Here is a 57,671-nt window from a genome sequence, read left to right on the forward strand (position 1 = left end):
GTTAAATCGAATGAATCAAACAGAAGGTTGATTTCAAAAGAAGAAGCTCAATTGATTTCTGAAATTGAAGCAGATCTTTCAATGGATGATGACTTCAACGTAATGGAAGAAGTTTACATGGAAATGGAAGAAACAAATACTGAATTGGTTAAAGTATTTGATGCTGAAGGAAAGTTAATCGAAGAGGGCAATCCTGCTAAAAGTGAAGGATTAAGACAATTGGTTAATAAAGCCGATTTCTTAACAGAATCGCTCGGAAGCAAGTATTACAGAATTTCAGAATAAGGTAAAAGAAAAGCTTGGTCGGCTTTTCAGCTCAAAATACAGTTTATAGTTAGGGTTAATTTTTGGTGAGAGGTCGCCTGAAAGTTTAAAGGAATTTCGATTAAAGAATCCTTGAACAACTTTCGGGCGGCCTCTTCACATTATTTTCCTCCATTAGCTTTTAAATCGGCTTTGCACTGGGCATCTAAATCGGGGGGAGAACTTAAACCAACTAAATCATCTAAACCCGCGGAAGAATCAACAGCATAATACATTAAACAATCCGTAACATCGCAGTGGTGTCCATTGGGCTCATCTTGATGATCACTTTGAGGTTCAGTTCCTGTATTTACTAAGCCCAAAATATGGCCAAATTCATGAGCCAATACCGATGAAGTCAGTAACTCAGTCGATGCCTGTCCTAAACCTCCTGAAAGTTCTTCAATACGTTTTTGAAAAAGCACCATCGAAGTATTTCTATAGGCAATCCCCAATACATTCTCATTCTCGCTATAATTTCCATCAGCAAAATAGAAATATGCTTTTATGGTAGAACCTTCAGTATAAAATGTTCTGTTGGTGGCTTCCAGAGATTTAAGGTCAGAAATGCTATAAGCTTCTTTACCCTGAGCAGCCACTTCGCGAACACTTATGTTAATCCCTTGAGGTTTATTGAGCAGATTTGACAGGAAATTTTTGAGATAGTTGATACTTTGTGAAGGTGGTTCATAACCCGCTGCGTAAATAAATTCGATCTGAAGCTTGGTGTAAGTTTCGTCAGAAAGTAAATCATGAGCTGATTCACCTACAATCCCCAAATTCAAATTTGCTCCTGGTCCATCAATAGGGCTATCATCATCTCCACCGACATTACACGCTGAGATTGAGAGCGTAAAAGCCAGCAATAAGTACATCGAAGTTTTGTAGAATTTCATAATCACTAAACTTTGAAAATATTCTGTTTGTTGCGTAACATAACCATTGTCTCATTGAGATCTTCAATCCCAATTCTCAGATATACCTACGTTTTCGCAGAGAACTTAGACTGCCAAAGGAATCAAATATGAAGTGTTTTGCTATTTTTGAAGCCCTTTAAATATCGAGAAAGTGAAAATACTGATAGCAGATAGCGGTTTTACAAAAACAGATTGGCGGCTGATTGATGAAAATGGAGAAATTGAACAAGCCAGAACTTTAGGCATCAATCCATATTATCAAACTTCCGAAGAAATGCTCTTGGTGATACAAGACCTTCATGGGCAACTTCCTCAAGCCATAGATAAGATTTATTACTACGGAACTGGTTGTTCATCAGGAACCAACCGGGAGAAAATAGCTAAGCTTTTAAGTAAATATTACCCAACCGCTCAGGTTGATGTAAATCATGATTTATTAGCTGCTGCTCGTTCGCTGTGCGGAAAAGAAAAGGGAATTGCCTGCATTATTGGCACAGGAACAAACTCATGTTTTTACGATGGAGAGAAAATAACCGAAAATGTGCCTTCATTAGGCTGGGCCATTGCCGATGAGGGAGGAGGAACTTATCTGGGAAAAACTCTTGTGACGGATTATTACCGAAAGGATATGCCTGAACATTTAAGAAAAATCTTCAAAGAAAGATTTCAACTTACAAAAGATGGCTTTCTCACCAAGATTTATCAAGAGCCTATGCCTGGGCGTTTTTTGGCTACTTTTGCCAAATTTATAGGCGAACACATCAATGAGCCTTACCTCTACCAACTCGTTTACAATGCCTTTACCGTTTTTATTGAAAAGAACGTAGCCAAATACGAGGGTTATCAAAAAGTACCTGTCCATTTCACGGGCTCAGTGGCCTATTATTTCAGCAATGTATTGAGGAAAGTAGCTGTGGATAAAGGCATATATATCAAGCATATTACTGAGCATCCTATAGCTGGTCTTACACTATTTCATCAATAAAAAGCTGCTAAAGTTTTGAATTGAGAATGGCCAAAGCAGTTTTAATGCCATTCTTAAAATGGCCCAATCTTAGATTTTCATTAGGGCTGTGTTGGTTGTTGTCTGGATTTACCAAAGGCACCAGCACAGCTGGAATATCCAATTCCTGCACAAAAAATGCGATAGGCACGGAACCTCCTGCCAAACGAATTCGAGCAACTTTAGATTGGTGAGCTTCACTCAAAGTTTTATAGAGCCATAATCCCGTTTGAGAAATCAAAGGCGTATAAAATGCTTTCCACATTGATGACGGATCATGATCAAATCGGACGATTTTGCTGTATTTCATACGCTCTTCTTCCGTGGGTTCTCGCTCTTCAATAATATAGTAACCCTGCTCTTCGATATGATTTCTCACCAAAGAAACCAAGCGGGCACCATCAGTTTCTGGCACCAAACGAATGTCTAAGGTGGCCAAAGCCTTATCGGGCACGATGGTTCTGGCCTCATCCCCTACCCAACCCGAGCTCATACCCCGAATATTCAAAGAAGGGTACTGCATAGCCTCTTGATAATTAGTTCCTACTTTATCAGCTTCGGCAATACCAACCCTTTTCTTGATCTGATTTTCATCATCGGGAACTGCTCTTAAAATGGCTTTTACACCGTAACTCAATTCTATTCCATCGTAAAAACCAGCCACGGTAACCCGGCCACCATCATCTTTCATAGAACTCAAAAGTTGAGACAGGCGGAGTGCCGGATTTGGAGCGTAATTCCCAAAATGCCCGCTATGCTGTGGAGTTCGTGGGCCATAAACCGTAAGCTCTATTTCTGCAATTCCTCTACAGCCAAAAACCAAAGTTGGCAAATTAGAATCATGCATTGGGCCGTCAAAAATCACCATTCGGTCTGCCGCGAGTTCTTCTTTATATTTTTTGACCGCTCCTGGCAAACCAATAGAACCTTGTTCTTCTTCCGGATCGAGAATCACTTTTATATTGAAATCCGGCTCAATTCCTTTTTCATTCAAAACATCTATAGCAGACAAAAACATGATAATTGGCGATTTATCATCCGATGCCGAACGAGCAAAAATCCTCCAATCGTCATCAAAACCATCTGACGCTTCGGACCAATCTATAATTTCCCAATCAGATGCACCTTCAATTCTTCTCTTCAAAACAGGTACATAAGGATTAGGCTGATTCCATTGCGTAGTATCCACAGGCTGGCCATCGAAATGCATATAAAAAAGAATGGTTTTCTCAGCATTCGCTGTCTTTCGCTCTGCAAAAAATGCCGTTCTACTCGATGTCTCTAAATTCTGAGTAACAAACCCTCGTTTTTCAAATGCCTCCTTCAAAAAGGCTAGGTTTTTAATTACGTCATCTTCGTTCTGAGCATTATTAGGAATGCTCAAAAAGCTCTTCAATTCACCATTTAAAGCAATAATTGATTGGTTGGCGCTTAAGGAATCCAATTCGTAATTAGTCAGTTTTTGTCCGTATGTAAATTGGAAAATGCCCATAATTGAGCAGATTAAGACGAATCGAAGAATGGAAATCAACTTCATAAAACGTAAGTTTAGGTCGAAATAGAATGGGCTAAAATACATAAAATGAATATTACAGAGTCAGAATCTCACTACGATCATTTAGAAAATCAATCCATAAAAGAACTTTTAACCAACATTAATAGGGAAGATCAGAGTGTTCCTTTAGCCGTTGAAAAGGTAATTCCGCAGATCGAAGCTTTAGTTTCTCAAATTGTTCCGAGGATGCAAAAAGGAGGCCGCATTTTCTATATTGGAGCAGGCACCAGCGGAAGACTGGGCGTGGTAGATGCCTCTGAATGCCCACCGACCTATGGTGTTGAACATGGTATGGTAGTCGGTATTATTGCTGGAGGCGATGGAGCCATAAGAAAAGCTGTAGAGTTTGCTGAAGATGATCCAAACCAAGCTTGGAAAGACCTGCAAGAACATATGATCAATCATAAGGATACGGTAATTGGAATTGCTGCTTCGGGGAGAACTCCTTACGTGATTGGCGGTATTAAAACAGCAAAGGAAAACGGAATTCTTACAGGCTGTATTGCTTGTAATCCCGATAGCCCATTAGCTTGGGAAGCGGAGTTTCCGATAGAACCGATTGTAGGGCCTGAATTTGTAACTGGCAGCACCAGAATGAAAGCAGGAACAGCCCAAAAGTTGGTGCTAAATATGATCAGTACAAGCGTAATGATTCAACTTGGAAGGGTAAAAGGCAATCGAATGGTTGACATGCAGCTTTCTAACAATAAACTTGTAGATCGAGGTACAAAAATGATTATGGAAATGCTACAAGTAGAAAAATCTGTAGCGGAAGAATTATTGAAGAAGCACGGTTCGGTAAGAAAAGTAATTGATTATATAAAAAACTCCTGAGTTGCCTCAGGAGTCATTTTTATTCCTCTTCGTCTGAATTTTCACCTTTCAGTTCGCCCAAATCATCTCGATCTCTCAACTTTTTATCATCAACGTTTTTATTCAAAAACTCATTGATTTTATCGATAGAAAGTGTGTTTCGAATTTCACCGAACGAATCGATTTGAATTTCTAAACCATCGAGTTCTTTATTCACGCGAGGTTTTTCGTCCTTTTTATTACTTTCTTTTTTCTTCGCCATAAGCTCAATTTTAATTTGAAAGTTCTATTCCTTAACAGGTAGAGCAGCAATAGCCTTTTTGATTCTATCTGCCGATTCTACAGGCCCCAATATGCTAATAATTTCCATTAAATCTGGACCTCCACCTGCTCCAGTAAGAGAAAGTCTCAAAGCTGGCATTACTCTTCCTATTGGCGTTTCATCTTCTTCCAAATATTTAACCAATACCTCTTTGGCCTCTTCTGGTGAAATTTCTGCGAATTCGGTTAAACGACCTGAATAGCCTTGAAGTTTTTCAGCAGCTTGAGCAGTCCATTTTTTACGAGCAGTTTTTTCATCATACTCTTCAGGGGCAGAAAAGAAGAAAGCGCCTTCTGTCAAAATATCGGAAACAAAAGTTATTCTTTCTTTCATTGATCCTGCAATAGCCGCCAATGTACTTTCATCACCTTCTAAGTCGCTCTGATTCATCAGCATTTGTGCCAATTCCTCATTCGATTTAGTCTTTAAATACTGCTGATTGAACCACTTCGCTTTATCAATATCGAAACGAGCACCTGCTTTGTTAATTCTTTCCAAAGAAAATGAAGAGATCAACTGATCAATTGTGAAAATTTCTTGTTCAGTTCCGGGATTCCAGCCCAAAAGAGCCAGAAAGTTCATAAATGCATCAGGCAAGTATCCATTTTCATGGAAGCCTTTAGAAAGTTCATTCGAAGCTGGATCGACCCAGTTCAATGGAAAAATCGGGAAACCTAGCTGATCGGCAGCTCTTTTACTCAACTTTCCATTTCCGTCAGGTTTTAACAATAATGGCAAGTGAGCGAACTGCGGTGCTTCCCATCCAAAAGCTTCATATAACAAAACGTGAAGTGGTGCAGAAGGCAACCATTCTTCTCCCCTAATTACGTGGGTAATTTCCATCAAATGATCATCCACAATATTCGCCAAATGGTAGGTTGGCATGCCATCCGACTTCATCAAAACCTTATCGTCAAGCGTAGTGGTATTTACCACAACCCAATCTCTTACAATATCTTTAAATCGAACATCTTCATGTTTAGGCATTTTAAACCTAATCACGTAAGGTTCACCAGAATTCAATCTCTCCTGTACTTCTTCTTCAGAAAGTGTCAAAGAATTCTTCATTTGGTTCCGACTAATGGCATTATACTGTGGATTTGCCATACGAGCAGCCTTTAAACGCTCACGCATTTCATCAAGCTCTTCAGGAGTATCGAAAGCGTAATATGCTTTATCTTCAGCTATAAGTTGGTCGGCATATTGCTTATAAAGGTCTTTTCTTTCAGACTGGCGATAAGGGCCATACTTTCCACCTTGTTGAGGGCCTTCATCAGGCAAAACTCCGCTCCATTTGAGCGCGTTTACGATGTATTCTTCTGCTCCTTCAACATATCTCGACTGGTCGGTATCTTCAATTCTCAAAATGAAAGTACCTCCATTCTTTTTCGCAAATAAATAATTGTAGAGGGCCGTTCTCAAACCTCCGATATGTAAAGCTCCTGTGGGACTTGGGGCAAATCTTACTCTTACGCTCATCTGATTTTAATTAGGCGGCAAAATTAAACAAAACTATCCCCCTGCACTAAAAAAGCGCAAAGGGATTTTAATTTGTTAACAGTTAGGCTTCTACAGCTATACAAGAAATCTCTACGTTGACATCCTTTGGTAAACGCGCTACTTCTACGCACTCTCTTGCCGGAGGATTTTCTTTAAAATACACACCATAAGCCTCGTTTATAGTGGAAAACTGATTCATGTCTTTGATGAAGATTGAACACTTTACAATATTAAAGAAGGTCATGCCTGCGGCAGACAAAATAGCCTCAATGTTTTTCATCACTTGATGGGTTTCTTCAGTGATATTTTCATTGATCATTTCGCCTGTAGCTTGATCGAAAGGAATTTGGCCTGAAATATATAATGTATTTCCTGCTTTAACCGCCTGACTATAAGGCCCAATTGGAGCAGGAGCATCCGCACTGTTAATGATTGTCTTACCCATATTCGGATTGTTTGATTTAATAAATAATTTTGAGGGCAAAATACACATTTATGAAAATCCTAGTCATCGGTTACGAGCAGAATATTGAAGAGTTTAAGCTGAAATTTTCAGCGAATCATGAATACCGCTTTGAAACAGATTATGATTTTGAAACAGACTTAACTGAATATGACTGTGTTTTTGACTTTTTTATTGGAGATAGCCCAGAACAGTTCGAAATTTTTGCTCCATACAACGGTTTGAATGTATTCTTAAATGCACCAAAGATATCGCTTACAGAAATGGCCTATTATCAAGAAGAGATTGAGTGCAATCTGTACGGTTTCAATGGCTTACCCACTTTTCTGAATAGAGAAGTTTTAGAAGTAAGTGCACTTAAACCAAGTTCTCTGGAAAATCTAAGAAATATCTGTACCGAACTTGATACTGATTTTCAAATTGTAGACGACCGCGTTGGAATGGTAACCCCAAGAATCATTTTCATGATTATTAACGAAGCATTCTACACACTACAAGAAGGCACTGCTTCTATCAATGACATTGACACAGGAATGAAATTAGGCACAAACTATCCATACGGACCGTTTGAATGGGCAAACCTTATTGGATTAAACCACATATACGAAACACTAGAAGCACTCTACGAGGACACGAAGGAGGAGCGTTATAAAATTTGCCCTTTGTTGAAGAAGAGTTATTTGCAGCAGAAATAAAAAAAGGGGCTTTTAGCCCCTTTTTAAATATTATATCTACTCTCAAATTACTCTACAGTAACCGATTTGGCCAAGTTTCTAGGCTGATCCACATTACAACCTCTCATTACCGCAATGTGGTAAGACAATAACTGCAAAGGAATAACCGAAACAAGCGGCATCAAAGCGTCATGCACATGAGGAACTTCAATTACGTGATCTGCCATTTTAGGGATTTCAGTATCACCTTCAGTAACCACAGCAATCACTTGTCCTTTTCTAGCTTTAACTTCTTGAATATTAGAAACGATTTTCTCGTAGCTACTATCTCTGGTTGCGATAACAACTACGGGCATTTCTTCATCGATCAAAGCAATAGGGCCGTGTTTCATTTCTGCAGCAGGATAACCTTCAGCATGGATATAGGAAATTTCTTTAAGCTTAAGTGCCCCCTCTAATGCCACAGGAAAATTGAATCCTCTTCCTAAGTACAAGAAGTTTCTTGCATCCTTAAACTTATCGGAGATATATTCAATCTGATCATTCAGTTTCAAAGCCTTCTCTACTTTCTGAGGAATAGACTCCAACTCAACCAAAATAGATCTATACAGACTATCTGACATTGTACCTTTCTTCTCGGCAATCATCAATGCCATCATAGTAAGCACTGAGATTTGAGCAGTAAAGGCTTTAGTACTTGCTACTCCAATTTCTGGTCCAGCATGGGTATAAGAACCTGCATGAGTTGATCTCTGCAATAGAAGACCCTACTACGTTACAAACCCCAAGAATGGTTGCCCCTTTAGACTTAGCCAACTCAATGGCGGCCAATGTATCTGCAGTTTCTCCTGATTGAGAAATTGCAATCACCACATCCTTCTCGCTAACTACTGGATTTCTATACCTGAATTCAGAAGCATACTCTACTTCAACAGGAATTCTGCAGAATTCTTCGAAAATATATTCAGCCACCAAACCTGCGTGCCATGAGGTACCACAAGCCACAATCAGAATTCGATCGGCATTCAAAACTTTATTAACATAATCAGAGAGACCTCCCAATACCAACTTTCCTTCATTGGCCTGAAGTCTTCCTCTTAAGCAATCTCCAATTGATCTTGGCTGCTCATAAATTTCTTTCAACATGAAGTGCTCATACCCACCTTTTTCTATAGCCTCAAGCTCTAGATCAAGAGTATGAACATATGGCTTCATCTCTACATCTGCGATATTCTTAATGGTAAGATTACCATCTTTTATCACTGCAATTTCTTGATCCTCAAGATAAACCACCTCATTTGTGTATTCTATGATCGGAGTAGCATCAGAAGCGATAAAGAATTCATCTTTACCCAAACCAACTACAAGAGGACTCCCCTTACGAGCGGCAATCATCAAATTTGGATCTTCATACGAAATGATCGCAATTGCATATGCTCCAACTACTTTATTTAAAGCCAAACGAACAGCTTCACCCAAAGTAACCCCAGTATTTAAATAGATGTCTTCAATGAAATTGATAAAAACTTCAGAGTCGGTATCACTTTTAAACTCATAGCCCTTCTTAATCAAATCCGTTTTTAAGGCCGCGTAGTTTTCAATAATACCATTATGGATCATTGCAAACTTTCCAGAATTAGATAAATGTGGGTGAGCATTTTTATCATTAGGTTCTCCATGAGTAGCCCAACGTGTATGTCCAATCCCTATGTTGCTCTTTAGATTCTTACCCTCAACAAAAGAATTAAGATCGGCTACTTTGCCTTTTTTCTTGTAAACATTTAGGTCACCATCAATTAAGGCAACACCTGCGCTGTCGTAACCACGATATTCCAAACGTTGCAAACCTTTGACAATAACGGGATAAGCCTCTCTATGACCTAAGTAGCCAACAATTCCACACATATTTTAAAAGTTTTATGAGGGTAAATATAAAAGAATAGGTTTCTCTATTTCAGCTTAGAATAGAATATTTTGAGTGAAATATTCTCTGGTGAAAAGACCATATGATTTAATGTAGTACTAGACGAACTTGGATAAATGAAAAGTTGATTCCTTCTGAAATAGTTTCCAAAATAAGAATTAACAAATGAAGAAATTGAAGCTGAATAGGTTTTTGTTTCTTCATTATAAACTAATCTTAAAGGAGATGCGGACAAAATAGGATTTGCGCCATCCTGTTGAATGGACCTATAATTAGCTCCATCTCCAATTCTCGTATTCTCTTCGTCCGTTAACAATAGAGAAAGTGCCGCTGGCGGGGTTTCTCCATCGCCCAAATCTTCGATTGGACCAACTGTAACTTGAGCACTATTCACAATAATATCTGGGTTTTGAGAAGCGAAGTTCTCCAAATCGGAAATGTTGATTTTTGTAAGAACCCCCACTCCAGCTTCCACATATCTTAATCCTGAAGCTGGCTCATATTCTGTATTTTTTTCTGTGATCAGTTCTAATTCCGAACTTTCTCTATTCACTTCTAACCCATAATAGTGAGTCAAATCACCGATTGTCATCTCATGGGATTTCGCTACCAGATCAGAGGAACTAGCACTACTAGGAGAACGATAATAAAGTGTTATTTTAGCAGTACCATCTAATTTTAATGTGAAAGTATTATTTAAGTTATCTTCTGCTTTAAAAACAATACCAGGGAAATATAACTCAAATGCATCTTGATCTTTGACCTCTTCTGCATCACTTTGAAGTAAGCTAAAGATATTTTGAGCCCAAGCCATTTCTACATCTATAGAGTAAGTAGAATCCAATTTAGACACAGAAAGAATATCTGTAAAAATTAGCTCTTCTGAAACGGCAGTAGAGTTCGAAGTGATATGAACCGTATCTTCTATTTCTTCAGCCGCTTTATAACCAGACAATTCTAGGTTTTGTAAATCCTCATTATACATGGACACAAAACCTATACTCAATTTTGCACTATCCAAAACAGCACTGCTCGAAAGAGACGTTAATGAACTTCGCTTTAGGTTCAATTTAGCATAACTAGTAGCTTTTACTGTTCCAAAGCTTGGGCTATACAAATCGCCAACAATCCCTCTTGTTAAATTGTAAGAAAACATGGAGTTGAGGGCAACTACAGAAGAAGTTATGTCCACATTTTCAACTAAAAATTCTACAGGAGCGACATCATCAGAATCGAAACCGAAATCGCCATTCTCCTCACAAGAATTAAAAAGAATGAGGCCTAAAGTTAAGGCCCCAATACTTTTAATCTTATCCAACAAGTTCATTATATAAGTTATAATAAGAGTCTAAGAAATCATCACCTTGTTCGATTGTTTCAACTTTCTTAAGTTTCTCAACTTCATCGATCAAGTCATTTAAACCTTCATTTGCATCATCCTCTGCTTTAATTACAGCATCGGCATACTCGGCTCCAGTTTTAATGAAACCGGCAAAGTCAGCTGTTTTTAAATGCTCCAACATGCTGTCATCAATATCCATCATCTTCACTTTATCAAGCAAATCGGCATCGAATTGATGCGAAAATGCATTGTTATAGATGGTAAATACCGACTTGGTATTTTGGAACATAGGATCGTTTTTGTAGGTAGTTTTCAAGTACATCGGAATCAAACTGGTCATCCAGTCATTACAATGCACGATATCAGGAGCCCAACCTAACTTTTTCACAGTTTCCAACGCTCCTTTACAGAAGAAAATTGCTCTCTCATCATTGTCTGCGTAGAAATTGTTCTCCTTATCAAAGAATACAGACTTTCTATGGAAGTAATCTTCGTTATCAATGAAATACACCTGAAGCTTTGCATTCGGAATAGAAGCCACTTTGATCACCAAAGGCTTTTCTTCATCACCCACTGAAATGTTAATTCCAGAAAGCCTAACCACTTCATGCAATCTATTCTTTCTTTCATTGATTAACCCGAAACGAGGAACCAAAATCCTAATCTCCATACCACGCTCTTGCATGGCTTGGGGAAGTTTTCTTACAAAATCAGCCACAGCCGATGTTTCTAGGAATGGATTGATCTCACTCGCTACGTAAAGAATTCGAAATTTTGACATATTCAAAGGAAATTTAATGACACCTTCATTTAGAAAAGGAGCACAAAAATACTCCATTTTCCTGAAAAAACCTTGATTTATCAAAAAAACCGTTGTTAATAAGCGTTAATTAAGTTAATCTTCGCGCTTGGATGAAGGTCTTTAAAAACACATCAGATTTACGGGCTGAACTAAAGAAAAATCGCTTATCAGATAAGCGAATCGGGCTCGTACCCACAATGGGCGCACTTCACGAAGGGCACCTTTCTTTGGTAAAAACAGCACTAGAAAACGCAGATATAGTGGCTGTGTCCATTTTCGTTAACCCAACCCAGTTCAACAACCCAACCGATCTGGAAAAGTACCCAAGGGACATTGAGAAAGACCTAAATCTTTTAGAAAAAGCTGGTTGCCATATAGTTTTTACACCTCCTGTTGAAGAGATATACCCCTTCGAACACGACCTTTCAATTGGCTTTGGCAAATTAGAAAGTGAACTTGAAGGCAAATTCCGCCCAGGGCACTTTAGGGGTGTTGGACTAGTTGTATCCAAACTGTTCAATATTTTTCAGCCAGATATTGCCTTTTTTGGACAAAAGGACATCCAACAATTCTTCATCATCAAGAAACTCGTTCAGCAACTTTCATTTCCTATAGAACTAAACATGGTGCCTACCATGCGAGAGGCCAACGGTTTGGCCATGTCTTCGCGAAATGAAAGACTTTCGCCAGCGGACAGAGAACATGCCGCATTAATTTCACAAGCACTAAAAACGGCCGCCACTAATCTACAATCTGGCATAACGCTTGAAGAAGTCAAATCCAAAACAAAAGAACTTTTTGAGAGAAGTGAACGTTTGGAATTGGAATATTTTGAAGTAGTTGAAACAAAGAACTTTACTCCCATTTCGCACTTTAGCAATCAAGAAACCATAGCGATGTGCATAGCAGCAGAAATAGGACAAGTGAGGTTGATAGACAACTTACTTTTAAATTATTAGCTTTGCGCTCGCATTTTGGAGGAGGTATGCAGATAGAAGTATTTAAATCAAAGATTCACAGGGCTAAAGTAACCCAAGCAGAATTGCATTATGTCGGTAGCATTACGCTAGACGAAGAGTTAATGGAAGCTTCTGGAATCATTGAAAACGAGAAAGTTCAAATCGTAAACGTAAATAACGGAGAGCGTTTTGAAACCTACGTAATTAAGGGAGAAAAAGGCAGCGGAACGGTATGTTTGAATGGGCCAGCAGCCAGAAAAGTTCAAGTTGGGGACATCATCATTATCGTCTCTTACGGAATTATGGATTATGAAGAAGCCAAAACCTTCAAGCCAAAAATCATTTTCCCTGACGTCAACAATCAAATTTCCTGATTAACCCTTTAGCGATTGACTGTTAGATTCAAAGACGTTATCAAATTACTGGTGGCCATTGGGCTCTCCGGTCTCATTTTCTGGTATTTGTATCGGGATATAGACATGGAGAAAACCAAAGCCTACTTAGAGCGCTTTGACTACAGGTGGATTTTGCTCAGCATTCTCCTGTCTTTCTTCAGCCATTTGTTAAGAGCACTTCGCTGGGGTCAACTTCTTGATGTTTCAGGAAAAAAGACTTCGATAAAGGTCAATTATTTAGCCGTGATGATTGGCTATTTGGCCAACACGGTCATCCCTCGCCTAGGAGAGGTTACCCGATGCGGCATCGTAAACAAAAAGCAAAACGTCCCTTTAACTTTTGCTATCGGAACAGTAGTCACAGAAAGGCTGATCGACTTAATCATTCTTATGATTTTAACGGCAGTCGTCTTCTTGGCAGAATTTTCAAGGTTGAGTTCATACTTTACTGACGCCACACAACTCATTAATGCATTCTTGGTGTCGTATTGGTGGATTTTGATTATATGTGCAGCATTTGCCATTTACGCTTTCTGGTTTTTAATTCTTTCTAAGAAACCATCATCAAACAAAATCATCACTAAGATTAGGGATCTCATTCAGAATGGATATCAAGGTGTTTTGAGTATCCGCAACATTAAGCGCCCTTTCCTATTTTGGGTATATACTGTTGGTATTTGGGGACTGTATTTTTTAATGTTGTATGTAATTTCTTTTGGTTCCGAAGAAACCAAAGCTCTTGGACCAATGGCAGGACTAGCTATTCTTGTTGCAGGTAGTTTTGGCATGGCCATGCCTTCACAAAGCGGACTGGGAACATTTCATGCCTTTGTGTCACAACTTCTATTACTTTATGGCATTGGACTTAGCGAAGGCGAGATTTTTGCGTTTATCTTGCATACGTCCCAACTTATAACTGTGGTTATACTTGGGCTGATAAGCCTAATTTTAATTAATTATGTCAAACCTAAAAATGTCGAAACCAACCCAGAATAAAATCATGTCGCGCGAAGACCTTAAAAAACAGGTTGAAGCTTGGCAAAAAGAAGGAGAAAAGGTAGTCTTCTCAAACGGTTGTTTCGATATTCTTCACCTTGGTCATATAGATTATTTGGAAAAAGCCCATGCTTTAGGCAGCAAACTCGTGATTGGGTTGAATGATGATAATTCTGTAAAACGATTAAAGGGCTCTGAAAGACCAGTTAATGCAGAATATGCCAGAGCAAGAATGCTGGCAGCATTGGCTTTTGTGGATGGCGTAACTACATTTTCAGAAGACACACCTAAAGAACTCATCAGCTTTTTATTACCTGATATTCTCGTAAAAGGTAGCGATTACAATCTCGAAAACATTGTAGGAGCAGATGTCGTAATGGCAAACGGTGGAGAAGTAAAAACCATAGATTTGGTAGAAGGCTACTCTACCACCAACTTAATTCAGAAACTAAAAAATTAGAAAAATATGTATTTCGAATATTATATTCTCATTGGTGGAATCATGCTGGTAAGCTGGCTGGTTCAGAATAGCTTGAAGCGAAAATTCAAGAAATATTCACAAGTAGGTCTTCAAATTGGTCTTTCAGGAAAAGAAGTTGCCGAGCTTATGCTTCGAGACAATGGAATTCATGACGTTTCTGTGGTTTCTGTTCAAGGCAGATTAACCGATCACTACAATCCGGCAGATAAAACTGTGAATTTAAGCCCTGAGGTGTATAACGGAAGATCAGTGATGGCAGCGGCTGTCGCGGCACACGAATGCGGCCACGCAGTTCAACACGCTACAGCTTACGCTCCACTAAAGATGAGATCGGCTTTGGTTCCAATCCAAAATGCCAGCGGAAAAATCATGAACATGATATTTCTAGCCCTTCTCTTTGGCTCATTCTTTATGCATGCTTTTTCATTCTCATTAGCTCTACCAATCATCATTGGGTGTTATTTCATTTTTACTTTATTCGCCTTCATTACACTGCCTGTGGAATATGACGCTACGAATAGGGCTTTAGCTTGGATAGAAAACAGAAGCATTGTTACTTCTCAGGAACATGAAATGGCGGATGACGCTTTGAAAGCAGCCGCAAGAACGTATTTAGTGGCAGCACTTGGCTCCTTGGCTATGTTGCTCTACTATTTATTAATGTTCATGGGAAGTAGAGACTAACGTTTGCTCAATTTTATTACATTTGCCTAACAAACGTTAGTTAATTGATTGAGTATGAATTTTGAATTAACCGAAGAGCAACTAGCGGTTCAACAAGCCGCCAGAGAATTCGCACAAACTGAACTTCTTCCAGGAGTAATAGAAAGGGACGAAAAACAACAATTCCCAGCTGAGCAAATCCGAAAAATGGGCGAACTCGGCTTCTTAGGAATGATGGTTGACCCTAAGTATAATGGAGGGGGAATGGATTCCATTTCCTACGTATTGGCCATGGAAGAAATCTCCAAGGTAGATGCATCAGCATCAGTTTGTATGTCGGTTAATAATAGCTTGGTTTGCTGGGGACTTGAAAAATATGGTTCCGAAGAACAAAAAGAGAAATACCTAAAACCACTCGCTACAGGTGAAAAAATTGGCGCCTTCTGTCTTTCTGAACCAGAAGCAGGTAGCGATGCCACTTCTCAACAAACCACCGCTGAAGATAAAGGAGACCATTACCTTCTAAACGGAACTAAGAACTGGATTACAAATGGAAATTCAGCTTCGATTTATTTGGTAATTGCTCAAACCGACAAAGAAAAAGGCCATAAAGGAATCAACTGTTTGATTGTTGAAAAAGGCATGGACGGCTTTGTTGTTGGTAAAAAAGAAGACAAACTGGGCATTAGAGGCTCTGACACCCATTCCCTAATGTTTACCGATGTAAAAGTACCTAAGGAAAATCGTATTGGAGAAGATGGATTCGGCTTCAAATTCGCGATGTCTACTTTGAACGGAGGAAGAATTGGTATCGCTTCTCAAGCTTTAGGTATTGCGTCTGGTGCTTATGAATTGGCTCTCGCTTACTCAAAAGAAAGAAAAGCTTTCGGCAAACCAATCAGTCAACACCAAGCTATTCAATTTAAGCTAGCCGATATGGCCACTCAAATTGACGCTGCTCGTTTACTATGCCTTCAGGCTGCCTACTTAAAAGACCAGAAAAAGGATTTTGCTAAGGCTGGCGCCATGGCTAAATTGTACGCATCACAAGTGGCGATGGACACTACGGTAGAAGCTGTACAAATCCATGGTGGATATGGATATGTAAAAGAATACCATGTAGAGCGTTTGATGCGAGATGCAAAAATCACTCAGATTTATGAAGGTACCTCTGAAATCCAAAAGATTGTTATCTCAAGAGAACTAATTAAATAATTAGAAATATTCCAAATGAATGACCATTGGTATATTAAATATTACCAATGGTCATTTTTTTTTGAAATTATATAATTCGCTATTAATTTTGTCCAGTGAAGTGTGTATAATTTCAAACTCAAACTAAAATGGAAGATTACAATAAGATTATCGAATCTTTAGGGGTTCGGTATCTAAAAAGTCGCAATATGAAAATTGCGAAACCTGTTACCATTGAGAATCATTATGATGTGGAAAACACCATCATCATCGTAAACAATGGAGACATTTATTTTGGAGAAGAACAGGAAAAGGTATCTGAAGGAGATATGCTTTTCATCCCAGGAGGCAAGTCAACTGCCATTTCCTATGGATCTTTAACCGCACCAGTGGTTTCAAACGAAGATTTCCTATCTAACAAAAAGAAATACTTGCAAAACGCAAGTGATGCTGAGATCAACGACTTTGATGTAGATGGCTTTAGCCAAATCATGTTCGAAGCTAAAGTTTTCGACTCAGTAAATTTCTTTTCATCCCTAAATATTACTCCGTTTGCTATTCGTAATAACGATACGATTTCAGACTTAATGAGAGTAATTATTGCCGAAACTAACTCTACCAAGCCTGGTAAAAACAGAATTATCAAAGTAAACACAGAATATTTGTGTGTTGAAATCATCCGATACATTCTTGACAACAGATTGTTTGTAGAGCAATTGGTAACCAACAGCACCTACTTTAAGGACCCAAGGCTCATCGATATTTTCGCTTATATCAAAAACAACCTTGGCGGAGACCTTTCGAACAAAGTATTGGCAGGCGTTGCTAATGTTTCTGAAGATTACGTAGGTCAGTATTTCAAAATGCTTACTGGTATTAACCCTCAGGATTACATCGAATATCAAAGAATGGAAGCTGCTGTGGACCTTTTAAGAACCACTAAGAAAAGCATCAGAGATATAGGACGAGAAGTTGGATACAAAGACACTGCTTACTTCTGTAGAAGATTTAAGATGATGTTTGGTATTCCTGCAGGAAAAATGAGAAGAAGAGAAAGCTTAATTAACGTTTAATTCTTCGTTAAAACATTGAATAACATCAGAGACCTCGGCTAAAAAGCTGAGGTTTTTTTGTGCCGCGTTGCCAATCACAACCATATCGGCCCCGGCTTCTAATGCCTGTTTTACCTTTCTTGGTGTGTTCAAACCTCCTCCCACAATTAGCGGAAGTTCAACATTTCTTCTTACCCCTTTTATGATTTTAGACGAAATAGGTTCTTGCGCGCCACTTCCTGCATCCATGTATAAACATTGTAAACCCAACATTTCTCCCGCCATTGCAGTGCTTATCGCTAAGCTAGGCTTATCATTAGGAATTGGCTGAGTATTGCTCATATAAGAAACACTGGTAGGTCGACCAGCATGCACTAACATGTAGCCGGTTGGGATAACCTCCAAACTACTTCTTTTCAAAACAGGCGCAGCCACCACATGTTGACCGATAAGCAACTCTGGATTTCTACCAGAAATTAGGGACAGAAAAAGAATGGCATCAGCATCTGGGTGAATTTGGATGGCATTACCTGGAAATAGAACACAAGGAATCTCAGTATTGCTCTTGATGACTTCAACCACCATTCCAAAATTGTTACTCGTAATTAAACTTCCTCCAACAAAAAAATAATCCACTCTATTTTCAATGGCGGCCCTGATTACGGATTGAATGCCATTTTCATGAATATCGTCTGGATCTACCAATAGAGCCAGAGACTTTCTTTTCTGTTGAGCTTTTAGTTTTAATGCGTCAAGAATCACCTTCGTTTTGTTTATCATCTGCTTCGCTCAAAAAATCACCGAGCTTACGTGCTGCCAAACCTAATAAAAATACCAATGCCTGTTGCTTGAGAACTCCAGTAAAACCTGTTCCGATCATAGGACGCTCGATCACTTTTTTCGGCTCAACCACAACTCTCACAGGCTCCTCACTATCAGGTGAGGCCTCAATAATATGTCTTTCAGCATCTTCTCCACTTCGGGTAATCAGCCTAGTAACTCCATAAGCCAACAATAATCCTCCGCCAATCCACATTGCCTTCTTGCCAACTTTTTCAACATTATCTTTCAACTCGTCAAGCTGATCTTCTAAAGAAGCTTTGTACCGAGCGTTAGATTCTTCGAGTTCTTCCTTTCTAGACATCATATTTCTTCCTCTTCGGACATTTCGTGATATTCCTCTTCAATTTCTTGAGCTTGTTTAGCCACAACTATTTTAATAATAGCTTTCCTCCATTGGTACACCACAACGCCTGACACAATGTAAAGAATCGCAACAGAGGCATAACCTAAAACAACGTTTTCGAACCATTCGCCTAGCAAAATAGCTAAGGCCAAAGTTAAGAAGAATAAGGCCATTGTACATGTTAGGGCCAACATCATATAAACCACCAATCGGGCAATGAGTTTGGTGATTTCCTCTTGTGCATCGAGCTTGAGCAACTCCACTTTGGTTTCAAGAAAACCAGTTAAAGTTTTAATCAGCTTATCAGTATCGAATAATTTCACAACTGTGGTATTTTCTCGGAAGTTAATAAGAACTGGAATACTAATTTGAAAGTAGCATCAAAATAGCTCCCAAAACAGCACTGCCTAAAACCAGCCACAAACTGCTTAACTTATATTTTCCGAAGGTGAAAACGACACCTAAAACGGCAATAAGTACAGACTTCCAATCTGTTAAACTCGTTTCGGCCATCTTTAAAAGCACTGCTGCCATTACCGCAACTGCGGCTACATTAACTGAATCCAAAAAGTGGCCTAAAAGTTTTGACTTCCTGATTTTTGGGATCAAAGGATTTAAAATAAGCACGAAAATAAAGGAAGGAAGAAAGATTCCGAGTGTAGCCGCTAAAGCACCAGAAACTCCATTCAATTGATAGCCTATAAAAGTAGCGGTGGACAAAACTGGCCCAGGTGTAAATTGACCAATAGCAACTGCATCAATAAGTTCTTGGCGACTGAGCCAGCCTTTAGTGACCAATTCGGCATCCAAATACGCAAAAAGCACATAGCCGCTTCCATACAAAACAGCCCCTACTTTTAGAAAAGTAAGAAAAACATTAAGTGAAGAAACCTTCACGATGGACTGAGGCAGAAAACCAAGCAAAAACCATTGCGCATTCTTTCCTTGATTGAAACTTGAATTGCTTTTGATATAAAAATAGAAAGCCCCAAGTAGGCCAGCACCCAATAAGGCTAAAACTTCGTTTACACCTAACAAGCTCACTACAAGAACTAAAGCGCCTAAAACAATTAGCTCAATCCCCTTTAAAGCCTTCTTAGCAAGCTTATATACCGCACCGGCAATAATGGCCAAAACAGCGGGTTTAATTCCGAAAATAAAAGGCTCGACAGCAGGTAATTGACCATACTCTACATAAAGCCAAGCCAATAAACCTGTTATTACAACCGAAGGAAAGATAAAACAAAAACCAGCCACAAAAAGCCCCAGTTTGCCCGCTCTTTCATGACCACAATGCATGGTCATTTCTGTAGAATTTGGTCCAGGAATAAGATTGGTTGCTCCCATTAAATCGAGAAAATGTTCGTGGGTAAGCCATTTCCGCTTTTCAACCACTTCCTTTTCCATCATAGCGATATGAGCAGCAGGACCACCAAAGGCAATACAGCCAAGCTTAAAAAATACCGAGGCAACTTCTGCCAATCTCCCTTTTAGCATAGTGTGCATTTTAAATTTTCAAAATGACTTTATCGTTAAAGCAAGATTGTTTTACAGTGAAACCTCCAGCTGAAATCTATACATTAAAGCATCTCCTTTTTGATAGCCTTCTGTAAAGGATAGGTCAGTTTGAATTTTCAAATCATGACCTGAAATATACCGAGAGAAACCCAAAGTATACTGCTTCTCTCTTTTCAGAGCTGAAAAAACTTCACTATCGGGCTGAACTGCCGTATATCGAATGGCAACTTCATTCTTAGAAAAAAGGTAACCTGCCTGAAGGTTCACGGCTTGGCCAGTTACAAATTTCAAAGTCTCACCATCATTTAAATTGACCAAAACCTCATCTGATGATTCCTTATCCGCAAATTCACCCATAAACGAAAAACCACGATACTTAAACATTGCGTCTATAAAAAGAGTAGACAGATCGGTGATGACAGCATTGCCTTGAGCATCTCTAACAAAATCACCCAATTGACCACGTTGCCTAGAGGCGCCATCATTAAAATCGAAAGTGGCCCCAATTGCTAATTTCGGTCCTTCTTCTCTCTCTAAATCGGAGCCGAAATAATCACCCTTATTTTTAAACTCCCCGAATGGCAAAAAATCGAGCCTTAAGGTATAGTCATAACCTCCAGCATTTTCAGCAATGACATTCCGACCTTCTCCCATGGAAATAGAAAGGCCTTGTTTGAAAACACTTTTACCTCCTAATCTACTCTTATGCCAAATCTGAACACCAATATCTCTATCGATATTGAAGCGAGAATTCAATAAACTACGATCGACAAACTGCATGCTTTGGGAAGACACAACCCGTTCCCTATTTCCCGGCAGCTTGGTTTGGCCAATCCACAATGTCCACGATGAATTTATTTTCCATTTGGCCACGGCATCTAGAATAATCCTAGATGCATTGCCAAATTCAGGCAAATTCCCACCTCCAATATCACGAGAAGAAAGGCCTAATTCTATTTTAAAAGTGAGAGCAGGGTCACACACAAAGCCATTGAACTTGAGTCGAGAGCGCCTGATCATAAACCTATCGCCCCAAGAATTATCTTTTAAATTGAGCTGGCCTTGATAAAGCGTTTGAAAGCGAAAACCCATATTAACGGAAAAGGAAGAATCCTGAGCCATAAAAGTAAGACCTTCGCCCAAGCTATTTTTAACCGTGTTTTGAGCCGATAGAGAGAAAGAAATTAAGAAAAAAGTAAAGCATACTAGATATTTTAACCATCTTGAAGGGCGAATAGACTTTTCGATGTTGCGCATAAGAACGCAAAGCTTACTCAAACAATTTAAAAGTAAAACAAACTTTACATTTTAAATCAAATTTTTTATTTACCTACCCGCCTCTCGATAGCATAATTATGCGCTTTGAGCTTCGCCACTCTCTCACTTCTGCCAAATGATATCAACAAAAATGGCAACAAGAAGAACATGATAAGGATGTAAGCGAGCCCGATTACTCTATATTTTGAAACCCAAATACTGAATTGTTTTGAAAAATCGATCATAAAATTTCGGAATACCGGAATTGCCATGAAGATAATCGCCCCACTCAAGTTGAATACCAAATGGGCAATAGCAATGGTAGCGGCAACTTCGGACCTAAAACCTGCAGCGATTAAAGCAGTCAGTGTGGTTCCTAAGTTAGCACCGATGATAAACGGAAAAGCACTTTTCACTTTCACTTTATCCGTAGCCGCTAACGGAACCAGAATAGAAGTTGTCACCGAACTAGACTGAATAGCCGCAGTTAGCAAAACGCCCCAACTAAACGATTTCAATGGCCTGTCAAAAACAAAGGTTCCAAGCTTGTTTTTCGACTCTCCTATGATTGTCTTTTTTATAATCAAAGCAAGCAACTTGATTGAAACGAATAGCAAAACCAGAGAAAGCCCTAACACTAATAAACTGTTATCGAACCAATTAACGACACCTGCAGTCCATCCTTTCCCTGTGCTCTGATCCACCATTCCCACATGATGGCCTAATTCTTCACCAAAAATCAAATCGGTAAAGAAAATAGACATGCGCGATAGGGCACCATATCTATATTCCAAAGGAAACCATACCATTACTAAAATGATATTGTAGAAATCGTGCATGGAACCTACTGCAACAGCTCTTCTAAATCTTCTTTTATTAGAAATAAAGCCCAGAGCGACAATGTTACTCGTTAATGTAGTACCCACGTTTGCCCCCATAATAATCGGAACAGCTTCTTGCAAGCTTAAAGTACCCGTAGCCACCAAGGCCACAACCATGGTTGTAATGGTAGAGCTACTCTGAATTATTGCTGTAATCAGAAGGCCTAGAAATAGCCCAACAAATGGATCAAGATCGGAAGAAAGTAGATTGTGGTTGATATACCCTACCGCATCGGAAAGGGCGGTAATCACCAAATCGATGGAGAATAAGAAAAGAAGAACCACTGATATGATCAGGATGGCCTTCACCACAAGAGATGAGAACTTTGAATTCTCTGAAGCTGCCCCTTTCATTCAGTTAATTTTTCCTATATTATTGATGTTAAATTTCGAACGGCAAAACTACCTAGAAAATACTTTTATTCGTTTTTGTTACCATGAATCTATTGTTAAGCATGCTTTACAGATATTTGATTTTAGGTAACAATAATTTAACACTTGGCCTTAAAAAACAATCTCTATTTTTACGGCTGAAAATGAACCCTACAAAAACTGGAATCTCAGTAAAAAAATCATGGACTACGGCATTCTAAACGTACTGGAGCTTCTTGGAGCTCTTGGTTTCTTCATTTACGGAATGAAGGTCATGAGCGAAGGAATCCAGAAAGCCGCTGGAGACAACCTGAGAAACATTCTTGGCACAATGACCTCGAATCGTTATACAGGTGTTCTAACAGGCTTTTTAATCACAGCCATTGTTCAATCTTCTTCCGCTACCACAGTAATGACCGTAAGTTTTGTAAACGCAGGTCTTATCTCACTTGTGGAGTTGGCCGGGGTCATGATGGGTGCTAATATAGGGACTACCGTAACAGGATGGTTAGTTTCTTTGTTAGGATTTAAAGTAAAAATCGCAGAAATAGCCCTTCCATTGTTGGCCATTGCCATGCCAATGATGTTCTCTAAAAAGCCGAACGTTAAAAACTGGGCTGAATTCATAATTGGCTTTGCCCTGCTTTTTATGGGCTTGGAATCGCTAAAAGATGCCGTTCCAGACATCAAAAGTAACCCCGACATTCTTGCATTTCTTTCTGAATATAGCCACCCAGGATTATTAACTCGATTAATGTTTGTGGGTGTGGGAACATTACTCACCATCATTGTTCAATCTTCCAGTGCAGCCATGTCGTTAACCATTGTGCTTTGTGCACAGGGTTTGCCTATTGAAATTGGTACTGCCATGGTTTTGGGAGAAAATATAGGAACCACCATTACCGCTGAACTGGCCGCAATTGTTGGTAATGTTCACGCAAAAAGATCTGCCAAAATTCACTCCCTCTTCAATATAATTGGGGTTACGTGGATGGTCATTTTGCTTCCTTATGTGTTAGATGCATTGCAATACATTTGGCCTGCGCCAGCCAACGGAGATGATCCAAACAAATTCACTCTGGCTCTTTTCCACACCACATTCAACATGTTGAATGTATTATTACTCATCTGGTTCGTACCACAGTTGGTTAAACTCGCAACCCGATTGGTTAAATCGAAAGGCGATGAAGACGAGGAATTCACGCTTACTCACATCAATTACAATGTGCCGTTGACTTCCGAAGTTTCTATCATGAGCGCCCAAAAGGAAACTGCAAAGTTTGCTGATATTACCACCGCCATGTTTGGCCATTTGAAGAACTATCTTCACGAGCCTAAGGAAGGCAATCGCATTAAACTGAAAGAAAAAATCTCGAAGCTTGAAGAGCTGACTGACGAAATCGAAGAAAACATTGCAAGCTATTTGGTTAAGATTTCTGAACAACCTTTAAGCGAAGAAGCATCCATTAAAGTACGATCTCTGCTGAGTATTTCCCATGACTTGGAAAGGGTAGCGGATATTATTCTCCGCATGTCAAAAGACATCGATCGAGGTAACAAGCAAAAGCTTCTTTTCTCTGAGAAACAGAATAAGAGCATCGCAGCTATCTTCAAGCTGCTCGATCAGGCTTTTGCCCAAATGACAACCGTCATTAACGGCCCTTACAGCCACAAAGTAGACATTAGCGCTGCCATTGAAACCGAAGAAGCAATCAATGCTTTGAAATCGAAAATGAGAAAGCAGCACTTAAAAAGTACTGAAAAGAAAGAATACGATGTCAAAAGTGGCATAATCTATAAGGATTTATTCTTTGCTGCCGAGAAAATCGGGGATCACCTTATCAACGTTAGCGAAGCGGTGAGAGGAGATTTTGGCAAAGACGATGATGATTTATAGAGCTTGCTATAAAAGATTTGCCTTAAACGCTTAGGACTTAGTCGCACCAAACATGACTTAGCTAGAATTTATCATGTATGCCGGTTTCATTCTATCGGCCTACTCCGTAATCGGAAACGATGTTATCCAAACCTTGGGTACCTTCTTAAGTTCGAACGAAAACAAAAAGTGGTGGGTACTCTGGATTTATGCCGGCTCCATTCTAGCCATCGTGCTTGTTTACGGTTGGTTTATGAACAACGGGGACGTTACCTACGGAAGATTGATTGGTGATCCTGTAACCAATGGCTTTACAAACCCGAAATACAAAGAGCCAGCAGACATTGTAAGCTTCGGGTGGCCTTATCTTTTGCCTCCAATTATTCTGCTTATCATCACTAGGTTGGGTATTCCGGTTAGTACTTCTTTCCTAATCCTAACTTTCTTCAACCCTAAAAACCTTTACGACATGGTAGTAAAATCTATGTCGGGATATTTGGTGGCATTTGGCGCTGCAATCTTGGTTTATTTGGCTATTGCCAAGAAGTTCGAGAAGCGATTTATTGAAAACCCACCAACCAAAAAGCAACTCAGATATTGGACAATCGCTCAATGGTGTTCTACTGGTTTTCTATGGTCTCAATGGCTTATCCAAGATTTTGCAAATATCTACGTGTACCTCCCAAGGCAAATTAGTTCTGTCAACTTGGTTTTCACCATTGTAGTGTTCTTGGTACTGTTGGGCTATATTTTCTATTCAAAAGGAGGAGCTATTCAAAGCATTATCAAAGCCAAAACCAATACTGTAGACATCCGTTCCGCCACGATTATCGACTTCTCTTACGCCATCATTTTATTGTTCTTCAAAGAATTGAACAATATTCCAATGAGTACCACTTGGGTATTCTTAGGCTTATTGGCAGGTAGAGAAATTGGAATCAAGTACTTCGCTTTTGGTTCTGTACCTAATTCCACAGTAAAAGACATTGGAAAAGACCTAGGAAAGGTTTTCTTCGGACTTGGAGTGAGTGTAGGACTAGTTTTCTTGGTAAGGTTCTTAACCGGCTTGTAATTCATTAATGGCCAACCAAGCCATTAAGCCAATTCCCAATTCAATAGCATCTTCATCGATGTTGAATTTTGGCGTATGAACTCCAAGGGTAGTTCCCTTTTCTTCATTACCTGTACCTAGTCGGTAGAAGCAAGACGGCACTTCGTGAGAGTAATAAGCGAAATCCTCAGCTCCCATCCACAGATCCAATTCCACTATATTCTCTTTGCCGATATAAGCTTCGGTAGCAGTTCTTGCAATCTGAGTAGTTTCAGGGTCGTTAGAAAGAAAAGGATACCCAACATCGATAAAAACATCGCATGTTCCGCCCATTCCTTCTGCAATACCTTCAGCTATTCGCTTGATTCTTTTATGAGCTTCAAAGCGCCATTCTTCATCAAGTGCTCTGAAAGTACCTGCTATTTTCACTTCATCGGGAATCACATTCTGAGCAATTCCTCCGGCAATCTTGCCAAATGAAAGAACTGTTGGCTTTTTAGGATCGGCATTTCGGCTAACCACCTGCTGTAGGGCTACCAAAATATGCGAAGCGGTTAGAATTGGATCGATTACCTTATCTGGCAAAGCCGCATGACCACCCTTGCCCTTTACCGTAAGATAAATCTCATCGGCACTGGCCATATACTTTCCTTCACGAAAGCCAATTTTCCCGGTGGGGATATAAGGCATTACATGTTGCCCTAACATTCTGGCTGGGCGAGGATTTTCCAGAGCTCCATCTTTAATCATTAAAGATGCGCCTCCAGGATTCTTTTCTTCCCCTGGCTGAAATACCAACTTAATCGTGCCTTCGAATTGATCTCTAAGGCTATGTAGAATTCGAGCAGCACCCAATAAGCATGACGTATGAACATCATGACCACAAGCGTGCATTACACCTTCATTTTTAGATTTATAAGGCACATCATTAGCCTCAATAATGGGAAGCGCGTCCATATCAGCACGCAATGCCACAACTTTCGAATTTGGATTTCTTCCTTCGATAAGCGCTGTAAGGCCAGTGCGCGCAACTCCTTCTTTAGGTTCTATACCAATCTTTCTAAGTTCAGCAGCCACAAATTTAGCGGTTTCAAACTCTTCGAAAGAAAGCTCAGGATGAGCGTGGATATGCCTACGAATATCAACAGTAGCTTCAGCATAATCCGAAGCCAATTTTTTAACCTCTTCTAACAAACTCATTTTTGAAGCTTGAACTGTTCGGGAACTACGGTAGCCGTTGGGTAATACTTTCTGATTTTTTGGTACAGCGACTGCGCCTCAATCAGCTGATGAAACTGGCCAATTTTCACAAAATAGGTAGGTAATTTATACTGAATTTTGGCCTCCATTGCTGGCAAAACATCGAATAATCTATTTCGAACACGTCCAGCATCTCTTTCGCTATTTCCAGAATACACCAAAATGGTATAACCTGAAACTGTAGCAGATGCTTGGTTTCTCACCACCACTGAATCTAAAACCGCATCTAATTGCTCTGAAATTTCAAAAGTAGAACGGATGGCTTCATTCTGGATTACTTCATCGGAATTCAAAGAGCTTGAATCTGATGCTTTTGCAATCACCGGGCGATACTTAGAGAGGTCGTCAGAGTAGCTCAAATCGACCTCTTCTCTCGTTCTATTTTTGTCCTTTTTAGGAATACCTTTATCGGCACAGCTCGAAACTGCCATAACCAATATGGTTCCTAATAAGAGTGAATTCAGAAAATGCTTATTCATTAATTACCACACATTTGTTGCTCAGGATATCCTCTTCAACCTGCTTAAACTTAACGTCAGTTTTTACAGTTCCGTCTGTGTATTGAACGCTAACACGATCATTTCGGCCGTAAATTTTATCTGACTTTATTGGAGCTGTTTTTTCAACCGGAGGTCTATTTCTAGTATCCTGTTGGCCAGCAAGTGCAGATCTCGATTCTTCCTTACTTTCATTTAATTTCTGCTGAGGCCTTGCGCTTATAGCTTCCTGAACTCTGTCAGGTGCTTGCTGAGGGATATCCGCCTTGGTGAGGAAAGAAACGGTTTCTTCATTCACTTTAGAAAGAAAAGCCTTGAACAAGTTGAAAGCCTCAAACTTATAAATCAAAAGTGGGTCCTTTTGTTCGTAAACAGCATTCTGAACTGACTGTTTCAAGTCATCCATATCTCTAAGATGCTCTTTCCAAGTCAAATCAATTACGCCTAAAGTAATGGATTTCTCCATCGCCTTAATCATTTCTTGATTCTCAGTATCTACCGTTTTATGAAGGTTCACACCTACTCCAATCTGACGTTTTCCATCAGTGAAAGGCAACAGAACATTTTCAACAGTAGCACCTCTTTCTTGCAAAATATGCTGCATTAATGGCAATGCACGGTGGGCAATGCTCTTATTTTTAGCTCCGTACTGAGCAAAAGCTTCTTCGTACAAATCGTTTGTAAGCGTATTTGCATCAGTTTGAACGAAGTAATCTTTCGAGATTTTAGTGTCCATACCCAAAATGCTAATGCAGCTGAGTTTGAAACCATCAAAATCGTCAGTGCTCTTAGTATTGTTGATTATGTCTTCGCAGGTGTCGTATACCATATTCATGATATCCAACTGAAGTCTTTCACCTTTCAGAGCGTTCTTTCTTCTTTCGTAAATCACAGTTCGTTGCTGGTTCATGATATCATCATATTCCAACAGACGCTTTCTAATTCCGAAGTTATTTTCTTCAACTTTCTTCTGAGCTCTTTCGATAGACTTAGAGATCATAGAATGTTGAATCATTTCACCTTCTTTCAGTCCCATTCTATCCATGAGCTTCGCTACACGGTCTGAACCGAAAAGTCTCATCAGGTTATCTTCCAATGAAACGAAGAATTGAGAAGAACCTGGATCACCTTGACGACCAGAACGACCTCTCAACTGACGGTCAACACGTCTTGATTCGTGCCTTTCTGTACCAATAATAGCCAAACCTCCTGCTTTTTTAGATTCAGGGGTTAGCTTAATATCCGTACCACGACCCGCCATGTTTGTAGCAATGGTAACCGTACCAGGTTTACCAGCTGCAGCTACAACATCCGCCTCTCTAGCGTGCTGCTTGGCATTCAATACTTGGTGCTCAATTTTCTTCATGTGAAGCATTCTACTCAACACTTCAGAAATTTCTACCGAAGTAGTACCCACAAGTACAGGTCTGCCTTCTGCTGTCAACTCTACAATTTCATCGACAACGGCATTGAATTTTTCACGAACCGTTTTATAAACTTTATCCTCCCTGTCGTCTCTTTGAATATGACGATTGGTTGGTATAACCACAGTATCTAATTCGTAAATTTCCCAGAACTCACCTGCTTCGGTTTCTGCAGTACCCGTCATACCAGCAAGCTTGTGGTACATACGGAAATAGTTCTGGAGGGTAATGGTAGCGTAGGTTTGAGTTGCGTCTTCAACTTTTACGTTTTCCTTCGCTTCAATTGCTTGGTGAAGTCCGTCAGAATATCTTCTGCCTTCCATCACACGACCGGTTTGCTCATCAACGATTTTTACCTTGCCAGCATCAAGAATATACTCAGTGTCCTTTTCGAACATGGTATAAGCTTTCAACAACTGGTTAACCGTATGAATACGCTGAGCTTTTACAGAATAATCTTGAATTGCTTCCTCTTTCTGTTTTAGCTTTTCATCTTCTTCCAAAGTGTCGTCTTTCTCTAAGCGAGCCACAACATCTCCGATATCAGTAAGTATAAAGAAATTAGGATCTTCCCCTTCTCCAGTAATTAAATCTGTTCCGTTTTCAGTAAGGTTTACCGCATTACTCTTCTCATCAATGGTAAAGAAAAGAGGCTCATCTGCTTTTGGTAAGTTCTTTTGATTATCGGCCAAATAGAAGTTCTCAGTTTTTTGCAAAACGATTTTCATTCCCGTTTCACTCAAGAACTTGATCAAAGGCTTATACTTTGGCAAACCGCGGTACGCTCTGAAAAGAGCAAGGCCTCCCTCATCTTCATTACCTTCTTTCAGAAGCCTTTTTGCATCATTCAGATATTGAGAACAAAGTTTTCTTTGTGCATCTACCAGCTTAGAAATACGAGGTTTTAAATCGTAGAATTCGTGCTCATCCCCTTTTGGCACAGGGCCAGAAATAATCAACGGAGTACGAGCTTCATCAATCAAAACGGAGTCAACCTCATCCACCATAGCGTAATGATGCTTGCGCTGAACCAATTCCTTCTCTTCTCTAGCCATGTTATCACGCAGATAATCAAAGCCAAATTCGTTGTTGGTTCCGTAAGTAATATCTGCTTGGTAAGCTTGTCTTCTTTCTTCAGAATTGGGTTGGTGCTTATCAACACAGTCGATGGTAATTCCATGGAACTGGAATAAAGGTGCCATCCACTCTAAGTCACGCTTCGCTAGATAATCATTTACGGTTACTACGTGTACACCACGCTCAGCCAAAGCATTTAGGTAAGCTGGTAGGGTAGCAACTAAGGTTTTACCTTCACCCGTTGCCATCTCGGCAATTTTACCTTGGTGAAGAACAATTCCACCAATCAACTGCACATCGTAGTGAAGCATTTCCCAAGTAACCTCGGTACCTGCAGCCATCCATTTGTTATGCCAAATCGCCTTCTCACCTTGAATTTCAACATGCTTTCCTTTAGCAGCAATTTGTTTATCTAGGATGGTAGCTGTAACCTCTAATTTCTTGTTTTCCTTCAGCCTTCTTGCCGTTTCTTTCACTACCGCAAAAGCATCTGGCAGAACGTCCATCAAAACCTTTTCAAGTTCTTCATTGCGTTTCTCTTCTAGCTTATCGATTTGATCGAAAATTGATTCTTTCTGAGAGATGTCCATATTTGGCTCATCTTCGATTTGCTTGTGAAGGCCTTCAAGTTCCTGATCTATATCTTTAAGGAAATCCTTAATCTTATTTTTAATCTCCTGGGTTTTTCCGCGTAATTCATCATCACTGATTCCGCTCATTCCAGCATAAATCTGGTTGATCTTATCTACATAAGGCATTACCTCTTTAATGTCCCTATCTGACTTCGATCCAAAAATCTTTGCTAACCCCTTTGTAAGAAAACTCATACTGTTCTTTTAATATGGTTTAAAGTTAATTTCTTGAGTATTAAAATTGAACTTCTGTGGAAATTATATTCACAACTCTACCCTTCCTTCAAATACTTTCTTGGCTGGCCCAATCAAATAAATATTCTTGAAACCTGCTCCTTCTTTTTCGAACGAAACTCTTAAGTTTCCTCCCATTGCTTTGAGAGCCACTGGACTCTTTCCTCCTAATAAGGAAAGTGATAAGGCCGCAGCTGTACAACCTGTACCACAAGAAAGGGTTTCGTTCTCAACTCCTCGTTCATAAGTTCTAATGGATAAATCCTGATCGGAGATTTTTTCAAGAAAATTGACATTCACTCCCTTTTCTTGAAACCGCTCTGAATACCGAACTTTTCTGCCTTCACTTACTACATCAGTATCTGCAGTAGAACTCACATACTTAATATAATGTGGCGAACCGGTATCGATTAAAAAGTCATCTCCAATCTGCTCAAATCCCTTCACATCATTCATGAGTAAATGTACCTCTTCACCTTCAATTTGAGCTTCGTGTTTTCCGTCAATGGCCAAAAAAGTGGTGGAATTGCCAATAATGCCCAAGCTGCTTGCAAACATAACTGCGCATCGGCTGCCGTTACCGCAAAGGCTTTGAGATCCATCAGGATTATAATAGATCATTTCAAAATCGAAATCTGGATGATTCTCAATCAGGATTACACCATCGGCACCAATCCCAAATTTACGATCACACAGTTTAGTGATATTAGAAAGGTCTTCCTTAGGAAAGATCAGGCTTCGGTTATCGACCATTACAAAGTCGTTACCGGTTCCTTGATATTTATGAAAGTTAATCACAGTTCTATTTTAACGTGCGCAAAAGAACAATAAACGAGCCTCAATTAAAAGCGTGACATTATGGCACGACCAAAAACCTTGAAGCAAAAAAAAACCTCCCAAGGGAGGTTTTGAATTCTTTTATTGTACGATTATCTCGCCAATTTCTCTTTAATTCTTGCAGCCTTACCTTGTCTACCTCTTAAGTAGAACAATTTAGCTCTTCTTACCTTACCTTTTCTCAAAACTTCGATTTTCTCGATATTTGGAGAAAGGATTGGAAAAATACGTTCAACGCCAACACCATTAGAGACTTTTCTTACAGCGAAAGTTTCCCCGTTGGTGCCTGTGTTTTTTCTCTGAATCACAGTGCCTTGGAATTGCTGGATTCTCTCCTTGTTACCTTCCTTGATCTTTACGTGAACGTTCACTGTATCACCAGGGTTGAAATCAGGAAGTGAAGCTCTGATTTCGTTGTTCTCTTGCTCTATAAATTTGATAAGATCGCTCATGATTTCTATCTCTAACAGCCTTGTCTAAAATCGGACTGCAAATATAGGGGAATATTTTTTTGCTAAAAAGCAGACTGTCAATATTTTTTCAGTCTTTTAATAAATCTGGCCTTCTTTCTTCTGTTCTTTTCACCGACTGCTCATGTCTCCACTCGTCAATCTTGGCCTGATGGCCCGATAAAAGCACATCTGGCACTTTCATACCTTTATAGTCAGCAGGCCGAGTATAAACTGGCGGAGCCAATAAATTATCTTGAAAAGAATCGGTCAACGCAGAAGTTTCGTCAGAAAGCACACCTGGTAATAGACGAATTATGGAATCTGCCAATACTGCAGCAGCCAATTCGCCACCAGACAACACGTAATCACCAATGCTGATTTCCCGAGTTATGAAGGCCTGACGAACACGTTCGTCCACACCTTTATAATGCCCACAAAGAATAATCAGATTTCCTTTAAGGGAAAGTTCATTGGCAATCCCTTGCCTTAGCTGCTCTCCGTCAGGAGTTATATAAATAACTTCATCGTAATCGCGCTCAGATCTCAGTTTAGAAATACAGAGATCGATGGGCTCAATCATCATAACCATACCTGCACCTCCACCGTACGCATAGTCATCTAACTGCTTTTGCTTATTGGTGGCAAATTCGCGCAAATCATGCACAACTACTTCTACTAACTCTTTTTCCTGCGCTCTTTTTAAAATGGAGTGAGAAAAAGGACTTTCGAGCAGTCGCGGCAATAATGTTATGATGTCAATCCTCATGAAGCTAGTCGTTCAAATAAATATCTATCAGCCCTTCTGGCACAGCCATATGCAAAACCTTTTCTTCCCGATTAATCTTTTCAACAAGTTCATCGGAAAGCGGAATTAGCACTTCTTTGCCCGAAGTGTGCTTAACGGAAAGAAGAATTTGACTTCCGGCATCAAAAACATTTTCCACCACACCCACTTCCTGTTGAGCAGTTTCATCAAACAAAGTAAACTCAACCAACTCATGAAAATAGAAGTCATTACCGTCCAATTCAGGTAAGGCTTCCAAAGGAAGGTACAAACCGCAGCCTTTCAGCGCCAATGCAGCATCTACGCTGTCAATATCTTCAAAACCGAAAATTGCCTTTTGGCCATTAAGAGAAAGCGAATCAATAAAAAAAGGAACCAGTTGTTGTCCATTAAGAACAAAAACTGATTCCAATTCTTGATATGCTTCAGGGTAGTCAACGTCCAAAAGAACTTGAACCTCCCCTTTTAGACCATGCGGCTTAACGATATACCCAAGCTGGTAACATTCATTAACCGTCATGTCAGCAATTAATTAATCTTCGCTTTTTTCTTCACCTGCCTCTTCTGCACCTTCAGCATCTTCTGATGCTTCTTCATCAGGAGCATTTGCAGCTTCTTCTTCAGCTTTCTTAGCAGCTAGAGCTTCTGCTCTTGCAGCGCTAACTTTAGCTTCAGCCTCAAGTTTAGCCTTTTTAGCATCTTCTTTGGCTTTAGCAAGGTTTTCTACCTTACCTGAAATCTTAGCATCTTTATCAGACAACCAAGCTTCAAATTTAGCATCTGCTTCTTCTTGCGTTAAAGCACCTTTAACAACACCAATTTGAAGGTGTTTTCTCAAAAGTACACCTCTGTAAGAAAGCATTGCTTTTACAGTATCGGTAGGTTGTGCACCATTCATAACCCACTGGAACGCCTTGTCATTATCAATATTGATAGTTGCAGGGTCGGTATTTGGGTTATAAGTACCGATTTTTTCAATAAAGCGACCATCACGTGGTGCTCTAGCATCAGCAACAACTACATCGTAGATTGCTTGTTTTTTGCGGCCTCTTCTGGCCAATCTGATTTTTACTGCCATTTTAAATTATATGGTTAAATGGGGATCACGTCCCCTACTTTCTCAAGATCACGTCTCGAAAAAGGACTGCAAAGATAATTGAATATTCTTAGAAAAGAACTTTACAAGAATTATTTGAGATGAGAAAATATAGATAACTATCAGACCAAGAAGACTTTCGATTGATTGGCTCACTGAAAAAAGTGTGAATTGACCACCAACCTTTTCCATTTCAAATTGTAAAATTCAGAACCCTCTCAGCTTAAACGACAATTATTAACCAGAAACAAGCTTTTTAAGCCCCTTAATTAGGATAGAACTTTAAAACGAAATTTAAAGACAACCTTTTATCAAACAGCCCTGTTCAGTAGTATAGCTGAAGATTAAAAGATTTCGATTCAACAGCCAATATAAAGAAATCCATAAACCGCATATACGGTTTTTAATACCTAAACTAATACCATACCTTTGACGTAACAAGAGGTAATTACACCTACAGATGGACAAATATTCGTATATCAGCAATGCCGACCCCAAGGCAATAGAATCGCTCTACGAGCAATTCAAACAAGATCCCAATAATGTAGACGAAAGTTGGAAGAAGTTTTTCGAAGGATTTGAATTCGCGCAAGTGGATTTCCCTATGCTTCCGAATGGACAAGCTCCTGCCGTTTCAACTTCAACGTCAGGCGACAATGCTCCTGTTTCTGAGAAGGAAGTAAGAGTTAGAAACCTGATTCACGCCTACAGAACAAGGGCTCATTTAAGATCTAAAACCAACCCTGTAAGAGAAAGAAAGGACAGAAAACCAATTCTGGATCTTGAGGATTTTGGTCTTAGCGATGCCGATTTAGACACGCAGTTTATTTCTGGAGAAGAAATAGGCATTGGCAAAGCTACATTGAGAAAAATCATTGAGAGCCTTAAATACATTTACGAAGGCACTGTTGGTTTTGAATATATGTCGGTTCGCGATCCAGAGAAACTAAAATGGCTTCGCGAAAAAATCGAAAAGGATGCGCTTTCTTTCAACCCATCTCATGAGCAACGCAAGAGAATTCTGAGCAAGCTCAATGAAGCGGTTGTATTCGAAAACTTCCTTCACACCAAGTATTTGGGCCAAAAGAGATTCTCACTAGAAGGTGGAGAAACTACCATTGCTGCCCTTGATGCTATCATTAATAAGGGGGCAGAATTGGGTGTAGAAGAAGTAATGATTGGTATGGCTCACCGTGGCCGCTTGAACGTTTTAGCCAACATCATGGGTAAAACTTACGAGCAAATCTTCAATGAATTTGAAGGTAACGCCACTCCTGACCTTACTATGGGCGATGGTGACGTTAAATACCACATGGGCTTTTCTAGCCAAGTTACCGCTACGAATAACAAAACCGTAGAGCTTAAGCTTGCGCCAAACCCTTCTCACCTAGAGGCAGTAAATCCTGTAGTCGAAGGTTTTGTAAGAGCCAAAGGCGATGAAGAATACAACAGAGACCGTTCTAAGGTTCTGCCTATTTTGATTCATGGCGATGCAGCTGTAGCAGGTCAAGGTATTGTTTACGAAGTGGTTCAAATGAGCCAGCTTGAAGGTTACAAAACGGGTGGAACTATCCACTTTGTAATCAACAACCAAGTTGGTTTCACTACTGATTTTGACGATGCCCGTTCAGCAATCTACTGTACTGACGTTGCCAAAATGATCGATGCTCCTGTGCTTCACGTAAATGGAGACGATCCTGAAGCTGTAGTTTTCTGTGTGCAGTTCGCGACAGAGTACCGTCAGAAATTTGGTGACGATATTTTTGTAGACATGGTTTGTTACAGACGCCATGGACACAATGAAAGTGATGAACCAAAATTTACTCAACCATCGCTTTACAATAAGATTTCAAAACACCCTAACCCAAGGGAAGTATACAATAAACAACTGATAGAAAAAGGTGAAGTGGAAGCCGCTTTGGCCAAAAATATGGACAAAGAATTCCGCAGTTTGCTTCAAGACCGTTTGAATATGGTGAAGCAAAAGCCATTGCCTTACGTTTATCAGCCTTTGGAAGAAGAATGGAGAAACCTTCGCAGATCAACGCCTCAAGATTTTGACAAATCTCCTGAAACAGGAATTAGCCAAAGCAGCATTGAAAAAGTCGCTAAGGCACTTACCGAAATCCCAAAAGGTTTCAAGCCAATCAAGCAAATCGAGAAGCAGCTGAAACAGCGTAAAGACATGTTCTTTAAAGAGAAGTCTTTGAACTGGGCTGGTGGAGAATTGTTGGCTTATGGTTCATTGTTATTGGATGGCAAAAAAGTAAGACTTACTGGTCAAGACGTTCAAAGAGGAACATTCTCTCACCGTCATGCTGTGTTGCACGATGCCAACACAAACGAAGCATACAATAGCTTGAACCACGTAGAAGGAGCTCCTAACCGATTCGAAATTTACAATTCCCTACTTTCAGAGTTTGGCGTAATGGGCTTCGAATTTGGTTATGCCATGGCAAATCCTAACGCATTAACCATTTGGGAAGCTCAGTTCGGAGACTTCGCCAATGGCGCTCAAGTTATGGTTGACCAGTTCCTTTCTTGTTCTGAAACAAAATGGCAGCGTATGAATGGCCTAGTTCTTCTTTTACCTCACGGTTACGAAGGCCAAGGCCCAGAGCACTCAAACGCTCGCCCAGAAAGATACCTTCAGCTTTGTGCTGAATACAATATGGTGGTTTCTAACATCACCACCCCAGCTAACCTTTTCCACGCACTTAGAAGACAAATGACTTGGGAATTCAGAAAGCCTTTGGTGAATATGTCTCCTAAATCGTTGCTGCGCCACCCTAAAGTAGTTTCTTCGATCGATGAGTTTACTTCTGGTAGATTCCAAGAAATTATCGGAGACAGCTATGCTACGGCCAAATCGGTAAAAAGAGTATTGTTGTGTTCAGGCAAGGTTTATTACGATCTTCTGGAAAGACAAGAAAAAGACAAGCGTAAAGATGTGGCGATCATCAGGCTGGAACAACTTCATCCGTTCCCAGAAAATCAGATGAAAGAAATTCTTGCTCAGTACAAAAATGCTGAAATCATTTGGGTGCAAGAAGAGCCAGAAAACATGGGTTACTGGACCTACATTTTGAGGGTTTTCAAACATGACAACCTGAAATTAATATCAAGAAAAGCGAGTGCTTCACCAGCTACGGGCTACGCCAAAGTACACGCTGCAGAACAAGAGAAATTAGTCGATCAAGCTTTCGCATAAAATCAAAAAATCATGAGTTTGGAAATCAAAGTTCCTACCGTTGGTGAATCAATTACTGAAGTAACAATTGCCCAATGGTTCAAAAAAGAAGGTGATACGGTAGAAATGGACGAGGTCATTTGTGAGCTCGAATCAGACAAGGCTACCTTTGAACTAAACGCTGAAGCAGGCGGAAAAATCCACATCATTGCCAACGAGGGAGACACCTTGGAAATTGGTGCAGTGATTTGCGAGATTGATACCGATGCGGCAGGAAGCAGCTCTTCTAAAGAAGAAAAAGAGGCTACTCCCGCTCCAAAAGAAACTAAAGAAGAAAAACCTAGCAGCAACGAACCAAAATCGACTGGCGAAGTAAAAGAAATGATCGTTCCAACTGTGGGCGAATCCATCACTGAGGTGACCATTTCTAGCTGGCTGAAAGAGGATGGAGATTATGTAGAGCTTGACGAAATTATTGCTGAGGTTGATTCTGATAAAGCAACTTTTGAATTACCTGCAGAAGCTTCTGGAATATTAAGAATTGTGGCTCAAGAAGGCGATACCATCGAAATTGGTGCTATGATTTGTAAAATCGAAGTTACCGAAGGTGGTGCTCCTCAGCCTTCAAGTAGCTCTTCTGAAGCAACTGAATCAGCTTCAACTTCTTCTTCTCAAAATGAAAGCTACGCTACTGGACACGCTTCGCCCGCTGCTGCTAAAATTCTTGCAGAAAAAGGCATTGATGCTAATTCAGTAAAAGGCACTGGCGTTGACGGAAGAATTACAAAAGAAGATGCTGAAAAAGCGCAGAAACCTGCAGCTAAGCCGGCCGCAGCACCTGAGAAAAAAGAAACTGCTTCAGCGCCTGCTCCTTCTGTTCCTGGTAGCAGAGAAGAAAGCAGAGAGCGCATGTCTTCATTAAGAAAAACCGTAGCGCGTAGATTGGTTTCTGTGAAAAATGAAACCGCCATGTTGACCACCTTTAATGAGGTGAACATGAAGCCAATCATGGATCTTAGAAAGCAATACAAAGAGAAATTCAAGGAGAAATATGAAGTGAACCTTGGCTTTATGTCATTCTTCACCAAGGCTGTCACAATGGCTTTGAAAGATTGGCCTGCTGTAAACGCTCAAATTGATGGAAACGAAATCGTTTATCATGATTATGCTGATGTTTCTATTGCGGTTTCAGCGCCAAAAGGCTTGATGGTTCCTGTAATTAGAAATGCGGAAAGCATGTCTTTCGATCAAATCGAGAAAGAAGTGATTAGACTAGCCACTAAAGCTCGTGATGGTAAACTTACTATTGAAGAAATGACCGGTGGAACCTTCACCATTACAAATGGAGGTATTTTCGGTTCTATGCTTTCTACACCAATTATCAATGCTCCTCAGTCTGCTATTTTGGGTATGCACAACATTGTTGAGCGTCCGATGGCGGTAAACGGAGAAGTGAAAATTCTTCCTATCATGTATGTAGCCCTTTCTTATGACCACAGAATTATTGATGGCCGTGAGTTTGTAAGCTTCTTGGTAAGGGTGAAAGAATTGCTTGAAGACCCAACAAGATTATTGCTTGGAGTTTAATCTCAATACTAGGTATTCACTACTAAATACAAGAAAATGAAATACGATGTAACAGTGATTGGTTCTGGACCTGGTGGCTATGTAGCCGCTATTCGTTGTGCTCAATTGGGCATGAAAACGGCCATCATTGAAAAATACGATACATTAGGAGGCACCTGTTTAAACGTTGGGTGTATTCCTTCCAAAGCCTTGTTAGATTCTTCCGAACACTATCATAATGCTGCCCACACTTTCAAAACTCATGGTATTGAGCTAGACAATTTGAAGGTGAACCTTGAGCAAATGATTGAGCGCAAACGTGGCGTTGTGAGTGATAACGTGAACGGTATCGCCTTCTTAATGAAGAAAAACAAGATTGACGTTCACACGGGCGTTGGTTCTTTCATAGACAAAAACAACATCAAAATCACTGATAAAGAAGGCAAAGAAACCCAAATTGAAACCGACAAGGTAATTATTGCTACAGGTTCAAAACCGGCATCTCTTCCTTTCATTGAAATTGATAAAAAACGCGTAATCACTTCTACCGAAGCTTTGGAACTGAAAGAAATTCCAAAACACATGATCGTAATTGGTGGTGGTGTAATCGGAATGGAGCTTGGATCTGTTTATGCAAGACTAGGCGCTGAAGTTTCTGTTGTTGAGTTCATGGACGACATCATTCCTTCTATGGACAAAACCATGGGCCGCGAATTGAAAAAATCTTTGAAGAAACTAGGCTTCAACTTCTACCTAGGCCACAAAGTAACTGAAGTAAAAAGCACAGCAAAAACCGTAACGGTTAAAGCTGAAAGCAAAAAAGGCGAAACTGTTGAACTTAAAGCAGATTACTGCTTGGTTTCTATCGGAAGAAAGCCATATACGGACGGGCTAGGCTTAGAAAACGTGGGCCTTAAAACTGACGACCGAGGCAGAATTGAGGTTGACGCTCACTTAAAAACTTCTGTTGATAACATTTACGCGATTGGTGATGTAATCAAAGGCGCAATGCTAGCGCATAAGGCGGAAGAAGAAGGCGTATTTGTGGCAGAAACCATCCTGGGACAAAAACCTCACATCAATTACAACCTTATTCCTGGCGTAGTGTATACTTGGCCTGAAGTGGCTGCTGTTGGCTATACCGAAGAACAATTGAAGGAAAAAGGCATTGCCTACAAAACAGGTTCTTTCCCATTCAAAGCATCGGGACGCGCAAGAGCTTCTATGGACACTGACGGAGTGGTTAAAGTTTTAGCCGATAAGAATACGGATGAGATTCTTGGTGTGCATATGATTGGCCCTAGAACTGCGGATATGATTGCAGAAGCGGTTGTAGCTATGGAGTATAGAGCAAGTGCTGAAGATGTGGCTAGAATGTCGCACGCGCACCCAACCTATACTGAAGCTTTTAAAGAAGCTTGTTTAGCTGCTACAGACAATAGAGCTCTGCATATTTAAGACTAACAATATTCAGAATATTATAGAAGGCTGTTTCAAAATTTGAAGCAGCCTTTTTATATGTCCTTATTCAATTTGAAAATAATTAGAACGGGGTTCACTTCATCTAAATATTGATTCAAAAATGCCCACAAGAAGGACCTTTAATAAAGAAGCTATATCTAATTCTTAATCTTAAACGAAAAAACCATTGGGTTTTCAGAACTCAAAGCCTCTTCTAAAGTATTCACTCCTTTTAATGAAATTTTTAGATTTGGGAAGTCAGACATGAGCCTTTCTAATTGAGCATAGGTTACTTGGCTATAAATTCTGTCTCCGATAACCTTTTCAAGTGTAATGCAGTCCCCGACATCATCACCCAATTGAAAGTCCAGATATGATATATGGTCAGAAGATTTGTTGATCAAAACCCCTACCGCTCTCTGAGAAGGGAGCAAAACCGCGGAGCCCATGATCAAGTGCTCATTTTCAATCATATTAAAGAAAATCATGGCCTCTTGCTCTTCATTGAGGTTATCATACACGTCAAACATACCTTCATCGGTCAGAGCATTCCCTTCATACTTCCAATAATCACCAAAATCAAAGTGATAAATTGGTTTGATAGAAAAGTCAGGTGAAATCTGAAACATCGTATCGTCATAAGCCGGCCGATAATGAATGTTTTCTCCCACTTTTTGAAAAACAACATCATTTTCAATCAATAGATTTCTGGATTTAGAAAATGGAATAAGTGCCTTTTCCGTTTTAAACTCTTTATCTGCCACCACTACATTAGCGAAAATGCTATCTTCTACCAGTTTATAATTGTTATCGAAAAGGTAAACATCAGAAAAGGACTGTAAGTGAGTGGCTTCAAAGTTTAATTTCTGATAACCGCTAAATTCTCCCTGTTTTGTCCACTTGGTAACCCTTCTACGTTTTGAATCCAACAACAGCAATTGATCTTCTTTCAATAAAATATCGTCAACTATTTCATACTCCTCCGGGCCGGCTCCTTTATGTTCAAAGCTTGAAACGTACCTTCCTTCTTTATCAAACCTGATCACACTTTTTCTTTCACTAGACACCACAAAATAGCCATCATCAGCTACCGCAAAACGATGGATGTAGCCAAATAAAGACTTGGGTGTTTCTTCTAGCACAGTTATCTCAACATCATCCAAAAAATCTCCCAGAGGCGTCAAGTCTGATGCTAAATCGATATGATAATCTTTAAAAGCATCTGCTTCTACCTTACCATTTTCAGAGTTTTTAGAAGAACATGAAGCCATAGAGAAAACTGTGACAGCAAAAAGCACAGCTTTCTTAAAAAATATTTTCATAACAATTCGGAGATTCAATTGACACAATGATATTCAACAATAATCATCAATCCAATCTCTTCACTTTTTTTAACCTTATGATGAACTCATTCGGCATTCAAACGTGAAAGCTGCCAGCCTGTCACGCTTATTCCCTTGGTATGGCATTTGTTTTTTAGGCTTCGGATTAAAAAAACTGACAAATAGCCATGCAAGAAAAAGGTACCATTTCGATTCACACCGAAAATATCTTCCCCATAATCAAGAAGTTCCTCTATTCAGATCACGAAATCTTTTTAAGAGAGCTAGTTTCAAACGCTGTTGATGCCAGTCAGAAAATCAAACGCTTGGCGGCATTGGGCGAATACAAAGGTGACTTAGGCCAGCTTAGGGTTGAAGTAAGTGTAAACGAAAAAAAGAAAACCATCACTGTTAGCGACCGAGGTATCGGTATGACAGCGGAGGAAATCAAAAAATACATTAATCAAATCGCGTTTTCAGGCGCAACCGAGTTTGTTGAAAAATTCAAAGATGCCGGAGACGCCAAAGAAATCATTGGTAAGTTCGGTTTAGGTTTCTATTCGGCCTTTATGGTTGCCGACAAAGTTGAAATCAACTCACTTTCTTATCAGGAAGGTGCAGAACCTGCCATGTGGATTTGTGACGGTTCTACTGAATTTGAGATTAAAGAAGGCAAGAGAAAAGAACGCGGAACAACCATTACGCTTCATGTAAATAAAGATTCAGAAGAATTTTTACAAGAATCTAGAATTCAAAATGTTCTCGATAAATACGCTAAGTTTTTACCGATCGAAGTTCAATTCGGACAGAAAGAACAGTCGGTAGAAGATGGTGAAGACAAAGACGGCAAGAAAAAATGGAAAACGGTTAAGGTTGACAACATCATTAACAATACCATTCCTCTTTGGACCAAATCCCCAAGTGATTTAACTGATGAAGATTACCTGAAATTCTACAAAGAGCTTTATCCATTCTCTGAAGATCCATTGTTCTGGATTCACCTGAACGTGGATTACCCATTTGAACTTACCGGGATTTTATACTTCCCTAAAGTGAAAAATGAGTTCGAATTCCAGAAGAACAAAATTCAATTATACTCTCGTCAGGTTTTCATTACCGATGAGGTAAAAGATGTAGTTCCTGAATTCTTAATGCTATTACATGGCGTTATTGATTCGCCAGACATTCCTTTGAACGTTTCGCGTAGCTACTTACAATCTGACGGAAATGTGAAGAAGATCAACACTTACATTACTAAAAAAGTAGCCGACAAGCTGGGCGAGCTCTTCAAAAAAGAACGCGAATCTTACGAGTTGAAATGGGATGATATCGGATTGTTCGTGAAGTATGGAATGATTTCAGAAGAGAAGTTCTACGAAAAAGCAGTGGATTTTGCACTTGTTAAAAACACGCAAGGCAAATGCTTTACCTTGAAAGAATATGGTGAGCACATTGCCGCTAACCAAACTGATAAGGACAAAAACAAAATTTGGTTGTACGCAAGTAACCTAGCCAAGCAAGACGCTTTCATTAGCGCAGCAAACGACAAAGGTTACGATGTTTTGGTTTTCGACACACCTATCGACAGCCACTTCATTAACCATATGGAGACTAAGTTGGAAAACACCCAAATCAAGCGTGTAGATGCCGACAATATTGACAAGTTGGTTGATAAAGATGAGAAGCGTGAATTGGTGATTTCTGACGAGCAAAAAGAAAGCGTTAAAGGTGTTTTTGAAAAGGCCATCAGCAATCCAAATTTCACGGTTGCCGTGGAGCCATTGTCTCCAAGCGATGCCCCTGTTTCGGTAACCATGCCTGAATTCATGCGAAGAATGAAGGATATGCAGGCTACAGGCGGTGGTGGATTTAACATGTTTGGCAGCATGCCCGACAGCTACAATGTTACCGTAAACGGAAATCACCCATTGGTAGACAAAGTACTTAAAGCCGATGCCGATGAAGCTAAAGAAGGTTTGGCTAAACAAGCATTCGACTTGGCCTTGCTATCTCAAGGTTTGTTAGAAGGAAAAGACCTAACTGACTTTATTAAGAGAAGCACAGAGCTTTTAGGAAAGTAAATTTTCAAACATAAAAACATACAGAACCCCGGCTCAAAAGGCTGGGGTTTTTCTTTGGAAAAATCTAAATACAGGTGCAAAGCAACGTATGAGCCACAAATGACATCATATATATCATAATCGATTCTGATATTAGTTCTTACAAAAATTCAAAAGTCATGCTTAAATATTTTTCAACCCTTATTCTCCTTTTTTTATTCCCATCTTCCTCGGTCGCTCAATCACAAGTTATAATTAAGCAACATGGTTTTGGAGACCAGCACAAACTCAAAGTAATTCTAAACGGACAAACACTAAAATCTTCTGCAAATGGAGAAACCTTAATAGACACCCTATTATTGATTGAACAGCCCATGATGGGCATGATATTAAAAGAAGATGGCAGATATGCTGGCTTCTATATAGAGCCTTTAGCCACCGAAGTAAGCATTTTCTCTGAAGGTTTTCCGAATAGCATAGAAGTTAAAGGCTCAACCAGTCACCAAGTATATCAAGCGGTGAATTACACTTCTTCTAAAAAAGAATTCATTGATAACTTTCTGAAATACAAAGACAGTCCTGTTGCGCTCGATGTGATGAATTCGAAATTCATTTTTGAAGACATGACCAAAGAAGATCTATTAAAAGTCTACGATGCAACAGCTCCTAAAAATCAAAATCTATTGGCTGACTTGAAAGCCAGGATCGACACTTATGATATCCCCAAAGTGGTTAAAGGCTCAGCTATTTATGACTTTACCGCAGAAGATGCAGAGCAAAATTCATTCAGTACCAAAGATTATAGAGGCAAGTATTTACTCTTAGACTTCGCTGCAACAAACTGTGGGCCTTGCTGGTCTGGCTATCCTGATATGGTTGAAGAGGCTCAAAAGTATAACAACCTTCAAATTTTGACTTATAATGAAGATAGCGCAATCGACACTTGGAATAAAATTGCAAAAGCCAGAGATATAAAACTTGAATGGCCAGTACTTTGGGCGGGGATGAATAAAAAGGAAATATTTGAGCTTTATAACGTTGAAGGTTGGCCCCTCCACTTCTTGATATCACCAGAAGGAAAAGTGCTTGAAACCTGGTTTGGTTCAGGAGGAAATACACTTTCTAAAAAGCTAAAGAAGCATCTTAAATAAGCACGGAACCCGCTATTTGCTCATATCTAATTTTATGTTTGAAAAGGAATTGTTCAAAACCCATCCTGATTCAATTCCTTTTTCCCATTTCATTATAATGCCACAATGAGTTTAGACTGATTTCATTTGTTTAGAAATATTTTAAGCTTGAGCTCTGTCGTCCGTCAGCGAACAGCAACGTCCTTTATAGAACGAAATCATTAAAATCACTCACCTAAAAACCTCAAAAATACGCCTTTACAGAGCATTAACCTTTGGCATTCTATTTGGCTTTATTGCCACAACATTCACTAAATTGAATCCATTATGCTCCGAAACATGTTCGTAATCGCCTGGCGAAATGCCCTTCGCAACAAACAATTCTCCATACTCAACATACTGGGCCTTTCTATTGGAATCAGCGCATTTTTGCTAATTTCTCTTTATGTGCTAGACGAAACTTCATACGACAAATTTCATAAAGATGCCGACTTGGTTTACCGCATTAACCAGCCAATGATTTGGGGCGATTGGGATGATCAATTCTCTTCTACCGGGCCAGGTGTGGCCGTGGCTTTAAGGCAAGACATTCCCGAATTTGAAGAAGTGACTCGCATTCATGATCCGGGACTGCAAATCGTAACCTATAATCCTAAAAACGCTGAGCAAATTTCATTTCAGGAAAAAAGAGCATTTGTAGCCGAAGAAAACCTCTTCAAACTTTTCACTTTTCCATTTTTAGAAGGCGACCCTGAAACGGCCTTAAAGGAACCTTTGAGTGTTATCATAACAGAAAATACGGCTCAGAAATACTTTGGTAATGAAGATGCTTTAGGCAAAGTCCTAGAAATTCGCCAAGGCCAGAATGCTGGCAACTTTAAGGTTACAGGCGTACTCAAAAACATTCCCAACAACTCTCACATTCAATTTGACATGCTCACTTCCATGAGCACTTATCGACATATAAAAGCCAGAGAATGGCAATGGGTTTGGACAACCTACGTAACCTATGTGAAAGTAGCTCCCGGAGCAGACATTGCTAAACTAGAAGAAAAGCTGCAGGCAATTCCTCCAAAATGGGGCGCGATTGCAGTAGAAAGAGCTTTTGGAGAATCTTATGATGAGTTTGTTCCTGAAGGAAAAAAATGGTCGTTGATTATGCAGCCGATTACCGATGCATATTTGCATTCAACTGCCAGCGGCAATCGAATTGGCCCTTCTGGGAGCATTGTGTATGTTCAGATTTTCTCTGCCATTGCCTTATTCGTGCTAATTCTTTCGTGCATCAACTTTATGAATCTATCCACAGCACGTTCGGCTAACCGAGCTAAAGAAGTTGGGGTTCGCAAAGTGTTGGGTTCCAGAAAAAATTCATTGGTAAGTCAGTTCATTTTTGAGTTTGTACTTTTTGTTGCCGTGAGCACGGTAATCGCCATGGTGATCAGCGAAATATTTATGGGCTCGTTTAATGCGATTGCCAACAAATCACTTTCCATCCAAAGTCAGCTTTCGCCATTGTTCTTAGCTGCTACTGCTATTTTTATTTTAGCACTGGGCGTTATAGCGGGTAGTTACCCAGCTTTCTATCTGTCTTCTTTTCAACCAATTCATATTTTGAAAGGTAAAATGAACAGCGGGTTTAAGGGCAAAGGAATTCGAAACACTTTAGTGGTTTTTCAATTTACAATTTCAATTGCCTTAATCATTAGCACTTTCTTTGTTCAGAAGCAATTGAAATACACTGCCAATTACAACCTCGGTTTCGACCAAGAAAACATCTTACAAATTGAAGGTTTGGAACAGATGGACAAATCAGAGATTGAATCTTTCCAAAATAGATTGGCAACGAACCCTGCATTTATGAATGTTGGTTTTTCTGATCTTATTCCACCCAATATTTTCAATGAAGACAAATACAAAGCTGAAGGCCCAGAAAATCAGCCATTGACTTTGAACAGACTTATTGTTGACGAAGATTATATTGAAATGCTGGCTCCTAAATTCATCTTAGGCCGTAATTTCGAGGACACCCGCACCAGCGACAAATATGCGATTGTACTGAACACTTCAGCAGTAAAAGCTTTGGGCTACGGAACGCCAGATCAATACAACGAAAATAGCCCATTAGGCAAACACGTGACCTTTCCTGGATCAGAAACAGATAAATTCGAGATCATCGGGGTGGTTGAAGACTTCAATTATAACACGTTGAAATTGGACATTCAGCCCTTGATGTTCGCCCATAGAGACAACGATAAAATGTTCAATATGGGAACGCGCTTCGTTTCTGCGCGTCTGAACCCAAAAGTAGTTCAAAACGCAGGAGAGCTTAACGCAGTGATAGAACAAGTAGAGCAAACACTTCATGAAATACAGGCGGGAGTTCCTTTTGAATACAGCTTCTTAGATCAAGAATTTGAGAGCAGCTTTAGAACTGAGCAAAGAATGGGTAAAGTGCTGAATATTTTCACCATAATGGCACTTTCAATTGCTTGTTTAGGCTTGTTTGGATTAGCCGCTTTCTCGGCAGAGCAACGCACAAAAGAACTTGGGGTAAGAAAAGTTTTAGGAGCAAGCGCCAAAGACCTTGTCTTTCTCTTTAGTTCTGAATTCTCAAAACTGGTTTTCATTTCAATTTTGATAGCCTCGCCAATCGCCTATTATGCTGTAAAAATATGGCTTTCAGATTTTGCCTATAAAACCCCAATTAGCATTTCCGTTTTCGTTATGGCGGGCATTGGAGCCTTATTGATTGCCTTGGCTACCATCAGCTTTCAATCGCTCAAAGCGGCTTACCAAAACCCCGTTGATTCACTCAGAGATGAATAAATGTCAAGTTCAGGACTTTCAATTGAGAGCCCTGAACTTCTTCTATTTTCTAGAAAGCGCTTCGCTTTCTTTCGCTTGATCGTACTTCCAACGCTTATGCGACCACAAATAATCCGAAGGATGTTTCCTGATTGTCGCTTCTAACAGCACCGTAAACTGCTCTACAATATCTTGCCCGCCTTTAGTATAAGGTGGTTTTGTAACAGGCTTTATAGTGATTTGATAATATCCCGCTGAAGTGCGTTCGGTTTCACTATAAAACACCGGATAATTTACAATTTGAGCTATTTTCTGGGGACCTGTATAAAAAGCTGTCGGTTTGTTTAAGAACGGAATCCAGTACTTGTCGGCTCCCATGCTGGGTAACTGATCGGCCAAAATACCGATGACTCTTGGTTCTTCTTTTCGCTTAATAATCTGCCTTAAAGCCGAATCCTTTGGAATTGCGGTGCCTCCATGCTTGGTTCTCAAAGCTAACATGACTTGGTCAGCCTTTTCGCTTTTTACTGGTTTATAGAGAAACTCCAGGGGAAAACCCAATTGTTGTCCGATTGAAAAAGCTGGCCATTCCCAATTTGCCGTATGACCCGAAAGTACAATAACAGGTTGGCCTTTCTCCATCTGATCTGCGAGTAAGTGAAGATTCTTAATTGGAACCCGTTTTTCCCAATCCTTCTTTTTAAACCGGTAAGCCTTTATCGATTCCAGAAAAATCTGGGTGAATTGTACGTAGAATCCTTTCTCATATTTTTTGAGTTCATCATCGGAAACATCGGGGAAAGCCTGTTTCAAATTCTGCCTAACTACAACTTTTCTGTAGCCCACTATTCTGTAAAGCATGAAGGAGATCACTCGGCCTAGGCCATACAGAAACCAAAAAGGCAACAGTGAAAAGAGTTTTATAAAAAACATGCTGCAAAGATAGGCAAAGAAGCAGGGAACCATAAAAATAAAGGAGCTCTAAAGCTCCTCCATTTCCATTCTGTTAAACACAAACTCAACCGAAAAGGATTGTGTTAAAAGAACACTTAATAATACTCAAATTCGATCAATTTTTTCAAACACCAGAGTCAAAATATTGAATTAAAAATCAAGAGTTTAGGTTGCAAACGATTTACTTTTTAAAGAGCCAAAGAAGAGCATCTTTAAACTCGCTTCTCCAAAATTTTTCGTTGTGTTCTCCCTCTGGATTCAGCTTATATTTTAAATTTCCAGACGGATGTCCAGTCTCTTTGATCAATGAAATCATTCGCTCAAATGGAGGCACCATGCTTTCCCCTTCCTTTCCTCCTACCAAAACAAAAAGCCTGGCATTATTGGGAACAGGTTTCGTTTTAGTTAAATCGAAAACACCTTCTGCAAACCAATAAGAAGGCGAAAATATACCCGCTTTGCTGAACACTTCTGGATATTGATAAATGGCATAATGAGAGATGAGCCCGCCCAGTGAACTGCCCATTATCGCTGTATTATTCCGATCAGGTTTTGTTCTGTAATTTTTATCTATAAAAGGCTTCACCACATCAACCACAAACTCCATATACTCTTTTCCTTCCGCCTTTCCATATTTTGGATGATCCCAAGCCACGAGTTCATGTATTCGATTTTCTGCTCCGTTATCAATACCTACTACAATCAGTTCCAATTGGCCAGATTTTGCTAATTCATTCATGGCCTCATCCACGCCCCATTCTCCTACAAACGAAGTAGCATCGTCAAATAAATTTTGGCCATCGTGCATGTAAAGAACAGGATAGGTTTTTCCTGATGTTTCATAATTTGGCGGTAAGTAAATCCGTAATTTCCTTTCTCTGTTCAACCCAGGAATCACGAGAGAAGAATCCAAAACATGCACATTTTCTGTTGCTGTAGATGCTCTATTCTGGCCAAAGGCCGAAAAAGAAATAAGAACCAAAATTGAAAGGTAAATAGAGCTTTTAAAGGATGTGGTTTTGAGCCAATTGATAATCCTTGATTTTTTTGTCATAAATTTTACTTCTAGCTAAATCCAAGAAACTCAAAATCTGCGTAAGTAAAAACGGTATATAACAAAGTGTTTTAGTTAGTTGCAAAACCGAGGCATCAGAAGGATATCTCGGTTTTCTATTTTAAAGGGAATGCTTATCTTCATTTGGGATTAGAACCATGGAGAGAGCACAAATTATAGCAGAACTAAAACGAGCTCACAACGAGTTTTTAGCTTATATCGATTTTCTTACAAACGATGAATATGGTTATGCACCCGAGGGTAAATGGACAGCAGGCCAGCACACGATTCACCTCATAAAAAGCACTTCTCCGCTGATTAAAGCATTATCGGCACCAAAGTTCTTACTTAAAACCAAATTTGGGAAAGCCAATCGACCTTCTCGAACTTATGAAGAAGTGGTGAGCAAGTATAAACTCAAACTTACAGCCGTAACTCTAGAAGACAATCCATTTGGTCCTAAAACTTCCGAAAGTACAGACAGAGAAAAAGTAACAGCAAAGCTTCTTTCAAATGTTGAAGCCTTAAATAAAAAGCTCGAAAAGTGGAGTGAAGAGCAACTTGATGAATTCATTTTACCTCACCCATTACTTGGCAAGGTGACGATAAGAGAGATGATGTACTTTACGATTTATCATACAGACCATCATCGGAACTTAATCAAACTCTATTTGAAAGGAGTATAAAAAAAGCCCAACTCTTTCGAATCAGGCTTATATTCTAAAATCCAATATTGCTTAGAAGAACTTAATGCACACTGGAGAAGGCACTTCCGCAACCAATCCTGTTTCTTCAAGTTTGCCTGTCTCTTGATTTATTCTGAATGTTACGATGGTATTTGAATCTTGATTAGCCGCCAAAAGGAACTTCCCTAAAGGATCAATTTCAAAATCTCTCGGTACAAGGCCTCCTGTCGATTGATGTTGTACATCCGTAAGAAGACCATCTTCACCTACTTCAAAAACCACAATCTCATTAATTTCTCCACGATTTGTGGCGTACACAAACTTCCCTTTTGCATCAACTTTGATCGCTCCACTCGCACCTTCATGTTCTACTCCTTCTGCCACGGTAGAAATATTCTGCAAACTCTTCGAGAATTTCTCTTCGCCTTCTAAAGAAATCACCTCCACCGTACCCGAAAGTTCGTTCAGCAAATAAGCCAAGGATTTAGTTGGATGAAAAGCCATATGCCTTGGCCCAGACTCTGCAGGTTTCACCTCATAGATTTTAACCTCGTCAAGGGTTTGAGAAAGTGTATCTAAAGCATATTCATAAACTTTGTTGGCTCCCAGATCCACAGCATACACTTGATTTGTACCTGGCCTTTGGATAATCTGATGAGCGTGTGGCGCATCTTGACGCGGATTTTTGCTTCCTCCCTCGTGCTTTTTATATGAAGAAGCCTCGCCTAAAAGCCCTCCTTCTTCAATAGGATATAGCCCTACGGAACCGCCAACATAATTAGCCGCCATCACAAAATTCCCTGAATCGTCTACACTCACAAAACAAGGATATTGCCCCATACTTGAAACTTCATTTAGGTAGCTCAAGCTTCGTGTATTTTGATCATAAGCCAAGGCTGTAACTCTGGCGAAGTCATCTTCACCAGCATCAAATTCATTGGCAGCATACACATATTTACCGCTCGGGTGAATGGCTACATACGAAGGACTTATAATTTCACCAGAAACTGAAACATAGCTGATTTCACCAGTTTCATTATCCATTTCGTACACATAAACGCCTTTACCTTTACCATCTACATGCCCTTCTTTTCTGGTATAAGTACCCACAACAAAAGTTGAAGTATTCTTTTCCATAGCAGTTTCGGTTGACTTTTCTTCTTGTTTTTTAGGTTGGCAAGCCAACGCAGAAATACCCAGAAGGCAGTATAAAAAAATCTTCTTCATAATTACTTATAGTTTCTTCAGCACTTCAATGAGTTCATTCATTTGGCTATCGGTGAAGTCATAATAAGTCACAAATCGGATCAATTGAGGACCAAAACCAAAGGCCAAAACACCGTTTTCTTTCAGCTTAGCCAAAAACAACTCATTGGTAAATCTATCGCTGATTTTAAAGATAAGAATATTGGTTTCGCAAGGGTAAACCTCTTCCACATAATCCAATTCAGATAGCGCTGCAGCAATTGTTTTTGCCTTGTTATGATCCTCCACAAGCCTATCGATATGATTTTCCAACGCGTATAAGCCAGCCGCAGCAATGTAGCCTGCTTGTCGCCAGGCTCCGCCCATCACCTTTCTTACTCGTTTGGCCTTTTTAATATCCGTTTTTTTACCAAGAAGAATGGAACCTACTGGCGCTCCAAGCCCTTTAGAAAGGCAAATAGAAATTGAATCGAAAGCTTTTCCATAGTCCAAAGCATTTTGGCCAGTGGCAATGAGCGCATTGAATAAACGAGCTCCATCCAAATGGAACGCCAGTCCTTTCTCTTCACAAACCTTTTTGATTTCAAGAATTTCGTTGAAGTCATAACAGCTTCCTCCGCCTTTGTTTACCGTGTTTTCCAAAGAAACCAAACGAGAAACTGGAGAATGAATATCGTCTGGTTGAATGGCTGCTCGAACATCTGATGCGCTAATTCTGCCATGGTCGCCATCGCCTTCTAACAAGCGTACAGAAACACCAGAATTAGACATTATACCACCACTTTCATAGAGATAAATGTGAGAGTATTTGTGGCAAATCACTTCATCTTGCAAAGTGGTGTGCATGCGAATCGCAATCTGATTGGTCATGGTTCCAGAAGCACAGTAAATTGCTGCTTCCATTCCAAACATTTCAGCTGCTTTTGCTTCCAGAGCCGCAACCGTTGGGTCTTCACCAAACATATCATCGCCCACTTCGGCCGCCATCATTGCCTCATGCATTTCAGGAGTAGGCTTGGTCAGAGTATCACTTCGTAAATCTATCAAGGGAGTAAAATTTTGAACGTCTTAATCTAGGTTGAAAAAAAAGGATGCGCAAGGCTTTTTTGAAGGATAGAAAGCCAATTTGAAGAAGGGAAAATGGCTTCTATCTATTTCTTGGAAGAAGACTTTTCTTCTAGGTCGCTCAATTCCAAACTGAGTGCTTTGGTTGAAATCTGGGTTTCGATAAAAGAAAGAGTAAGCGAACCCAAAAGTAAAAACAGGCTAAGCCCGAAGATAAAATCGGCCATTTGCTGTGCTTTTAAATACATTGAAACCATACTAAGCACACAGCAGAAAAAACTGGCAATACCCAAAGCCTGCATGTTTCTGATGAGTATTAATCTTAATTTTAAATTCTTGATTTGCCCTAAGATTGTGGGAGGCGGTTCGGCCTGATCCATATAACGCTGCCTTAGGCCTCTGGCTAAATTTGCCAAAGAAACAAACCGATTGGTGTAAGCCAAAAGTAAAAGCGTAATGGCCGGAAATAGTAGCGCAGGGGTAGAAATATCGATATTCATATCAGGAATTCATGTTATTAACATCTGAGTTTCTTTCTTCCTTACTTCTGATTTTATTGTCTAAAGTGAGCTTCCATAACAGAACAATTTCGGCAATAACTGCCGGATACAATACCACCTCCACAAGGTATTCGGCCATAATAGGATCTTCAAAATTCTCCGCCCCAACCATATATTTCAGCACCAAACAAACACTGATGATCACCAATAGAACAACAAAGCCTATTTTTTGATTTTTTGTACTCATACACAAAACTAATCAAGAAATAGGCTTTATAAGGAAAGTTAGAGTTTTATTGAACACGCTATTGCACCAGAAATTTGAAGCTCTGAGTATAGCCTGTCAATGATTCTTTCAGAACCAGCACATACACGCCCTGTTTCATACCAAGCGTATTGATTTTCAAGGCATCTGATTCTGTTTTCAGCAAGTCTGTTAAGTTGGTTAATCGAACCCCTCTGGTATCTAAAATTTCAACCCCCACAGACTTTGTTGCCAGCCCTTCATAGGCCACCGTAACTTCCTGACCTTTATATGCTGGATTCGGGAAAATCTTCGCTTTAGCCACCTCTGTAATTTCGGGCATTACCACTCTTACCGCCTGAGAAATTGTTTCTTCACCAGAATGATCTGTCTGCCTAAGTCTGTAGTACGAAACTCCCGACAATGGCTTCTCATCCAAGTAAGTATAGAAGCTTGATGTTGAGCTATTACCCGCACCCAAAATGGGCTTCAAAGGCAAGAAGCTTCTGCCATCTGAAGACCTTTCAATAGTAAAATAAGAATTTCCTTGTTCACTCGCAGTTTCCCATTCTACCACAACTTTGTTTTGCTCAGGTTTGGCTGTAAAGGCTATCAATTCTACGGGCAAGGCAGCAGATTCTTCAGAACCAAGGGTGAAGAATACGCCATCGGCAAAATTCACGGTAAACGTGGCTGTTCTTTCCACGGCATCCACAGCGGAAGGAGAAATTAGCGTGACGCCCGCAGTAAAGTTTCCATCACTGTCAACCATCAGTCTTAAGCGTTGCAAATTTGCAGTTCCGCTACCTTCTGGGCCTTCTACTTGCGACAAGTCGAATGTTACACTCACTGTACCCACCGTGCCGGTTTCCTGTACATACCATTCCCTGAACAGTCGCCCACTAACTTGCGAAGGGTCATATTCTGTATTTCCCTCTGCCAATGTACCTTCAATTGGCGAGTTGTTATGCCCCCACATCATAAAAGAACTATTTGTACCCAAAACACCTGTTGCATCTACCGTCACCATGGCATCGTCTGTGCTGCTTATGGATTTTTCTTGCAAAAAACAGCCATTATCATCACGGGCTATTCCCGCAAGGCCATTATTGTAAGAAGATTGCTCTGCCCATGACCAAACCGCAGAACCAGAAGAAGATGTGTAATCTTGCCTTCCCGTTCCTCCTGCTCTCGTTATTCCATATTTTATAGCCAAATAGCTTTCTACTCTCTGGCGTTGATCGGCCGTTAATACGGAAGAGAAAACAATGGCCTCGGCCACCCTTCCATTGAACTGAGAAGCCACATTGGCGCCATCATGATTACCTATACCAAATGACGTTGGAGCGCTTAAAGATGTGTTCGTGGAAACTCCAGTGGCCACACTAGCCGAGTTGGCATAAAGTGCAACAGAACCCGTGGCAGTAGAACGAGCCCTAGTTCCGGTAGCGATATAAGGCCTAAGATCATTATAGACAACTCCCGAAGGACTTCTTACCCCAATTCCTGCTCCTGAAAACGCCTTAAAGTGAAGTCTTCCATTTGAAATACCCAAGCCATAATCGGCAGTACTGGAAGATACCCCCGCACCGATAATGGCTGGTGCTGCTTCGAAATCCGTGGTAGAACCACCCGACTGCCCCGTCCTGAATACCGCTACCACGCTCAGCGCCTCTGACACGTTATTGCCTCCAGAAGTTTCTAAGAACACAGCATTGGTAGAATTAGGATCCGTTATAGACGCTACAGAATTGAAGTTTATATCATTGGTTTCATAGGTTGGCAAAACGGCTGCGGCACCGCCAAGGGTCGTTGCGCCCGCATCTCTACCTACAGAACTTTGATCTTCCCACGAAGTTAAATTTGCACCATCTACGGTGGTATTGGTGCCTTCATCTCCTTTCAACCAAAGAGCAAGATTTGAGGTAACCCCTCCAGGGCCACAATTAGATCTTTCGGTACCTAAAGAGAAATAGAATCCATCCGACAGACTGACATTCGAAAAGGTAAGGACATCTCCATTGAATGAGCCCCCAGGCACAGCCGTTCCACTGGCCATGGTTGAAGAAGACGAAACAATTAAATGATAATCCGAGGCCTTTTGAGAAAGTCCTAAACCCGAAAGGTTAAAAGAGATTGAAACAGCATCAACCGTACCTGTAACATCTACTTTCCATACGCGAGCCATTCTTGCAGTAACTGGAGACGGTACATCAACCGTATTTTTACTAGCAGCTGCTGTAGAACCTCCATTATGCCCCCAAACCATAAAAGATTCATCCGCATCGAAACCGTTTAAGTTAGCAGAATTACTGGCCGCTATTGAGCCATGGCCGATAGCAGCAATTGAACCCGACACGTTACTTTTCGATTGCTTCTGTTCTAAACAAGAAGCATCATCACGACCAATACCCGCGATTGCATTGGCATAACCAGTATTTCCAGAAGCACTCCAGATTATCGTTCCTGAAGAAGAAACATAGTTTTGGGCGGTGGTCTGATTAAGAGTTACACCGTATTTAAGCGCCAGGTATGATTGAATTCTTGCATGTTCGGTGTCTGATGGGCGAGAAGAATACGAAATAACCTCTGCAATCTTACCATCAAAATTATCATCCTCATAAGTATCGGAATCTAAACTTCCTCCAATTCTATAGCCTACATTCGATGAGGTTAAAAAAGTACCACTGGAAAGGTCGGCCCTATCTCTTCCATTAATAAACATACTCGTACTATTCCCTGCAGCATTATTACGAATACCGAAGAGGTAAGTACTGCCTTGGTTTATGGTACCAAACCCCGTTTGACTTACCCCTCTTCTCCATCGCGTACCTGTTCCTCCAATGGCATGAGTCACTACTTCACCAGAAAAGGCACCTGTAACAGAACCAAAAAGCAAACTCCCAAATTGATCGGTTGCGGTGGCTGGTACGGTAAATTCCAATACTGTTTCGCTCGTTGAGGAACTGTTATATGTCAAGTCTGTGGAAAGCACCACATAATAAGCGGGTGAACTAAAGCCAGCAGAGCCTGATAATTCTTCTTCATTAGCAGCATCAAAATCTAAGGCAGGATTATAGTTCATAGATGAGGAGAGAAAAGCCGGCCCGTTGCCTGAAGCCACCGCAGAATTACTCCCTGCACGATCGGCCCAAGTCGTCACTTCTGCTCCATTTACCGCTGTTCCTGCACCCAAATCAGCCCTGAGCCAAAGCCCTAAACCTGTAGATGCTCCACCTGGGGCACAGGTAGCAAAAGAAGTCCCAAGAGTGAAATACTCACCATGGGAAAGATCAACACCACTGAATGTAAGAGTATTACCGGAAAGGGATGCCCCAGTGGTAACCGTAGCAGAAGAGAAAACTCCTCCAGAATTAAGTGACGCGACAAGCAAACTATAATCGCTCGCCTGACCTGTTCCTCCTGAAAGCGAAAGAGCAGAAAGATCGAATGAGACGGTGCAATCATTTGTTTCTCCTGATTCTGAAACGCGCCAAATCCGTGAAATTCTACGGCCAACTACGGGTGGGACATCAGAAGTTTCAGAATCTGCTGCACTGCCTCCATCATTTCCCCAAACCAACCAACTTCCGCTCTCTGAAAAACTACCTCCATGATCAAAAGTAACCACGGAGCCATTATTCTCGCTTCTTGATTTTTGCTGCTCTAATTGAGAACCGTCATCTCGGCCAATACCCCCGATATCGTTGTTATATTCCAAATAGCCTCCTATAGAAGCAGCTTTTGAAGCTCTAAAAAGCACTTCACCTGAACTTCCGTAGTAATCTTGAGCTGTAGATTGGTTTAAAGTAATTCCATATTTAAGTGCCAAATAACTTTCAGTTCTCTGACGTTCCGCACTGGTAAAACTTCCGGGTTCATTGCAGTAAATCAACTCAGAGATTTCTCCATAATAGGAGTTTGCGTTCGAATTACTTCCATCATCATATTCCGATCCTCCATCGGAGGCGCCTATTTCAATTCCTCCTGTATGGGAATATAAAAGCCCAACCCCAGACAAACTCCCCAAAACCTGTCCATTTAAATAGGCTGTTAATGTTCCGGAAGAACTACTATTCCCTAAATACTCTAGCGTAACAATGTATTCGGTATTTACATCTACTGCTGCACTTACCGTATTCACATTCCCTGAATTGTTCCAAGGCGAACCAGCTCCATCGGAAGATCGATTCCAAGCAGTAACATGCAAATCTCCATCTCGGACGTATACATTCATTCCCCTTGTGTTTCCCCCTTGTTCATAAATCACTTGTCGGGTAGAAATATCTGATGAACTGGTTCGAAAAGCCATAGTAATTCCTTTGGAACTGTAAGGGCCTGCCGTATTGAAATCTGTATTGTTAGCAATTGTTAAGGTGTTGCTTCCCGAACCAAAATCTACAGTAGGATTGAAATTAATATTGCTCGTAGTGTTTCTGTATAAGGGGCTTCCTGTACTAGTTACTGCATCGTGATTAGCGATCCACTGGTCTTGCCAATCCGTAACAGCTACACCGTCAGTAGATGCAGTCACCGCTACGTTTGCCTTCAGCCAAGTATCAAGAGAAGACTTATACCCCCCTGGACCAACCGCCAGAGTCAGGCAGTTGTCGGAAGAAACTGCAGCGGAAAC

General features: G+C 40.2%; 49 protein-coding genes and 1 pseudogene (2 of these 50 only partly in view). 20 read left to right on the forward strand and 30 right to left on the reverse strand.

Annotated features, from left to right (window positions below; genetic code table 11):
• A protein-coding gene (locus ACXACJ_RS14575; RefSeq protein ID WP_475135199.1) for a hypothetical protein crosses the window boundary here: on the forward strand, window positions 1–285 show its 3' portion. 90 nt of this gene lie to the left of the window's left edge; only the last 285 of its 375 coding nucleotides appear in the window; its start codon lies beyond the left edge, outside the window; it ends in the stop codon at window positions 283–285.
• 140 nt (window positions 286–425) lie between these two features.
• Here the strand turns inward: ACXACJ_RS14575 and ACXACJ_RS14580 are convergent, their stop codons facing one another.
• The gene (locus tag ACXACJ_RS14580) at window positions 426–1,199 is read right to left on the reverse strand and encodes a zinc metalloprotease (protein WP_475135200.1); all 774 of its coding nucleotides are present in this window, start codon (window positions 1,197–1,199) and stop codon (window positions 426–428) included.
• A 172-nt stretch (window positions 1,200–1,371) separates the two neighbouring features.
• Between ACXACJ_RS14580 and ACXACJ_RS14585 the strand changes: the two genes are divergently transcribed.
• Complete coding sequence (locus ACXACJ_RS14585; protein ID WP_475135201.1) at window positions 1,372–2,205, forward strand: N-acetylglucosamine kinase; 834 nt, start codon at window positions 1,372–1,374, stop codon at window positions 2,203–2,205.
• A 7-nt stretch (window positions 2,206–2,212) separates the two neighbouring features.
• Here the strand turns inward: ACXACJ_RS14585 and ACXACJ_RS14590 are convergent, their stop codons facing one another.
• A complete protein-coding gene (locus tag ACXACJ_RS14590; RefSeq protein WP_475135202.1) occupies window positions 2,213–3,760 on the reverse strand; it encodes a M20/M25/M40 family metallo-hydrolase in 1,548 nt (515 codons plus the stop codon).
• A gap of 45 nt (window positions 3,761–3,805) precedes the next feature.
• On the opposite strand from ACXACJ_RS14590, the gene murQ reads away from it, so the two are divergent.
• Window positions 3,806–4,612, forward strand: coding sequence for an N-acetylmuramic acid 6-phosphate etherase (gene murQ, locus ACXACJ_RS14595; RefSeq protein ID WP_475135203.1), 807 nt, complete (start codon window positions 3,806–3,808; stop codon window positions 4,610–4,612).
• A 19-nt stretch (window positions 4,613–4,631) separates the two neighbouring features.
• Here the strand turns inward: murQ and ACXACJ_RS14600 are convergent, their stop codons facing one another.
• The 3 genes from ACXACJ_RS14600 to ACXACJ_RS14610 all read right to left on the reverse strand — a co-directional run bounded on the left by ACXACJ_RS14600 (window position 4,632) and on the right by ACXACJ_RS14610 (window position 6,858).
• A complete protein-coding gene (locus ACXACJ_RS14600; protein WP_475135204.1) occupies window positions 4,632–4,853 on the reverse strand; it encodes a hypothetical protein in 222 nt (73 codons plus the stop codon).
• A 24-nt stretch (window positions 4,854–4,877) separates the two neighbouring features.
• Window positions 4,878–6,392, reverse strand: coding sequence for a glutamate--tRNA ligase (gltX, locus tag ACXACJ_RS14605; RefSeq protein ID WP_475135205.1), 1,515 nt, complete (start codon window positions 6,390–6,392; stop codon window positions 4,878–4,880).
• 82 nt (window positions 6,393–6,474) lie between these two features.
• Complete coding sequence (locus ACXACJ_RS14610; protein ID WP_475135206.1) at window positions 6,475–6,858, reverse strand: RidA family protein; 384 nt, start codon at window positions 6,856–6,858, stop codon at window positions 6,475–6,477.
• A 50-nt stretch (window positions 6,859–6,908) separates the two neighbouring features.
• Between ACXACJ_RS14610 and ACXACJ_RS14615 the strand changes: the two genes are divergently transcribed.
• Window positions 6,909–7,571 (forward strand): 3-hydroxyacyl-CoA dehydrogenase family protein, encoded by a 663-nt coding sequence (locus tag ACXACJ_RS14615; RefSeq protein WP_475135207.1) that lies wholly within the window; start codon window positions 6,909–6,911, stop codon window positions 7,569–7,571.
• 47 nt (window positions 7,572–7,618) lie between these two features.
• Here ACXACJ_RS14615 and glmS read toward each other — a convergent pair.
• The 3 genes and pseudogenes from glmS to ACXACJ_RS14630 form a co-directional block, all read right to left on the reverse strand.
• Window positions 7,619–9,455, reverse strand: a pseudogene (gene glmS / locus ACXACJ_RS14620) (glutamine--fructose-6-phosphate transaminase (isomerizing)).
• A 44-nt stretch (window positions 9,456–9,499) separates the two neighbouring features.
• A complete protein-coding gene (locus tag ACXACJ_RS14625) occupies window positions 9,500–10,801 on the reverse strand; it encodes a DUF4270 family protein (RefSeq protein ID WP_475135208.1) in 1,302 nt (433 codons plus the stop codon).
• Window positions 10,785–11,597 (reverse strand): glycogen/starch synthase, encoded by an 813-nt coding sequence (locus ACXACJ_RS14630; protein WP_475135209.1) that lies wholly within the window; start codon window positions 11,595–11,597, stop codon window positions 10,785–10,787. Before ACXACJ_RS14630 ends, ACXACJ_RS14625 begins: the two co-directional genes overlap by 17 nt.
• Before the next feature lie 131 nt (window positions 11,598–11,728).
• On the opposite strand from ACXACJ_RS14630, the gene panC reads away from it, so the two are divergent.
• The 7 genes from panC to ACXACJ_RS14665 all read left to right on the forward strand — a co-directional run bounded on the left by panC (window position 11,729) and on the right by ACXACJ_RS14665 (window position 17,379).
• Window positions 11,729–12,577 carry a pantoate--beta-alanine ligase gene (gene panC / locus ACXACJ_RS14635; protein WP_475135210.1) on the forward strand — a complete coding sequence of 283 codons (849 nt, stop codon included), beginning with the start codon at window positions 11,729–11,731 and terminating at the stop codon, window positions 12,575–12,577.
• 26 nt (window positions 12,578–12,603) lie between these two features.
• On the forward strand, window positions 12,604–12,951 hold the full coding sequence (panD, locus tag ACXACJ_RS14640; protein WP_475136785.1) for an aspartate 1-decarboxylase: 348 nt from the start codon (window positions 12,604–12,606) through the stop codon (window positions 12,949–12,951).
• Between the two features lie 15 nt (window positions 12,952–12,966).
• A complete protein-coding gene (locus tag ACXACJ_RS14645; protein ID WP_475135211.1) occupies window positions 12,967–13,968 on the forward strand; it encodes a lysylphosphatidylglycerol synthase transmembrane domain-containing protein in 1,002 nt (333 codons plus the stop codon).
• Window positions 13,946–14,428, forward strand: coding sequence for a D-glycero-beta-D-manno-heptose 1-phosphate adenylyltransferase (gene rfaE2, locus ACXACJ_RS14650; protein ID WP_475135212.1), 483 nt, complete (start codon window positions 13,946–13,948; stop codon window positions 14,426–14,428). Before ACXACJ_RS14645 ends, rfaE2 begins: the two co-directional genes overlap by 23 nt.
• A gap of 6 nt (window positions 14,429–14,434) precedes the next feature.
• Window positions 14,435–15,133, forward strand: a complete 699-nt coding sequence (locus ACXACJ_RS14655) for a zinc metallopeptidase (RefSeq protein WP_475135213.1) — start codon at window positions 14,435–14,437, stop codon at window positions 15,131–15,133.
• 54 nt (window positions 15,134–15,187) lie between these two features.
• Window positions 15,188–16,327, forward strand: a complete 1,140-nt coding sequence (locus tag ACXACJ_RS14660; protein ID WP_475135214.1) for an acyl-CoA dehydrogenase — start codon at window positions 15,188–15,190, stop codon at window positions 16,325–16,327.
• A 128-nt stretch (window positions 16,328–16,455) separates the two neighbouring features.
• A complete protein-coding gene (locus tag ACXACJ_RS14665) occupies window positions 16,456–17,379 on the forward strand; it encodes an AraC family transcriptional regulator (protein ID WP_475135215.1) in 924 nt (307 codons plus the stop codon).
• Here the strand turns inward: ACXACJ_RS14665 and ACXACJ_RS14670 are convergent.
• The 6 genes from ACXACJ_RS14670 to ACXACJ_RS14695 form a co-directional block, all read right to left on the reverse strand.
• Window positions 17,365–18,138, reverse strand: a complete 774-nt coding sequence (locus ACXACJ_RS14670; protein WP_475135216.1) for a phosphoglycerol geranylgeranyltransferase — start codon at window positions 18,136–18,138, stop codon at window positions 17,365–17,367. The genes ACXACJ_RS14665 and ACXACJ_RS14670 overlap by 15 nt on opposite strands.
• Complete coding sequence (locus ACXACJ_RS14675; RefSeq protein ID WP_475135217.1) at window positions 18,110–18,505, reverse strand: hypothetical protein; 396 nt, start codon at window positions 18,503–18,505, stop codon at window positions 18,110–18,112. The genes ACXACJ_RS14670 and ACXACJ_RS14675 overlap by 29 nt, the downstream gene beginning before the upstream one ends.
• The gene (locus tag ACXACJ_RS14680) at window positions 18,502–18,867 is read right to left on the reverse strand and encodes a phage holin family protein (protein WP_475135218.1); all 366 of its coding nucleotides are present in this window, start codon (window positions 18,865–18,867) and stop codon (window positions 18,502–18,504) included. Before ACXACJ_RS14680 ends, ACXACJ_RS14675 begins: the two co-directional genes overlap by 4 nt.
• Before the next feature lie 40 nt (window positions 18,868–18,907).
• Window positions 18,908–20,041 (reverse strand): chromate efflux transporter, encoded by a 1,134-nt coding sequence (gene chrA / locus ACXACJ_RS14685; protein ID WP_475135219.1) that lies wholly within the window; start codon window positions 20,039–20,041, stop codon window positions 18,908–18,910.
• Window positions 20,042–20,092: 51 nt separating this feature from the next.
• The gene (locus ACXACJ_RS14690) at window positions 20,093–21,319 is read right to left on the reverse strand and encodes a porin (RefSeq protein WP_475135220.1); all 1,227 of its coding nucleotides are present in this window, start codon (window positions 21,317–21,319) and stop codon (window positions 20,093–20,095) included.
• A 65-nt stretch (window positions 21,320–21,384) separates the two neighbouring features.
• Entirely contained in the window at window positions 21,385–22,554 is a 1,170-nt protein-coding gene (locus ACXACJ_RS14695; RefSeq protein ID WP_475135221.1) for a Na/Pi symporter, read from the reverse strand.
• A gap of 220 nt (window positions 22,555–22,774) precedes the next feature.
• On the opposite strand from ACXACJ_RS14695, the gene ACXACJ_RS14700 reads away from it, so the two are divergent.
• Both ACXACJ_RS14700 and ACXACJ_RS14705 read left to right on the forward strand, forming a co-directional pair.
• On the forward strand, window positions 22,775–24,469 hold the full coding sequence (locus tag ACXACJ_RS14700) for a Na/Pi cotransporter family protein (protein WP_475135222.1): 1,695 nt from the start codon (window positions 22,775–22,777) through the stop codon (window positions 24,467–24,469).
• Between the two features lie 73 nt (window positions 24,470–24,542).
• The gene (locus ACXACJ_RS14705; protein WP_475135223.1) at window positions 24,543–25,520 is read left to right on the forward strand and encodes a hypothetical protein; all 978 of its coding nucleotides are present in this window, start codon (window positions 24,543–24,545) and stop codon (window positions 25,518–25,520) included.
• On the opposite strand, the gene ACXACJ_RS14710 is transcribed toward ACXACJ_RS14705, so the two are convergent.
• From ACXACJ_RS14710 to ACXACJ_RS14745, 8 genes are all read right to left on the reverse strand, one after another.
• Window positions 25,506–26,699 (reverse strand): M20 metallopeptidase family protein, encoded by a 1,194-nt coding sequence (locus ACXACJ_RS14710; protein ID WP_475135224.1) that lies wholly within the window; start codon window positions 26,697–26,699, stop codon window positions 25,506–25,508. The genes ACXACJ_RS14705 and ACXACJ_RS14710 overlap by 15 nt on opposite strands.
• Complete coding sequence (locus ACXACJ_RS14715) at window positions 26,696–27,238, reverse strand: hypothetical protein (protein ID WP_475135225.1); 543 nt, start codon at window positions 27,236–27,238, stop codon at window positions 26,696–26,698. The genes ACXACJ_RS14710 and ACXACJ_RS14715 overlap by 4 nt, the downstream gene beginning before the upstream one ends.
• On the reverse strand, window positions 27,231–30,584 hold the full coding sequence (gene secA, locus ACXACJ_RS14720) for a preprotein translocase subunit SecA (RefSeq protein ID WP_475135226.1): 3,354 nt from the start codon (window positions 30,582–30,584) through the stop codon (window positions 27,231–27,233). The genes ACXACJ_RS14715 and secA overlap by 8 nt, the downstream gene beginning before the upstream one ends.
• Before the next feature lie 69 nt (window positions 30,585–30,653).
• Complete coding sequence (gene dapF / locus ACXACJ_RS14725; RefSeq protein WP_475135227.1) at window positions 30,654–31,421, reverse strand: diaminopimelate epimerase; 768 nt, start codon at window positions 31,419–31,421, stop codon at window positions 30,654–30,656.
• Window positions 31,422–31,552: 131 nt separating this feature from the next.
• Window positions 31,553–31,912, reverse strand: a complete 360-nt coding sequence (gene rplS, locus ACXACJ_RS14730) for a 50S ribosomal protein L19 (RefSeq protein ID WP_475135228.1) — start codon at window positions 31,910–31,912, stop codon at window positions 31,553–31,555.
• A gap of 88 nt (window positions 31,913–32,000) precedes the next feature.
• The gene (trmD, locus tag ACXACJ_RS14735; protein WP_475135229.1) at window positions 32,001–32,678 is read right to left on the reverse strand and encodes a tRNA (guanosine(37)-N1)-methyltransferase TrmD; all 678 of its coding nucleotides are present in this window, start codon (window positions 32,676–32,678) and stop codon (window positions 32,001–32,003) included.
• Between the two features lie 4 nt (window positions 32,679–32,682).
• Window positions 32,683–33,216: a ribosome maturation factor RimM gene (gene rimM / locus ACXACJ_RS14740; RefSeq protein ID WP_475135230.1), complete on the reverse strand. Its 534-nt coding sequence runs from the start codon at window positions 33,214–33,216 to the stop codon at window positions 32,683–32,685.
• Window positions 33,217–33,228: 12 nt separating this feature from the next.
• On the reverse strand, window positions 33,229–33,774 hold the full coding sequence (locus tag ACXACJ_RS14745) for a 30S ribosomal protein S16 (RefSeq protein ID WP_475135231.1): 546 nt from the start codon (window positions 33,772–33,774) through the stop codon (window positions 33,229–33,231).
• A gap of 478 nt (window positions 33,775–34,252) precedes the next feature.
• On the opposite strand from ACXACJ_RS14745, the gene ACXACJ_RS14750 reads away from it, so the two are divergent.
• Genes ACXACJ_RS14750 through lpdA form a run of 3 tightly spaced genes read left to right on the forward strand, consistent with a single transcriptional unit; the run spans window position 34,253 to window position 40,006 of the window.
• Window positions 34,253–37,003 carry a 2-oxoglutarate dehydrogenase E1 component gene (locus ACXACJ_RS14750; protein WP_475135232.1) on the forward strand — a complete coding sequence of 917 codons (2,751 nt, stop codon included), beginning with the start codon at window positions 34,253–34,255 and terminating at the stop codon, window positions 37,001–37,003.
• 12 nt (window positions 37,004–37,015) lie between these two features.
• Entirely contained in the window at window positions 37,016–38,569 is a 1,554-nt protein-coding gene (gene odhB, locus ACXACJ_RS14755; RefSeq protein ID WP_475135233.1) for a 2-oxoglutarate dehydrogenase complex dihydrolipoyllysine-residue succinyltransferase, read from the forward strand.
• 36 nt (window positions 38,570–38,605) lie between these two features.
• Complete coding sequence (gene lpdA, locus ACXACJ_RS14760) at window positions 38,606–40,006, forward strand: dihydrolipoyl dehydrogenase (RefSeq protein WP_475135234.1); 1,401 nt, start codon at window positions 38,606–38,608, stop codon at window positions 40,004–40,006.
• A gap of 161 nt (window positions 40,007–40,167) precedes the next feature.
• Here lpdA and ACXACJ_RS14765 read toward each other — a convergent pair whose 3' ends face one another.
• Window positions 40,168–41,331, reverse strand: coding sequence for a 6-bladed beta-propeller (locus ACXACJ_RS14765; protein ID WP_475135235.1), 1,164 nt, complete (start codon window positions 41,329–41,331; stop codon window positions 40,168–40,170).
• Window positions 41,332–41,519: 188 nt separating this feature from the next.
• On the opposite strand from ACXACJ_RS14765, the gene htpG reads away from it, so the two are divergent.
• The 3 genes from htpG to ACXACJ_RS14780 all read left to right on the forward strand — a co-directional run bounded on the left by htpG (window position 41,520) and on the right by ACXACJ_RS14780 (window position 47,350).
• Window positions 41,520–43,412, forward strand: a complete 1,893-nt coding sequence (gene htpG, locus ACXACJ_RS14770; protein WP_475135236.1) for a molecular chaperone HtpG — start codon at window positions 41,520–41,522, stop codon at window positions 43,410–43,412.
• Window positions 43,413–43,570: 158 nt separating this feature from the next.
• Window positions 43,571–44,542: a TlpA family protein disulfide reductase gene (locus ACXACJ_RS14775; RefSeq protein WP_475135237.1), complete on the forward strand. Its 972-nt coding sequence runs from the start codon at window positions 43,571–43,573 to the stop codon at window positions 44,540–44,542.
• Window positions 44,543–44,848: 306 nt separating this feature from the next.
• Window positions 44,849–47,350, forward strand: a complete 2,502-nt coding sequence (locus ACXACJ_RS14780) for an ABC transporter permease (protein ID WP_475135238.1) — start codon at window positions 44,849–44,851, stop codon at window positions 47,348–47,350.
• A 42-nt stretch (window positions 47,351–47,392) separates the two neighbouring features.
• On the opposite strand, the gene ACXACJ_RS14785 is transcribed toward ACXACJ_RS14780, so the two are convergent.
• On the reverse strand, window positions 47,393–48,295 hold the full coding sequence (locus tag ACXACJ_RS14785; RefSeq protein ID WP_475135239.1) for a lysophospholipid acyltransferase family protein: 903 nt from the start codon (window positions 48,293–48,295) through the stop codon (window positions 47,393–47,395).
• A gap of 169 nt (window positions 48,296–48,464) precedes the next feature.
• Window positions 48,465–49,337, reverse strand: a complete 873-nt coding sequence (locus ACXACJ_RS14790; protein ID WP_475135240.1) for an alpha/beta hydrolase — start codon at window positions 49,335–49,337, stop codon at window positions 48,465–48,467.
• 158 nt (window positions 49,338–49,495) lie between these two features.
• Here ACXACJ_RS14790 and ACXACJ_RS14795 point away from each other — a divergent pair, with 158 nt between their 5' ends.
• Complete coding sequence (locus ACXACJ_RS14795) at window positions 49,496–50,023, forward strand: DinB family protein (RefSeq protein WP_475135241.1); 528 nt, start codon at window positions 49,496–49,498, stop codon at window positions 50,021–50,023.
• 51 nt (window positions 50,024–50,074) lie between these two features.
• Here the strand turns inward: ACXACJ_RS14795 and ACXACJ_RS14800 are convergent, their stop codons facing one another.
• The 5 genes from ACXACJ_RS14800 to ACXACJ_RS14820 form a co-directional block, all read right to left on the reverse strand.
• Window positions 50,075–51,250: a lactonase family protein gene (locus ACXACJ_RS14800; protein WP_475135242.1), complete on the reverse strand. Its 1,176-nt coding sequence runs from the start codon at window positions 51,248–51,250 to the stop codon at window positions 50,075–50,077.
• A 6-nt stretch (window positions 51,251–51,256) separates the two neighbouring features.
• Window positions 51,257–52,276 (reverse strand): threonine aldolase family protein, encoded by a 1,020-nt coding sequence (locus ACXACJ_RS14805; RefSeq protein WP_475135243.1) that lies wholly within the window; start codon window positions 52,274–52,276, stop codon window positions 51,257–51,259.
• Between the two features lie 104 nt (window positions 52,277–52,380).
• Window positions 52,381–52,794 carry a DUF2721 domain-containing protein gene (locus tag ACXACJ_RS14810; RefSeq protein ID WP_475135244.1) on the reverse strand — a complete coding sequence of 138 codons (414 nt, stop codon included), beginning with the start codon at window positions 52,792–52,794 and terminating at the stop codon, window positions 52,381–52,383.
• Window position 52,795: 1 nt separating this feature from the next.
• Window positions 52,796–53,041 (reverse strand): hypothetical protein, encoded by a 246-nt coding sequence (locus tag ACXACJ_RS14815; protein WP_475135245.1) that lies wholly within the window; start codon window positions 53,039–53,041, stop codon window positions 52,796–52,798.
• A 58-nt stretch (window positions 53,042–53,099) separates the two neighbouring features.
• Window positions 53,100–57,671 carry the 3' portion of a DUF8202 domain-containing protein gene (locus ACXACJ_RS14820; RefSeq protein WP_475135246.1) on the reverse strand. It continues 987 nt past the right edge of the window, so only the last 4,572 of its 5,559 coding nucleotides appear in the window; the start codon falls outside the window, past its right edge; the stop codon is at window positions 53,100–53,102.

The organism is Roseivirga sp. AWQ4_251 (genome assembly GCF_056158225.1).

Coding starts and splice junctions, on each gene's coding strand:
- ACXACJ_RS14670 (WP_475135216.1), bottom strand. CDS start 18,138: ATGATAAACAAAACGAAGGTGATTCTTGACGCATTAAAACTAAAAGCT.
- ACXACJ_RS14610 (WP_475135206.1), bottom strand. CDS start 6,858: ATGGGTAAGACAATCATTAACAGTGCGGATGCTCCTGCTCCAATTGGG.
- rplS (WP_475135228.1), bottom strand. CDS start 31,912: ATGAGCGATCTTATCAAATTTATAGAGCAAGAGAACAACGAAATCAGA.
- ACXACJ_RS14675 (WP_475135217.1), bottom strand. CDS start 18,505: ATGATGTCTAGAAAGGAAGAACTCGAAGAATCTAACGCTCGGTACAAA.
- ACXACJ_RS14600 (WP_475135204.1), bottom strand. CDS start 4,853: ATGGCGAAGAAAAAAGAAAGTAATAAAAAGGACGAAAAACCTCGCGTG.
- ACXACJ_RS14590 (WP_475135202.1), bottom strand. CDS start 3,760: ATGAAGTTGATTTCCATTCTTCGATTCGTCTTAATCTGCTCAATTATG.
- murQ (WP_475135203.1), top strand. CDS start 3,806: ATGAATATTACAGAGTCAGAATCTCACTACGATCATTTAGAAAATCAA.
- ACXACJ_RS14775 (WP_475135237.1), top strand. CDS start 43,571: ATGCTTAAATATTTTTCAACCCTTATTCTCCTTTTTTTATTCCCATCT.
- htpG (WP_475135236.1), top strand. CDS start 41,520: ATGCAAGAAAAAGGTACCATTTCGATTCACACCGAAAATATCTTCCCC.
- ACXACJ_RS14690 (WP_475135220.1), bottom strand. CDS start 21,319: ATGCGCAACATCGAAAAGTCTATTCGCCCTTCAAGATGGTTAAAATAT.
- chrA (WP_475135219.1), bottom strand. CDS start 20,041: ATGCTAAAAGGGAGATTGGCAGAAGTTGCCTCGGTATTTTTTAAGCTT.
- gltX (WP_475135205.1), bottom strand. CDS start 6,392: ATGAGCGTAAGAGTAAGATTTGCCCCAAGTCCCACAGGAGCTTTACAT.
- ACXACJ_RS14615 (WP_475135207.1), top strand. CDS start 6,909: ATGAAAATCCTAGTCATCGGTTACGAGCAGAATATTGAAGAGTTTAAG.
- ACXACJ_RS14710 (WP_475135224.1), bottom strand. CDS start 26,699: ATGAGTTTGTTAGAAGAGGTTAAAAAATTGGCTTCGGATTATGCTGAA.
- ACXACJ_RS14815 (WP_475135245.1), bottom strand. CDS start 53,041: ATGAGTACAAAAAATCAAAAAATAGGCTTTGTTGTTCTATTGGTGATC.
- ACXACJ_RS14580 (WP_475135200.1), bottom strand. CDS start 1,199: ATGAAATTCTACAAAACTTCGATGTACTTATTGCTGGCTTTTACGCTC.
- ACXACJ_RS14700 (WP_475135222.1), top strand. CDS start 22,775: ATGGACTACGGCATTCTAAACGTACTGGAGCTTCTTGGAGCTCTTGGT.
- ACXACJ_RS14765 (WP_475135235.1), bottom strand. CDS start 41,331: ATGAAAATATTTTTTAAGAAAGCTGTGCTTTTTGCTGTCACAGTTTTC.
- ACXACJ_RS14630 (WP_475135209.1), bottom strand. CDS start 11,597: ATGTCAAAATTTCGAATTCTTTACGTAGCGAGTGAGATCAATCCATTC.
- ACXACJ_RS14705 (WP_475135223.1), top strand. CDS start 24,543: ATGTATGCCGGTTTCATTCTATCGGCCTACTCCGTAATCGGAAACGAT.
- ACXACJ_RS14745 (WP_475135231.1), bottom strand. CDS start 33,774: ATGGCAGTAAAAATCAGATTGGCCAGAAGAGGCCGCAAAAAACAAGCA.
- trmD (WP_475135229.1), bottom strand. CDS start 32,678: ATGAGGATTGACATCATAACATTATTGCCGCGACTGCTCGAAAGTCCT.
- ACXACJ_RS14785 (WP_475135239.1), bottom strand. CDS start 48,295: ATGGTTCCCTGCTTCTTTGCCTATCTTTGCAGCATGTTTTTTATAAAA.
- rimM (WP_475135230.1), bottom strand. CDS start 33,216: ATGACGGTTAATGAATGTTACCAGCTTGGGTATATCGTTAAGCCGCAT.
- odhB (WP_475135233.1), top strand. CDS start 37,016: ATGAGTTTGGAAATCAAAGTTCCTACCGTTGGTGAATCAATTACTGAA.
- ACXACJ_RS14750 (WP_475135232.1), top strand. CDS start 34,253: ATGGACAAATATTCGTATATCAGCAATGCCGACCCCAAGGCAATAGAA.
- ACXACJ_RS14655 (WP_475135213.1), top strand. CDS start 14,435: ATGTATTTCGAATATTATATTCTCATTGGTGGAATCATGCTGGTAAGC.
- ACXACJ_RS14665 (WP_475135215.1), top strand. CDS start 16,456: ATGGAAGATTACAATAAGATTATCGAATCTTTAGGGGTTCGGTATCTA.
- ACXACJ_RS14625 (WP_475135208.1), bottom strand. CDS start 10,801: ATGAACTTGTTGGATAAGATTAAAAGTATTGGGGCCTTAACTTTAGGC.
- ACXACJ_RS14695 (WP_475135221.1), bottom strand. CDS start 22,554: ATGAAAGGGGCAGCTTCAGAGAATTCAAAGTTCTCATCTCTTGTGGTG.
- secA (WP_475135226.1), bottom strand. CDS start 30,584: ATGAGTTTTCTTACAAAGGGGTTAGCAAAGATTTTTGGATCGAAGTCA.
- rfaE2 (WP_475135212.1), top strand. CDS start 13,946: ATGTCGAAACCAACCCAGAATAAAATCATGTCGCGCGAAGACCTTAAA.
- ACXACJ_RS14715 (WP_475135225.1), bottom strand. CDS start 27,238: ATGAATAAGCATTTTCTGAATTCACTCTTATTAGGAACCATATTGGTT.
- ACXACJ_RS14780 (WP_475135238.1), top strand. CDS start 44,849: ATGCTCCGAAACATGTTCGTAATCGCCTGGCGAAATGCCCTTCGCAAC.
- ACXACJ_RS14810 (WP_475135244.1), bottom strand. CDS start 52,794: ATGAATATCGATATTTCTACCCCTGCGCTACTATTTCCGGCCATTACG.
- panD (WP_475136785.1), top strand. CDS start 12,604: ATGCAGATAGAAGTATTTAAATCAAAGATTCACAGGGCTAAAGTAACC.
- ACXACJ_RS14795 (WP_475135241.1), top strand. CDS start 49,496: ATGGAGAGAGCACAAATTATAGCAGAACTAAAACGAGCTCACAACGAG.
- lpdA (WP_475135234.1), top strand. CDS start 38,606: ATGAAATACGATGTAACAGTGATTGGTTCTGGACCTGGTGGCTATGTA.
- panC (WP_475135210.1), top strand. CDS start 11,729: ATGAAGGTCTTTAAAAACACATCAGATTTACGGGCTGAACTAAAGAAA.
- ACXACJ_RS14660 (WP_475135214.1), top strand. CDS start 15,188: ATGAATTTTGAATTAACCGAAGAGCAACTAGCGGTTCAACAAGCCGCC.
- ACXACJ_RS14800 (WP_475135242.1), bottom strand. CDS start 51,250: ATGAAGAAGATTTTTTTATACTGCCTTCTGGGTATTTCTGCGTTGGCT.
- ACXACJ_RS14790 (WP_475135240.1), bottom strand. CDS start 49,337: ATGACAAAAAAATCAAGGATTATCAATTGGCTCAAAACCACATCCTTT.